General features: G+C 55.9%; 49 protein-coding genes (2 of these 49 cut by a window edge). 8 read left to right on the plus strand and 41 right to left on the minus strand.

The window, feature by feature from the left end:
* The 10 genes from pepB to trmJ form a co-directional block, all read right to left on the minus strand.
* Positions 1-348 carry the 5' portion of an aminopeptidase PepB gene (gene pepB, locus AAZT04_RS14930; RefSeq protein WP_044554573.1) on the minus strand. Its footprint begins 948 nt before the window's first position, so the window shows 348 of its 1,296 coding nt (coding positions 1-348); it begins with the start codon at positions 346-348; its stop codon lies beyond the left edge, outside the window.
* Between the two features lie 83 nt (positions 349-431).
* Positions 432-632: a Fe-S cluster assembly protein IscX gene (gene iscX / locus AAZT04_RS14935; protein ID WP_020828161.1), complete on the minus strand. Its 201-nt coding sequence runs from the start codon at positions 630-632 to the stop codon at positions 432-434.
* A gap of 32 nt (positions 633-664) precedes the next feature.
* Complete coding sequence (fdx, locus tag AAZT04_RS14940) at positions 665-1,000, minus strand: ISC system 2Fe-2S type ferredoxin (RefSeq protein WP_434680691.1); 336 nt, start codon at positions 998-1,000, stop codon at positions 665-667.
* A 2-nt stretch (positions 1,001-1,002) separates the two neighbouring features.
* Complete coding sequence (hscA, locus tag AAZT04_RS14945) at positions 1,003-2,853, minus strand: Fe-S protein assembly chaperone HscA (RefSeq protein ID WP_434680693.1); 1,851 nt, start codon at positions 2,851-2,853, stop codon at positions 1,003-1,005.
* A gap of 150 nt (positions 2,854-3,003) precedes the next feature.
* Positions 3,004-3,525 carry a co-chaperone HscB gene (gene hscB / locus AAZT04_RS14950; RefSeq protein ID WP_262244897.1) on the minus strand — a complete coding sequence of 174 codons (522 nt, stop codon included), beginning with the start codon at positions 3,523-3,525 and terminating at the stop codon, positions 3,004-3,006.
* A 62-nt stretch (positions 3,526-3,587) separates the two neighbouring features.
* Positions 3,588-3,911, minus strand: a complete 324-nt coding sequence (iscA, locus tag AAZT04_RS14955) for an iron-sulfur cluster assembly protein IscA (protein ID WP_004952089.1) — start codon at positions 3,909-3,911, stop codon at positions 3,588-3,590.
* Positions 3,912-4,036: 125 nt separating this feature from the next.
* Entirely contained in the window at positions 4,037-4,423 is a 387-nt protein-coding gene (gene iscU, locus AAZT04_RS14960; protein WP_020828164.1) for a Fe-S cluster assembly scaffold IscU, read from the minus strand.
* 24 nt (positions 4,424-4,447) lie between these two features.
* On the minus strand, positions 4,448-5,662 hold the full coding sequence (locus AAZT04_RS14965) for an IscS subfamily cysteine desulfurase (RefSeq protein ID WP_020828165.1): 1,215 nt from the start codon (positions 5,660-5,662) through the stop codon (positions 4,448-4,450).
* Positions 5,663-5,717: 55 nt separating this feature from the next.
* Positions 5,718-6,212: a Fe-S cluster assembly transcriptional regulator IscR gene (iscR, locus tag AAZT04_RS14970; RefSeq protein ID WP_020828166.1), complete on the minus strand. Its 495-nt coding sequence runs from the start codon at positions 6,210-6,212 to the stop codon at positions 5,718-5,720.
* Between the two features lie 195 nt (positions 6,213-6,407).
* Complete coding sequence (gene trmJ / locus AAZT04_RS14975; protein WP_020828167.1) at positions 6,408-7,142, minus strand: tRNA (cytosine(32)/uridine(32)-2'-O)-methyltransferase TrmJ; 735 nt, start codon at positions 7,140-7,142, stop codon at positions 6,408-6,410.
* 119 nt (positions 7,143-7,261) lie between these two features.
* Between trmJ and suhB the strand changes: the two genes are divergently transcribed.
* The gene (gene suhB, locus AAZT04_RS14980) at positions 7,262-8,065 is read left to right on the plus strand and encodes an inositol-1-monophosphatase (protein ID WP_020828168.1); all 804 of its coding nucleotides are present in this window, start codon (positions 7,262-7,264) and stop codon (positions 8,063-8,065) included.
* A gap of 67 nt (positions 8,066-8,132) precedes the next feature.
* Here suhB and AAZT04_RS14985 read toward each other — a convergent pair whose 3' ends face one another.
* Together AAZT04_RS14985 and AAZT04_RS14990 are read right to left on the minus strand one after the other, a co-directional pair.
* Entirely contained in the window at positions 8,133-9,155 is a 1,023-nt protein-coding gene (locus AAZT04_RS14985; protein WP_128865089.1) for a nickel/cobalt transporter, read from the minus strand.
* Positions 9,146-9,814 carry a DUF1007 family protein gene (locus tag AAZT04_RS14990; RefSeq protein ID WP_020828170.1) on the minus strand — a complete coding sequence of 223 codons (669 nt, stop codon included), beginning with the start codon at positions 9,812-9,814 and terminating at the stop codon, positions 9,146-9,148. The genes AAZT04_RS14985 and AAZT04_RS14990 overlap by 10 nt, the downstream gene beginning before the upstream one ends.
* A gap of 144 nt (positions 9,815-9,958) precedes the next feature.
* Between AAZT04_RS14990 and csiE the strand changes: the two genes are divergently transcribed.
* A complete protein-coding gene (gene csiE, locus AAZT04_RS14995; protein ID WP_130016679.1) occupies positions 9,959-11,224 on the plus strand; it encodes a stationary phase inducible protein CsiE in 1,266 nt (421 codons plus the stop codon).
* Here the strand turns inward: csiE and AAZT04_RS15000 are convergent.
* Entirely contained in the window at positions 11,221-12,372 is a 1,152-nt protein-coding gene (locus AAZT04_RS15000; protein WP_020828172.1) for a 3-phenylpropionate MFS transporter, read from the minus strand. The two genes, csiE and AAZT04_RS15000, sit on opposite strands and share 4 nt — an antisense overlap.
* Before the next feature lie 155 nt (positions 12,373-12,527).
* A complete protein-coding gene (gene glyA, locus AAZT04_RS15005) occupies positions 12,528-13,781 on the minus strand; it encodes a serine hydroxymethyltransferase (protein ID WP_020828173.1) in 1,254 nt (417 codons plus the stop codon).
* A 373-nt stretch (positions 13,782-14,154) separates the two neighbouring features.
* Here glyA and hmpA point away from each other — a divergent pair, with 373 nt between their 5' ends.
* Positions 14,155-15,345: an NO-inducible flavohemoprotein gene (gene hmpA, locus AAZT04_RS15010; RefSeq protein WP_020828174.1), complete on the plus strand. Its 1,191-nt coding sequence runs from the start codon at positions 14,155-14,157 to the stop codon at positions 15,343-15,345.
* A 163-nt stretch (positions 15,346-15,508) separates the two neighbouring features.
* On the opposite strand, the gene AAZT04_RS15015 is transcribed toward hmpA, so the two are convergent.
* From AAZT04_RS15015 to purL, 15 genes are all read right to left on the minus strand, one after another.
* Positions 15,509-16,696, minus strand: coding sequence for a cytochrome c (locus AAZT04_RS15015; RefSeq protein WP_048762722.1), 1,188 nt, complete (start codon positions 16,694-16,696; stop codon positions 15,509-15,511).
* The gene (locus tag AAZT04_RS15020; RefSeq protein WP_046372897.1) at positions 16,693-18,603 is read right to left on the minus strand and encodes an NAD(P)-binding protein; all 1,911 of its coding nucleotides are present in this window, start codon (positions 18,601-18,603) and stop codon (positions 16,693-16,695) included. Before AAZT04_RS15020 ends, AAZT04_RS15015 begins: the two co-directional genes overlap by 4 nt.
* An 86-nt stretch (positions 18,604-18,689) precedes the next feature.
* Positions 18,690-20,114 carry an aminobutyraldehyde dehydrogenase gene (gene patD, locus AAZT04_RS15025; RefSeq protein ID WP_261139690.1) on the minus strand — a complete coding sequence of 475 codons (1,425 nt, stop codon included), beginning with the start codon at positions 20,112-20,114 and terminating at the stop codon, positions 18,690-18,692.
* A 172-nt stretch (positions 20,115-20,286) separates the two neighbouring features.
* Positions 20,287-21,093, minus strand: a complete 807-nt coding sequence (locus AAZT04_RS15030) for an ABC transporter permease (RefSeq protein WP_128865093.1) — start codon at positions 21,091-21,093, stop codon at positions 20,287-20,289.
* Positions 21,083-22,027, minus strand: a complete 945-nt coding sequence (locus AAZT04_RS15035; protein ID WP_046372894.1) for an ABC transporter permease — start codon at positions 22,025-22,027, stop codon at positions 21,083-21,085. Before AAZT04_RS15035 ends, AAZT04_RS15030 begins: the two co-directional genes overlap by 11 nt.
* A 1-nt stretch (position 22,028) precedes the next feature.
* Positions 22,029-23,057 carry an ABC transporter ATP-binding protein gene (locus AAZT04_RS15040; RefSeq protein ID WP_129941369.1) on the minus strand — a complete coding sequence of 343 codons (1,029 nt, stop codon included), beginning with the start codon at positions 23,055-23,057 and terminating at the stop codon, positions 22,029-22,031.
* Positions 23,058-23,111: 54 nt separating this feature from the next.
* Positions 23,112-24,266, minus strand: a complete 1,155-nt coding sequence (gene ydcS, locus AAZT04_RS15045; RefSeq protein WP_129941368.1) for a putative ABC transporter substrate-binding protein YdcS — start codon at positions 24,264-24,266, stop codon at positions 23,112-23,114.
* 248 nt (positions 24,267-24,514) lie between these two features.
* Entirely contained in the window at positions 24,515-25,978 is a 1,464-nt protein-coding gene (locus tag AAZT04_RS15050) for a gamma-aminobutyraldehyde dehydrogenase (protein WP_020828182.1), read from the minus strand.
* A 116-nt stretch (positions 25,979-26,094) separates the two neighbouring features.
* Positions 26,095-27,018 carry a LysR substrate-binding domain-containing protein gene (locus AAZT04_RS15055; RefSeq protein WP_020828183.1) on the minus strand — a complete coding sequence of 308 codons (924 nt, stop codon included), beginning with the start codon at positions 27,016-27,018 and terminating at the stop codon, positions 26,095-26,097.
* Positions 27,019-27,687: 669 nt separating this feature from the next.
* Entirely contained in the window at positions 27,688-28,026 is a 339-nt protein-coding gene (gene glnB, locus AAZT04_RS15060) for a nitrogen regulatory protein P-II (RefSeq protein ID WP_004847623.1), read from the minus strand.
* Between the two features lie 10 nt (positions 28,027-28,036).
* Positions 28,037-29,659, minus strand: coding sequence for an NAD+ synthase (locus tag AAZT04_RS15065; protein ID WP_020828185.1), 1,623 nt, complete (start codon positions 29,657-29,659; stop codon positions 28,037-28,039).
* A gap of 128 nt (positions 29,660-29,787) precedes the next feature.
* On the minus strand, positions 29,788-31,125 hold the full coding sequence (gene glrR / locus AAZT04_RS15070; RefSeq protein ID WP_020828186.1) for a two-component system response regulator GlrR: 1,338 nt from the start codon (positions 31,123-31,125) through the stop codon (positions 29,788-29,790).
* Positions 31,122-31,991, minus strand: coding sequence for a two-component system QseEF-associated lipoprotein QseG (qseG, locus tag AAZT04_RS15075; RefSeq protein WP_020828187.1), 870 nt, complete (start codon positions 31,989-31,991; stop codon positions 31,122-31,124). Before qseG ends, glrR begins: the two co-directional genes overlap by 4 nt.
* A gap of 2 nt (positions 31,992-31,993) precedes the next feature.
* On the minus strand, positions 31,994-33,430 hold the full coding sequence (locus AAZT04_RS15080; protein ID WP_020828188.1) for a sensor histidine kinase: 1,437 nt from the start codon (positions 33,428-33,430) through the stop codon (positions 31,994-31,996).
* Positions 33,431-34,233: 803 nt separating this feature from the next.
* Positions 34,234-38,127 (minus strand): phosphoribosylformylglycinamidine synthase, encoded by a 3,894-nt coding sequence (gene purL, locus AAZT04_RS15085; RefSeq protein ID WP_434680810.1) that lies wholly within the window; start codon positions 38,125-38,127, stop codon positions 34,234-34,236.
* A 276-nt stretch (positions 38,128-38,403) separates the two neighbouring features.
* Between purL and mltF the strand changes: the two genes are divergently transcribed.
* On the plus strand, positions 38,404-39,864 hold the full coding sequence (mltF, locus tag AAZT04_RS15090) for a membrane-bound lytic murein transglycosylase MltF (protein ID WP_041415604.1): 1,461 nt from the start codon (positions 38,404-38,406) through the stop codon (positions 39,862-39,864).
* Here the strand turns inward: mltF and tadA are convergent, their stop codons facing one another.
* Positions 39,865-40,377, minus strand: a complete 513-nt coding sequence (gene tadA / locus AAZT04_RS15095) for a tRNA adenosine(34) deaminase TadA (RefSeq protein ID WP_044554547.1) — start codon at positions 40,375-40,377, stop codon at positions 39,865-39,867. It abuts the gene before it with no gap.
* 184 nt (positions 40,378-40,561) lie between these two features.
* Between tadA and AAZT04_RS15100 the strand changes: the two genes are divergently transcribed.
* Positions 40,562-41,614, plus strand: a complete 1,053-nt coding sequence (locus AAZT04_RS15100; protein ID WP_046372889.1) for a DUF2157 domain-containing protein — start codon at positions 40,562-40,564, stop codon at positions 41,612-41,614.
* Between the two features lie 199 nt (positions 41,615-41,813).
* Positions 41,814-42,965 carry an L-threonine dehydrogenase gene (yiaY, locus tag AAZT04_RS15105; RefSeq protein WP_434680706.1) on the plus strand — a complete coding sequence of 384 codons (1,152 nt, stop codon included), beginning with the start codon at positions 41,814-41,816 and terminating at the stop codon, positions 42,963-42,965.
* 40 nt (positions 42,966-43,005) lie between these two features.
* On the opposite strand, the gene yfhb is transcribed toward yiaY, so the two are convergent.
* Genes yfhb through murQ form a run of 3 tightly spaced genes read right to left on the minus strand, consistent with a single transcriptional unit; the run spans position 43,006 to position 45,945 of the window.
* On the minus strand, positions 43,006-43,662 hold the full coding sequence (yfhb, locus tag AAZT04_RS15110; RefSeq protein ID WP_020828194.1) for a phosphatidylglycerophosphatase C: 657 nt from the start codon (positions 43,660-43,662) through the stop codon (positions 43,006-43,008).
* Between the two features lie 3 nt (positions 43,663-43,665).
* Positions 43,666-45,033 (minus strand): PTS transporter subunit EIIC, encoded by a 1,368-nt coding sequence (locus AAZT04_RS15115; protein WP_048762713.1) that lies wholly within the window; start codon positions 45,031-45,033, stop codon positions 43,666-43,668.
* 18 nt (positions 45,034-45,051) lie between these two features.
* Complete coding sequence (murQ, locus tag AAZT04_RS15120; protein ID WP_122080034.1) at positions 45,052-45,945, minus strand: N-acetylmuramic acid 6-phosphate etherase; 894 nt, start codon at positions 45,943-45,945, stop codon at positions 45,052-45,054.
* A 168-nt stretch (positions 45,946-46,113) separates the two neighbouring features.
* On the opposite strand from murQ, the gene AAZT04_RS15125 reads away from it, so the two are divergent.
* Both AAZT04_RS15125 and AAZT04_RS15130 read left to right on the plus strand, forming a co-directional pair.
* Positions 46,114-46,962 carry a MurR/RpiR family transcriptional regulator gene (locus AAZT04_RS15125; RefSeq protein ID WP_041414843.1) on the plus strand — a complete coding sequence of 283 codons (849 nt, stop codon included), beginning with the start codon at positions 46,114-46,116 and terminating at the stop codon, positions 46,960-46,962.
* Positions 46,963-47,563: 601 nt separating this feature from the next.
* A complete protein-coding gene (locus tag AAZT04_RS15130; protein ID WP_129941364.1) occupies positions 47,564-47,806 on the plus strand; it encodes a DinI family protein in 243 nt (80 codons plus the stop codon).
* Positions 47,807-48,070: 264 nt separating this feature from the next.
* On the opposite strand, the gene AAZT04_RS15135 is transcribed toward AAZT04_RS15130, so the two are convergent.
* The 8 genes from AAZT04_RS15135 to AAZT04_RS15170 form a co-directional block, all read right to left on the minus strand.
* A complete protein-coding gene (locus tag AAZT04_RS15135; RefSeq protein WP_434680710.1) occupies positions 48,071-49,549 on the minus strand; it encodes a prophage tail fiber N-terminal domain-containing protein in 1,479 nt (492 codons plus the stop codon).
* A gap of 62 nt (positions 49,550-49,611) precedes the next feature.
* On the minus strand, positions 49,612-50,949 hold the full coding sequence (locus AAZT04_RS15140) for a phage tail protein (RefSeq protein ID WP_434680712.1): 1,338 nt from the start codon (positions 50,947-50,949) through the stop codon (positions 49,612-49,614).
* 49 nt (positions 50,950-50,998) lie between these two features.
* A complete protein-coding gene (locus AAZT04_RS15145) occupies positions 50,999-51,988 on the minus strand; it encodes a DUF6453 family protein (protein WP_434680714.1) in 990 nt (329 codons plus the stop codon).
* A gap of 1 nt (position 51,989) precedes the next feature.
* Positions 51,990-55,199 carry a host specificity protein J gene (locus tag AAZT04_RS15150; protein ID WP_434680716.1) on the minus strand — a complete coding sequence of 1,070 codons (3,210 nt, stop codon included), beginning with the start codon at positions 55,197-55,199 and terminating at the stop codon, positions 51,990-51,992.
* A gap of 54 nt (positions 55,200-55,253) precedes the next feature.
* A complete protein-coding gene (locus AAZT04_RS15155; RefSeq protein ID WP_434680718.1) occupies positions 55,254-55,850 on the minus strand; it encodes a tail assembly protein in 597 nt (198 codons plus the stop codon).
* Positions 55,851-55,906: 56 nt separating this feature from the next.
* Positions 55,907-56,239, minus strand: coding sequence for a lipoprotein (locus AAZT04_RS15160; RefSeq protein ID WP_115058231.1), 333 nt, complete (start codon positions 56,237-56,239; stop codon positions 55,907-55,909).
* 41 nt (positions 56,240-56,280) lie between these two features.
* A complete protein-coding gene (locus tag AAZT04_RS15165; protein ID WP_434680720.1) occupies positions 56,281-56,982 on the minus strand; it encodes a C40 family peptidase in 702 nt (233 codons plus the stop codon).
* A 2-nt stretch (positions 56,983-56,984) separates the two neighbouring features.
* Positions 56,985-57,671, minus strand: the 3' portion of a protein-coding gene (locus AAZT04_RS15170; RefSeq protein ID WP_115058229.1) for a phage minor tail protein L. Its footprint extends 66 nt past the window's final position; 687 of the gene's 753 nt are visible here — the last part of the coding sequence; its start codon lies off the right edge, out of view — the gene reads right to left on this strand; its stop codon occupies positions 56,985-56,987.

Consider the following 57,671-nt stretch of genomic DNA (forward strand, 5'->3'; position numbering starts at 1 on the left):
ATTGATGGTGTCGCGTACCCAGTCAACAATCTTCAGACGCTGTTCCAGCTCTTTGCGTTCCGCTTCCGGCAGCTCAGCCCATTCGACGCTGCGCTTGCCTTTTGGCCCGCGGAAACCTTGCCAGAACGCCCAGCTGTTCTCCAGATCCCAGCCATCGCCGGCCAGTTTGACGTTCTTGACACCTTGGCCGTCAATCTTGCGGGCAGCACGCTGGATGCCCCCCAGCTTGTCGTTGCCGGTCAGGTGAATGGTCATTCCTCGATCATCAGTGCTCAGCAGCGCTTTCTCGCCCCAGCGAGCGTCGGCAGGTTGGTTCGACAGCGTTACCTGCATGAATTCAGTTGTCATAGCCTTCTTACTCCGGATTATTCTTTTATTAATCGTGTCGGATACAAAATAAACGGGCCGCCTATGGCAGCCCGTTACGCTATTTACTCCGCTTCATCTAACCAGACCAGCAGGATCGCTTCCAGTATTTTCTCATTGGAAGCCTGTGGATCGTCGTCAAAATCTTCCAGATCGCAAATCCACTGATGCATGTCGGTAAAACGTACGGTTTTCGGATCGGTATCCGGGTATTGGTCGTACAGGGCTTCGCCGATTTCACGGCTATCGGTCCACTTCAGTCCCATTATTATCTCCAGCTCTGCGCCGCGGCTAGCAATTAATGCTCACGCGCATGGTTAACGGTATAACGCGGCATTTCGACCACCAAATCTTCGTCGGCCACCAGCGCCTGGCAGCTCAGGCGGCTTTCCGGCTCCAGACCCCAGGCCTTGTCCAGCATGTCGTCTTCCAGCTCGCTGCTCTCTTCAAGAGAGTCAAAGCCTTCGCGTACGATGCAGTGACAGGTGGTGCAGGCGCAGGATTTCTCGCAGGCGTGCTCAATTTCGATACCGTTGCGCAGTGCAACGTTGAGGATTGACTCCCCTTGCTCAGCTTCCAGTACCACCCCCTCCGGGCATAAATCTTGATGGGGCAGGAAAACAATTTTAGGCATGATTAAACCTCATCCACAGAATGGCCAGCCAGCGCACGGCGAATGGAAGCATCCATGCGGCGCGCGGCAAAGTCTTGCGTTTGTGCATCTAATGTTTTTATTGCGGCTTCGATAGCGGCAGGATCGGTGCCCTGCGTCGCCTGTTGCAAAGCTTCCACCGCCGCGGCGATCGCCGTACTTTCGGCCTCGCTCAGTAAAGCAGTATCGCTTGCCAGTGCGCCCTGCAGGCTTTCCAGCACCCGAGACGCCTCTACCCGCTGTTCTGCCAGTTTGCGTGCGCCAACATCGCTCTGCGCATTGGCCATCGAGTCTTTGATCATACCGGCGATTTCGGCGTCGGAAAGGCCATACGACGGTTTAACCTGAATCGAAGCCTCAACGCCGGTGGATTTCTCCATCGCGGTAACGCTCAACAGGCCGTCGGCATCCACCTGGAAGGTGACGCGAATATGCGCGCCACCGGCAGGCAGCGGCGGTAAGCCACGCAGCGAGAAACGCGCCAGCGAACGGCAATCCTGTACCAGCTCACGCTCACCCTGCAGCACGTGGATCATCATCGCGCTTTGGCCGTCTTTGAAAGTGGTGAATTCCTGGGCACGCGCCACCGGAATGGTGGTGTTGCGCGGGATCACTTTTTCGACCAGACCACCCATGGTTTCCAGACCCAGCGACAGCGGGATCACGTCCAGCAGCAGCATGTCGCTGTCCGGCTTGTTGCCCACCAGAATATCGGCCTGAATGGCGGCACCGATGGCGACCACTTTATCGGGATCAATCGAGGTCAGCGGCGTGCGGCCAAAGAACGCGCCTACCTGCCCGCGCACCAAAGGTACGCGAGTGGAACCGCCAACCATCACCACTTCCAACACGTCTTCAGCATTGACGCCGGCGTCTTTCAGCGCACGGCGGCAAGCCATCAGGGTGCGTTTAACCAGTGTGGCGATCAAGGCGTCGAACTGTGCTCGCGTCACTTCGCCCTGCCAACCGGCAACTTCCACGCTCACGCTGTCGGCATCGCTCAGAGCTATCTTGGCGGCAATGGCTGCGTCCAGCAGTTGACGCTGAACCCCGTGATCGCTACGGTCAGCCACGCCGGCCTGTTCCCGCAGCCAATCGGCCAGCAGGTGGTCAAAGTCGTCGCCGCCCAACGCGGAATCGCCGCCGGTGGCCAACACTTCGAACACGCCGCGGCTCAGCCGCAGAATGGAAATATCAAAGGTGCCGCCGCCCAAATCGTAAACCGCGATGATGCCTTCCTGCCCGGAATCCAGGCCATAGGCAATCGCTGCCGCCGTAGGTTCGTTCAGCAGGCGCAGCACGTGCAGCCCGGCCAGACGTGCAGCGTCCTTGGTGCCCTGGCGCTGTGCATCGTCAAAATATGCGGGAACGGTGATCACCACGCCGTCCAAATCCCCTTCCAGCGCGGTTTGCGCACGCGCGGCAAGCGCTTTGAGGATATCGGCGGAAACGCCTACCGGGTTAACCGGTCCGGCGGCGGTCAGGATCATCGGCAAGCCGTTTTCACTGGCCTGGAACTGGTACGGCAGGTTCGGGTAACGCTGCTGTACGTCGGCCAGAGAGCGACCCATCATGCGTTTGATTGAGCTGATGGTGTTAGCGGGATCCTGTGCGGCCTGCTGGCGCGCATCCCAACCGACACGCAAGGTGTCAGCCTGGTAGTGCACCACCGAGGGCAGTAAATCGCGCCCCTGAGCATCGGCCAGCGTTTCCGCCTGCCCGCTGCGCACCGTGGCGACCAGAGAGTTGGTGGTGCCTAAATCAATACCGGCAGCCAGACGGCGCTGGTGCGGCGCGGCGCTGAGGCCGGGCTCACTAATTTGTAATAAGGCCATATTGAAGCTTCCCATATCCTTCATACTTGAAGCTGCTTGGGTGTTGGCTGCCTTCACTCACCCCAGTCTCTTACTTGAGTAAGCTCCTGGGGATTCACTCAGTTGCCGCCTACAAGCAACTCCAATTATTTTGGGTATAAATGAAAAGAATTACTCAAAACCCAGCAGTTTTTCTTCGAGTTGTTCAACCTGTTGCTGGAGTTTGTCCAAAAAGCGTAGCTTACGCACGGTATCGGCGGCCTCGGGCCACTGCTGGTTATCCAGCTGCTGCACCATCAGCGCAGTGCGCTGTTTGACCGTTTCGTTCACCCGCGCGCCAAAGTCGGCCAGCAGGCTTTCCGCCTCCTCTTTGCGCTCAATGGCATCGAGCTCTTCACGCAATTCCAGCTGTTCCATCAGGAAAGCGGTATCCCGCAGGGTATGCTGCTCGTTGCCCAAATCAAAACCGTGCAAAGATAACATATACTCTGCGCGTTTTAATGGGTGCTTCAGCGTTTGGTAGGCTTCATTGATAGTCGCCGCCTGTTGCAACGCCATCAGGCGTTCGCGTTCCGGCTGGAGAGCATTGCGATCGGGATGGAATTGGCGTTGCAGATCCTGATAGCGAGATGCAAGCAGGCTGCCGTCCACGAGATAGCGAACTGGCAGCCCGAATAAAGTAAAGTAATCCATAGCGTGCTCTGGGCTTTATCGGATGAAGTTCCCCCGCGCCGGCGGGGGAGCTTGACGGACTGTCAGACGTTGAAACTTTCGCCGCAGCCGCACTCGCTTGAGACATTGGGGTTGTTGAACTTGAAGCCTTCGTTCAGGCCTTCCTTAACGAAATCAAGCTCGGTGCCGTCAAGGTAGACCAGGCTCTTGCCGTCAATGATCACCTTAACGCCTTTGTTTTCAAAAACGATGTCGTCATCGTTCATTTCGTCAACAAATTCCAGCACGTACGCCATCCCGGAGCAGCCAGAGGTTCTCACCCCCAGACGCAGGCCAAGACCCTTGCCGCGGTTATTCATAAATGCCTGAACACGCTGCGCAGCGCTGTCGCTCATGGTAATTGACATCACAACCTCATACTCAATATTCCCAACCTGTAGCAAAACCGATGTTGGGGGGCTAACCGGTGTAGGGGGCGAATATATTCGCCCCAATCAATGCGGGCGCGGCATACAGCGCCCCTACACAAGAATTACTTGGCGTTATGTTTGCTCTTGTAGTCGGCAATCGCTGCTTTAATGGCGTCTTCCGCCAGGATAGAGCAGTGAATTTTTACCGGCGGTAATTCCAGTTCTTCGGCGATTTGGGTGTTTTTAATCGCTTCGGCCTGATCAAGAGATTTGCCTTTCATCCATTCGGTCACCAGCGAGCTGGAAGCAATGGCGGAGCCGCAGCCGTACGTTTTAAAACGCGCGTCTTCAATGATGCCTTCATTGTTGACCTTGATCTGCAGCTTCATGACGTCGCCACAAGCCGGTGCGCCAACCATACCGCTACCGACGCTAGGATCTTCGTTGTCGAAAGAACCCACGTTACGCGGGTTTTCATAGTGATCGATTACTTTTTCGCTGTAAGCCATGACCTTGCTCCTGAATCCTGAGAATTAATGATGTGCCCATTCGATGCTGTTGATATCCACGCCCTGCTTGAACATATCCCACAGTGGAGACAGGTCGCGCAGACGGCCAATGGATTTACGCACCAGTTGAATGGTGTAATCGATCTCTTCTTCCGTGGTGAAACGCCCCAGGGAGAAACGGATCGAGCTATGCGCCAACTCGTCGGTCATACCCAACGCGCGCAGCACGTAAGATGGCTCAAGGCTAGCGGAGGTACAGGCGGAGCCTGAAGAGACGGCAAGGTCTTTCAGCGCCATGATCAGCGACTCACCTTCAACATAGTTGAAGCTGACATTCAGAATGTTAGGAACGCCGTGTTCCAGATCGCCGTTCAGATACACTTCTTCCATATCTTTCACGCCGTTCCACAGGCGGTCACGCAGCGTACGCAGGCGCGCCATTTCGGTCGGCATTTCTTCTTTGGCGATACGGTAGGCTTCACCCATACCGGCGATCTGATGCACTGGCAACGTACCTGAACGCATACCGCGCTCATGACCGCCGCCGTGGATCTGGGCTTCGATACGGATACGCGGTTTACGACGCACGTACAGCGCACCGATACCTTTCGGGCCATAAATCTTGTGGCCGGAGAAGGACATCAGATCGACTTTCAGCTTGCTCAGGTCGATAGGCAGTTTGCCCACGCTCTGGGTCGCATCAACGTGGTAGATGATACCGCGTGCGCGGCACATTTCGCCGATCGCTTCGATATCCTGCACCACGCCGATTTCGTTGTTCACGTGCATGATCGAAACCAGAATGGTGTCATCGCGCATCGCGGCTTCGAGGGCTTGCAGGCTGATGATACCGTTGCTTTGCGGTGCCAGGTAGGTCACTTCAAAGCCTTCACGCTCGAGCTGGCGACAGGTGTCCAGCACGGCTTTGTGTTCGGTTTTGCTGGTGATGATGTGCTTGCCTTTCTTTTGATAGAAATTGGCAGCGCCTTTAATCGCCAGGTTGTCGGATTCGGTTGCTCCGGAAGTGAACACGATTTCGCGCGGGTCAGCGCCAACCAGTTCAGCAATTTGGTTACGGGCGATATCTACCGCTTCTTCCGCCTGCCACCCGAAACGGTGGGAACGGGAAGCCGGGTTACCGAAAGTCCCGTCCAGAGTCAAAAACTGCATCATTTTCTCAGCGACGCGCGGATCAACCGGCGTCGTTGCTGAGTAATCCAGATAAATCGGTAATTTCATTGCTCTTGTGCTCCGTACATCACTTCCAAAAACTAAAAAAAGTATCGCCAGCTGCTTATGCGCGCAGATTAACGTTGATAGTTTCTTGCGGACGACCGTTGGCCGTGCGACGGGTATCGTTGTTTTGACGGTCCGCCACCACCAGCACTTCCTGGTTGTTCACCAGTTCAGCCAGCGTAATGTTGTTCAGGAACCCGCTGATGCGCTCACTCAGATCGCGCCACAGGGTATGGGTCAGGCAGCGATCGCCACCCTGACAGCCTTCTTTACCCTGGCAACGGGTTGCATCTACCGATTCATCGACGGCAGTGATAACTGCACCAACGGCAATCTCACCCGCGTCTTTGCCCAGCAGATAACCACCGCCCGGTCCGCGTACGCTGGCCACCAGGCCATTTTTACGCAGACGGGAGAATAATTGTTCCAGATAAGAGAGCGAGATACCTTGGCGCTCAGAAATATCCGCCAGAGGGACTGGCCCTTCCTGGGAGTGCAATGCCACGTCAAGCATAGCGGTTACGGCATAACGGCCTTTAGATGTCAGTCTCATAGCTAAGTGGTTACCTGTTGGTCAAACATGGCCGAAAGTCTGACATTCCCGAGTAAATCAGTCAACTATTTAACCTAGTAATTTACTCAAGTATTAGCACATTTTGTACTTAGCCATGCAAAATGCATATAAAATACATGTTATAACCCTTGGATAACTAATGCTATTACCGTTAACCGTTACGCAGCCCCAAAATTAATGACCTTGCTGTTTGTCCTGTTTCTCTATCGACGTCAGCATGCCGCGCAGAATATTCAGCTCTTGAGCTTCCGGCCGCGCGCGGGTGAATAAACGGCGTAAACGACTCATCACCTGCCCCGGATGGGACGGACGAATGAAGCCGCTATTTTGCAGCGTTTGTTCCAGATGCTGATAGAAACGTTCGAGGTCATCGACCAGCGGATACGGCGTCTCTTCCAACGGCGGCACGCCCGCCTGTTGACGATCGAGGTAAGCCACGCGCACTTCATAGGCCAGGATCTGCACCGCCATCGCCAGATTCAGCGAGCTGTAATCCGGGTTGGCAGGAATGGCGACGTGATAATGACACTTTTGCAGTTCGTCATTGGTCAGGCCGACACGTTCACGGCCGAAGACCAACGCCACCGGCGCATGCTCACCTTCGTGCACCGCGCGTACGCCGCATTCACGGGGTTCCAGCATCGGCCACGGCAAAGTGCGTGAACGCGCGCTGGTACCCACCACCAGGCTACAGCCGGCAATGGCGTCGTCCAAAGTGTCAACAATAGTGGCGTTGCCGATCACGTCGCTGGCGCCAGCGGCCAGGGCGATCGCCTGAGAATCGGGTTTTATCAGCGGGTTAACCAGATAAAGGTTGGTTAGCCCCATGGTTTTCATGGCTCTGGCGGTCGAGCCCATGTTGCCGGTATGAGAGGTTTCTACCAGAACAATGCGGATGTTATGCAGCATACAAACTCTGAGCGTAGCGGAAAATCACAGCATCTTAACACAGCCGTAGGCATTTTACCGAACACCTGCTATACTTCGCGCCGTTTCCTGTTCTTTAACATCCTAGTTGGAAGATACCCATGCATCCGATGCTGACGATCGCCGTGCGCGCTGCGCGCAAGGCCGGTAACCTGATTGCCAAAAACTACGAAACCCCAGACGCTGTAGAAGCGAGTCAAAAAGGGACCAATGACTTTGTCACTAACGTCGATCGCGATGCAGAGCATCTGATCATCGAAGTCATTCGCAAGTCCTATCCGCAACATACTATTGTTACCGAAGAACGCGGCGAATTGGTCGGCGAAGATAAAGACGTACAATGGGTGATCGATCCACTGGATGGCACATCAAACTTCATCAAACGTTTCCCACACTTCTCAGTCTCTATCGCTGTACGCATTAAAGGCCGTACCGAAGTCGCTGTGGTTTACGATCCAATGCGTAACGAACTGTTCACCGCTACCCGTGGTCAGGGCGCACAGCTCAACGGCTACCGTCTGCGCGGCACCAACGCCAAAGACCTGGATGGCACCATCCTGGCAACCGGCTTCCCGTTCAAAGTTAAGCAGCACGCAACGCCATACATCAACGTGGTTGGCAAGCTGTTTACCCAATGTGCCGACTTCCGTCGTACCGGTTCTGCCGCACTGGATCTGGCCTACGTGGCTGCCGGTCGCGTGGACGGTTTCTTCGAAATTGGCCTGAAGCCATGGGATTTCGCCGCGGGTGAACTGCTGGTGCGCGAATCTGGCGGCCTGGTGACCGACTTCGTTGGCGGCCACAACCACTTCAGCTCCGGCAACGTGGTAGCCGGTAACCCACGCGTTGTGAAAGCCATGCTTTCTACCATGCGTGATGAACTGAGCGAAGCGCTGAAGCGTTAATCGTGAAGTGGAAGTGAATGAATAAAGAAAAAGCGCTGCAATCACTGCAGCGCTTTTTTTATGCCTGCTAGCGGGAGAAAGGCCGAATGCCGCCGCCGAATTCCGGCTGGGCACTGGCGTATAACAACAGCCCGGCAAACAGCAAGATCAAACCGCCGGCCAGCGCCAGCGAACCCCAGGCCACCGCACTCCAGGCGGCAGGCGCACGTGAACGGCTAAGTCGCACCGCCAATCGGCGGCTGTAATGCACCAGCAAGGCTAATAACGAGATAGTCAGTGAAGTGCCGAGCGCCATCGCCAGTGCCGAAATAACTCCCCAGGCGAAAACGCCAATCACTTTGGAAAACAGCAATACCAGAATCGCCCCCGAGCAGGGCCGCATACCCATCGCCAGTACGATGGCAGTCTGTGTACGCCAATCGCTGCCGGCCTGCAGCTCTGTATCACTCGGCAAATGGCGGTGACCACAGCCACAATGCTCGCTGTGAACGTGATCCGCCGGCAGAGGTTGCAGGCTGTTGATTCGCAGCGCCGGTTGCGGACGCAGGGTTTTCACCGCGTGATACAAACGCTTCAACGCGCGCCAAGTGAGCAGCACCCCGAGCAACATCACCAGAACAAAACTGCCCTTCTCCAACCAGAAACTGCTCTGATGCAACTGCCGTGATGACAGTTGCAGCACCACCAACATCAGCGTTACCAGGGCGATAGCCACCAGCCCCTGCACCAACGAGGCAGCAAAGGTCAGTTTCAGGCTGCTTTTCAGCCGCGCCGGGTGGGTAGCCAGATAGGTGGCAATCACTACCTTGCCGTGACCGGGGCCGAGCGCATGCAACACCCCATAGCTCAGGCTGAACAGCATCAAGGCCAATCCGGCTTGCTGCGGTGCCGCTTTGACCTGCTGCAACAGACCGGCCATCTGCAGATGCAAACCTTTTTGCCACACCACGCTTTGCAACAGCAACTGCGGCCAATAGTGCCACGCCAACCGGGCACCCAGTGCCAGCAGCAGCGCAAACAGCAACAGCGGCCACAGGCTGAAGACCCAGTGCCGTTTACGCGTGGCGGGCTGGCTGAGATTTACTGACATTGCAGGCTGACCTTCTGCGCAAACTGTTGCCCCAGCTCCATATCTTCACCGGGTGAATCGTTCTTATCGAGGGATAACGCATAAGCCTGCAAGGAGGAGTTCGGTTTTGGCGTCATCAGCTTGAACTTGCATTGGGCGGCCATTTCCGGCGGCAAATGCAGCGCCGTTTTATCTTTATAGGTCATATCGACAAAGTAGGTGGGATCGTAGGTGGCGATTTCAAACGGCTTGCCCGCCAGCGGCTGCGGCTCGGCCAGCGGCAACACAAACTCCAGCACCGCCTGATGCCCCTGACGCGACAGGTGATATTCAGTCGGCAGGTTCAGGTACTTCACTCGTTTGCCGTCACGATACATGTCGGTGAAATAGTGTTGGCCAAGCACGTTGGCCATCACCTGCGCCGCCAACTTCTTCCACACTTCCGAGTCGTCTTTGGCGTTTTCCGCATCGTACAGCAGATCCGCCGAGGTAATTTCATCCATAACCCAAACCATTTTCAAGCCAACCAGCTGTTGATCCTTAGCCACGAAAGTGGTGTTCATATCAATAAAGCTGTGTGGGTGAGCGACAGCACCGGCGCTGAAAAGCGTCAAAAAACCGGCCAGAATAAATCGTAACTTCATCATCAAACGATACTCATTATTGTTATAAAGTAACATCAACCAACCTTAAACCGTCGCCATTACAGCCAATAATTGTGACGAAAGTTGTAAGCTGAAGTAAAACCGGGTACCGTCGCCGCGCCGCGCATCGCCTTTTGCTATGCTTATTCATAATTTAATCGTTACCCGCCAGAAGGTGATATGAGCCTGGACACTTCCCCCGTGCCTGAGCTCTCCGGTCAACAGCGACGCTGCCATCTGTTATTGATGCTGTACGCGCCGGTGCCCGCAGTACAACTGGAGACTATCAGCCAAATTAATGGCGTCGCCCCCCTCATCACCCGGCAAGATATAGCCGAGGTTGCCAGTGAAATCCAGCGTTTCCATCACCTGGAAATTGACGGCAATCCCGACGAAGGCTACCGGATCAGAGGCAGCGCGCTCAACCAACGCCTCTGCCTGATCCACTGGCTGCGACGAGCCCTGCGCTGTAGCCCGGAGTTTGTCGAACGTCACTTTTCCCAGTGGTTACAGCAGGCGCTGGGACGAGGTGCAGAGCTGACGCCAGAGTTGGATCAGTGCATCGGCGAATGCGAAGCGTTGCTCAACCGCAGTTTTGATCGACGCGATCGTCAGTTTCTGCAGCACTACCTGCGCTTTTGTGTCTGGGAAAACCAGCGCCAACGACACCCTGTTTTCACCCCCGCTCAGTACGACTGGCTGCATCAGAAACCGGAATACCAGGCGGCCGCTTTGCTGCATCATTCGTTAAATCAGCTCTTTACCCTGCCGCCCGTGGCCAGCGAAAGTGACTTTTTGGTATTGACGTTCACCATGTTGAAAAACCACAGTTACCACAGCAACGACTCAGCGGAAGATCTGCGGCTGATGGCGGCGATAAAAAACATGGTCGATCGCTTCCAACAGATCTCCGGCATGACCTTCAGCAGTGAAGAGGATTTGATTAGCCAGTTATTTGCTCATCTGGCGCCGGCGGTGGAGCGCTGTCGCTTTGAGATTGGCATCGATAACCAACTGCTGGAAGAGGTCGAACGTAAGTATCCACGCCTGATGCGTACCGCTCAGGAGGCACTGGCGCCGCTGGAGCAGGAGTACGATATTCATTTTTCCAGTGAGGAGGCGGGCTTGGTCGCCATCAGTTTTGGCGCCTGGCTGATGCAGGGCAATGCGCTGCAGGAAAAGCAGGTGCTGCTGCTGACGCTGGACAACCCGCAGTTGGAAGAGCAAGTGGAGTATCAAATCCGCGAATTAACGCTGCTGCCGTTGAACATCAAATATTTGCCGCTACGCGATTATCTGCGCTCTGGCGCGCCGCAGGGCATCACGCTGGTGATTACCCCTTATGCCGCAGAACACACCGAGTCGGAGCCACCGCTGATTTACACCGAATTACCGCTGGAACGCCAGCAGCGCAAAGCCATCCGTGCGCTGCTGGAAACCTCTTAACGGCTGCCACTGACTGCCACCGCCGGCGGGCGAATAAACATCGCTGGCAGAGCCACCGCTGCCATCACCCAGAACACCCCGCCCTGCAGATGTTCGAACAGGAAACCGGCAATCACCGTCATAATCGCAATGCCGCCGCCCATCGCCAGCGCCGAGTAGACCGCCTGCAACCGGATCACTTCCGGCCCCTTGCGCGCGGCGATAAAACGCATGGCCGCCAGATGGCAAACGGTGAAAGTGCCGCAATGCAGAATTTGGATCACCAGCAACCACCCCAGTTCGGTACTGGACGCCATCAGGCCCCAGCGCAGTACGCCACAGCAGGCGGAAAGCAGCAGCAGGTTACGGGCATTCCAGCGACGGAACAGGAAATTACTGCTAGCGAAAATGATCACTTCCGCTACCACACCCAACGACCACAGGTAGCCAATGGTCGAAGCCGAATACCCCGCTTCCTGCCAATAGATCGAGCCGAAGCTGTAATAGCCGGCATGTGCGCCCTGCAACAAGGTAACGCACAGCAGGAAGCGCCAGACCGGCCCCTCTTTTAACATCTCCCACAATGAACGGTCGGCTTCGCTGTGGCTGCGCGCCTCTCCCTGTGGCATCACGCTCGGTTTCAGCATCATGCCCAACAGCATCGCCAAAATACTGATGATCAGGCTGTAAAGGATCGCGTTATGCCCCCAGACGGAAACCATCTGTCCGGTCAGCGCCGAACCGATGACAAACGCCAGCGAGCCCCACAGTCTGACCCGGCCGTAATCCATGGTGATCTGTTTTTGCCAGGTCGCAGCCAGTGCGTCGGTCAGCGGCACCAGCGGCGAAAAGAACAGGTTGAAACCGGCAATCACCAACATCAGCCAGCCCCAGCCGTTACCGAAACAAAACCCGATGGCAAAAGCCAGCGTCAGCAATGCCAGCAGCCGCAAAGCCGTCACCAAATGAGAGGGATCCTTAACCCGGGGAGCAATCAGCAAACTTCCGAGGAAACGCGCAACCAACCCGGCACCGAGCAGAATACCGATGGTTTCAGGGGGTATCCCCTCGCCTTTTAACCAAACGCCCCAAAAGGGTAAGAAAATGCCGTAAGAAAAGAAGTAGGTGAAATAACTGAGAGCGAGCCAACGCGTTGATTGCAGTACCATGATCCCTCCGGTGTGAAGGCAATACTTTGACAGAGCTCACACTGGCTAGCAATGTACATTCAGGTGCGAGGCCATAGACTGCTAAGCAGTTCACAGTTTGCCTGCCACGGGCATAAAAAAACCCGCCGAAGCGGGTTTTTAAACAGAAAGCGGAATTAAGCGTAAACCGGCAGGCGGGCGCAGATATCCAACACTTTCTTCTTGGTGCGTTCGATGGTGGCCTCATCATTGATGTTGTCCAACACGTCGCAGATCCAACCGGCCAGCTCACGCACTTCCGCTTCTTTGAAGCCGCGACGCGTTACAGCCGGAGTACCGATACGCACACCTGAGGTGACGAACGGGCTCTTAGGATCGTTTGGCACGCTGTTTTTGTTCACGGTGATGTTGGCGCGGCCCAGGGCGGCGTCAGCTTCTTTACCGGTCAGGTTCTTGTCAACCAGATCCAACAGGAACAGGTGGTTATGGGTGCCACCGGAAACCACTTTGTAGCCGCGCTCCAGGAACACTTCCACCATCGCTTTGGCGTTATCGGCCACTTGCTGCTGGTAGATCTTGAACTCAGGCTCCATCGCTTCTTTCAGCGCTACCGCTTTACCGGCAATCACGTGCATCAGCGGGCCGCCCTGGCCGCCCGGGAACACGGCGGAGTTCAGCTTCTTGTACAGATCTTCATCACCGCCTTTCGCCAGGATCAGGCCGCCGCGCGGACCCGCCAGGGTTTTGTGGGTGGTGGTGGTCACGATGTGAGCGTGTGGAACCGGGTTCGGATAAACGCCGGCGGCGATCAGGCCCGCAACGTGCGCCATATCAACGAACAGGTAAGCGCCGATGCTGTCGGCGATTTCACGCATTTTTGCCCAGTCAACGATACCGGAGAAGGCAGAGAAGCCGCCGATGATCATTTTTGGCTTGTGAGTTTGCGCCTGCTTGGCCAGATCTTCGTAATCGATTTGACCTTTATCGTCGATACCGTAAGGCACCACGTTATACAGTTTGCCGGACAGGTTAACCGGAGAACCGTGGGTCAGGTGGCCACCGTGCGCCAAGTTCATCCCCAAAATGGTGTCGCCCGGCTGCAGCAGCGCGGTGTAAACGGCAAAGTTAGCCTGGGAGCCGGAGTGCGGCTGTACGTTGGCGTAATCGGCACCGAACAGCTCTTTGGCACGGTCGATAGCCAGTTGCTCAACGATATCCACGTATTCGCAGCCGCCGTAATAACGCTTGCCCGGATAACCTTCAGCGTATTTGTTGGTCAGCTGGGAACCCTGAGCCTGCATTACGCGCGGGCTGGTGTAGTTCTCAGACGCAATCAGCTCAATGTGCTCTTCCTGACGCACCACTTCTTGCTCCATTGCACGCCACAGTTCGGCATCGTAATCAGCAATGTTCATTTCACGCTTTAACATCCGGCTTCTCCTGACTTAAATCGGCTAACTAAAAAATCACCAAATAACTACCCGTTTGGGTTCTGGGGCACAGTGTAAACTGTTTCCCCCCACCGAGGATAGGCCTTGACAGAGGTTTTTACGCAAACGATTGGCATTAGGCGCGGCAAGGCTTTGATCCGATAAATCTCCCCATTCGGCAACGGACTTTTACTCATGCTGGGAATGCGGTTTTTTCATGTTCTGTGAGCGGGATCGCCGCTCGCCGACCCCGCAACAAAAACAGGGGTATTTACAGCCACCACAGAAACCGTTAGGATGCGCTTAAACTTAAAGATGCATTTAAAATGCATCATTACATTATTCCAATAATGATCGACCAAGGAGCGCTGCCATGCTGGATAGCCAAACCATCGCCACCGTAAAATCTACTATTCCCCTGCTGGCCGCTACCGGGCCGAAGCTGACCGCACATTTCTACGATCGTATGTTCGAGCACAATCCCGAGCTCAAAGACGTGTTCAATATGAACAATCAGCGCAATGGCGATCAGCGTCAGGCGCTGTTCGATGCGATCTGCGCCTATGCCGCGAATATCGAAAATCTGGCGGCGCTGCTGCCGGCGGTAGAACGTATTGCCCAGAAGCACACCAGCCTGAATATTCAGCCGGATCAATATCAGATTGTCGGTGGCCATTTACTGGCGACCCTGGACGAAATGTTCAGCCCGGGTCAGGAAGTGCTAGACGCCTGGGGCAAAGCCTATGGCGTACTGGCGGACGTATTTATCCAGCGTGAAGGCCAGATTTATCAGGCCAGCGAAAGCGCCGACGGTGGCTGGCGCGATCTGCGCGCTTTCCGCATCGTCAAAAAACAGCCGCAGAGCGAGGTGATTTGCAGCTTCGTGCTGGCGCCGGTTGACGGTGGCCGGGTGATCGACTTCAAACCGGGGCAATACCTGGCGGTCTATATCAAGCACGACAGCATGGAGAATCAGGAGATTCGCCAATACTCGCTGACCACCTCACCGAACGGCGAATACTATCGCATTGCGGTGAAACGTGAAGATCAGGGTAAGGTTTCGAATTTTCTGCATCAGCAGGCCAAAGAGGGCGACGTAATTTACCTTGCTCCACCGCACGGGGATTTCTTCCTCGAAGCCAAGCCGGATACTCCGGTGGCGTTGATCTCCGCCGGCGTTGGCCAAACGCCTATGCTCGGCATGCTCAATACCCTGCACGATAACCAGCATCAGGCGGACGTGCACTGGCTGCACGCGGCGGAAAATGGCAGCGTTCACGCCTTTGCCGATGAAGTGGCGGACATCGCCGGGCGCATGCCAAACCTGAGCCGCCACGTGTGGTACAACCAACCGAATGCTAATGATGTGGAAGGCCGAGACTACCAGAGCCGTGGCCTGATGGATCTCAGCGCCCTGCGCGAAACGCTCAGCACCCCGCAGATGCATTACTACTTCTGCGGACCGGTGCCGTTTATGCAACACGTGGGCAAACAGTTGCTGGAGATGGGCGTCAGCGCCGATCGTATCCACTACGAATGCTTCGGCCCACACAAGGTGATGTAATTGAAAAGGGCGCAGTTCATCCACAACCGCGCCCTATACGTTAAATAATTGGCGTTGCATCTCGGCGGCAACTAAGAGCATCCCCAGAAATGTACAATAAGTACGTGACTCGGGTAAGCGCAGGCAGCCAACAAAGAGGCAGCTTCAAGTATGACGGGTATGATTATTTCTCCGCCAGCTTGCGTGTCTCCTGCACCTGCTGCGCCGTCACCGGTGCCGCCTGATTCCCCCAACTGCCTCTTAGATAGCTCATCAGATCGGCTGCCTGCTGGTCGTTCAACGTCCAGGCGTAGCCCGGCATGGCGATCGCGGTGGCGTGCTGGGTGATTGGCGTGTGTGCACCTTCCAGCACCACGCGTAGCGCAGTGATCGGATTTTCCGCCGTCACCGTCGTGTTGCCCGCCAGCGCAGGAATGGTGTTGTCGCTGCCCTCGCCCTTATTGCCATGACAGGTTGAACAGTACATCGCATAGCTGCGCTGCCCCGCCTGCTGATGGTTGGCGGCCAGCGGCATCACTTTCTGCGCCGCGGGTTGCTCCGCCGCCAGGCTGTGCAAATAGGTGGCAATAGCGTTCAGATCGCCGTCGGTAAGATACTGCGTACTGTGACTCACCACTTCGCTCATCGGCCCGGAAACCGCGGCATGTTGGCTGCGCCCGGTTTTCAACAGGGCAACCACTTCGTCCTGCTTCATTCCGCGTAACCCGGAAGCGTACCAACCGTCCAGCTCGGCACCACTCAGGAAGGCCGGCTCTTTGCTGTCCAACCCTTTTTCCTGCATCGCCCAGCCACGCGGCGTATGGCAACTGCCGCAGTGCCCCGCCCCCTGAACCAAATAGGCGCCGCGATTCCACTCTGCGCTCTGGTTGTGGTCAGGCTGGTAAGGCGTATCGTCATGGAACAGCTGATTCCATACCGCCAACGGCCAGCGCATCGACAACGGCCAACTGATGTCACTGGCGCGGTTGGCGGTATTCTGCGCCGGCACTTCGTTCATCAGGTAGTCATACAGCGCGCGCATATCTTCCGCATTCATTTTGGCGTAAGAGGTATAAGGCATCGCCGGGTAAAGCCGGTGGCCGTCTTTGGCGATCCCCTGACGCATGGCGCGGTCAAACTCGTCAAAAGAATAAGCGCCGATGCCCTGCTGTTTGTCCGGCGTGATATTGGTGGCGTAGATATTGCCCAGCGGCGTCGGGAACTTCATGCCGCCAGCAAACAATGCGCCGCCTGGCGAGGTATGGCAGGCGGTACAGTCACCGGCCTTGGCCACGTATTCCCCGGCCGACATCGCCTGGGCCGAACCGCCCGCCACCAGTAAGGTCAGCAAATACAGTGAACGCATTCTCATGCTCCCTCCTTCGCGGCAACCTTGCCATAGGCCAGCTCATTGACCGCACGCCATGCCTGGTCGATCGCCGAGTTGGCGTACGGGCTCCAGTCTGAATCCGAGTTGGCAATCACGATTTTGCCGATCGGCTGGCGCGCCGTCTCAATGATTTTCTTCGCTTCATCCTCGTCGTCAAACAAGCCGTTGAGGAAATAGGAGTAACCGTGCGACCAGCGGTTGACGGTAATGGCTTCAATATCACGCTGGTGATCGAACCCGGCCGACCCCAGCATGCCCTGCAATTGTTCGCGGATCATCTGCTCATGCACTTCAAACGGTGTGCCCAACAGCAGGGCACGGCCTTTACGTGACTGTTCGCGCGGGCTGAGTCCGCTGCCCGCCAACGTCGGCACGTATACCATATGCAGGCCAATGGGCTGGTTGGGATCGCGCGGGTGCTGATAGCCGCCCATACTCACTGGATAATCCAGTTTCACGCGGCAATAAGGGGCGGTTGGGGAGTAAACTTCATGTACGCCCAGTTTGATAAACGGCTGCCAGTTGCGGATCACCACTTTGCTGTACACCAGCGGTGACTTCACGTTCTGCTTCAGCGCCTCTTGCTGTTCGGCCGACATTTCCGGTACCAGGTACGGGATCATCATGTTGTACCCGGCCATCACCACCTGCCCGGCGCGCACCTTGGTCATTTTCTCGCCGGTCATATAGGTCACTTCGACCTTGTCACCGACGTTAGCCGCGTGCAATCCGGTGCTGTTCAATCGCAGTTTTACCGGCGAATCGGCCCGGTCTAGCTGGCTGTAATCGAACCTGGCGAGAACGATGTCATTCATGTCTTTGCCGCCCGGTGAAACCGCCGGGATCAGATGGCGTACCATCAGACGCGTCAGGGTAGCGTTGCCGTCCGGGAAGTGGAACACGTAAGGATCGTCGAGATCCGCCTGCGACTCTTCGTCCAGCGGCGGCAGGTTCATACCGTTCAGGCCCGGCAGGTCACAAATACGGGCGTCGCTGCATGAAGTCGCGTCAATGCCCACCGCCTGGAAATCACTGGTAGTTTGCTGGAAATAGCGGATAGCCATTTCGCTCAGCCCCACCTTTTCACGCAGGAATTCGGTATAGCTGTGCTTGTCGAGCCATTCGCTTTTCTGCTCCTGGCTCATTTCCGGCAGGTAGTCCTTGTCCACCGTATGCAGTGCAATCAGCGCCTGACGGTCGCTTTCCGGCAGCGGGAAATCGCCGATAAAAGCCTCATAGGAACGGCCGTTGAGTCGGTCATGCGGAATATCGTCCGCCACCATACGCCCGGGATCGCCGCTCACCACTTTGTCGACGCCAAAGTTCTTACGGTCGAAATAGACACCGCGGCTCAGGTTCAGATTGGGGTAAAAAGTGGTGTCGAAAGCCTTTTCCAGGTTGTCGATGCTGACACCCAGTTTTTTCAGCAGCCCCATCGCTACCGGGCTAAAGTTGGAACGCGGCGACTGCAGCGACTCGCTGCCGCCATAGCCGAGGATGGTCCCGTTCTCACTGCTGAACTCATTGCGTTTGGCATGGCCACCAAAATCATCATGGTTGTCGATCAGCAAAATACGCTGCTGCGTCCCCTTCATTTGCTGCCAGAAACAAGCTGCCGCCAGCCCGCTGATCCCGGCACCGACCACCACCAGATCAAACTCTTCCGTCGCCGGTACGGCGGCAAAATCGAAGGCTCGGCCGTCACGCCCCAATTGGTGCGCATGTTCAAAGGAACCGGGGTGATTGCCCCGCAGTCCGGTCAGCGTCGGCGGATAGTAGAGGGTTTGATTGGCGGTTTGCGGCGATGCCCGCAGGATCTGCATCGGCGTCAGCCCGGCAGCGATGGTGATCGCCACCCCATTAAGAAAATCGCGTCTGGTGATACCCATAATTGGCTTCCTTTCAGTTTTTATTATCATCAGACCGGCGGGGCCGGTCTGAAGGCCGCGTTATTTTGCGGATAAATACTGTAAAATCAATGTTTGAACATCACATGGCGAATCGCAGTGTAGTCTTCCAGGCCATACATCGACATATCCTTGCCGTAGCCGGACAGCTTCTGGCCACCGTGCGGCATCTCGCTCACCAGCATGAAATGGGTATTCACCCAGGTGCAGCCATACTGCAGACGAGCGCTTAGACGGTGTGCCCGACCGACATCCCGGGTCCACAACGACGACGCCAGGCCATACTGTGACTCGTTGGCCCAGGCCAATACCTGCGCCTCATCCTCGAACTCCGTGACGGTTACCACCGGCCCGAACACTTCACGCTGCACAATCTCATCTTCCTGACGCGCACCGGCCAGCAGCGTTGGCTGGAAATAGTAGCCGGGGCCGTTGACTCGCGCACCGCCGGTTACCACCTGCACGTGCGGCAGCGCCTTGGCTCGCTCGACAAAACCCACCACCCGCTCCAGATGCTGAGCGGTGATCAACGGGCCCAGCTCGCTGGCTGGATCTTCCGGCGGGCCTATCTTCAGGCTGCCGATAGCCTCACCCAAGGCCTTTACCAACTGCGGGTAAATGCCTTTCTGGGCGTAAATCCGGCAGGCGGCGGTGCAATCCTGGCCAGCGTTGTAGAAACCAAAGCTGCGAATGCCGTCCACCACCTGTTGCAGATCGGCGTCGTCGAACACCAGTACCGGCGCCTTGCCGCCCAGTTCCATATGGGTACGTTTAATGCCGGGTGCGGTATGGGCAATGATGTGTTCACCGGTAGCGATTGAGCCGGTCAGCGACACCATGCGCACCTTGTCATGGCCGGTCAGTCGGTCACCGACGCTGGCGCCGCGGCCAAACAGCACGTTGAATACGCCCGCAGGGAACACATCGGCGGCCAGCTCTGCCAGCTTGAAGGTGGTCAGCGGGGTTTGTTCCGAAGGCTTGAGCACCACGCAGTTACCTGCCGCCAATGCCGGAGCCAGCTTCCACGCCGCCATCATCAGCGGGTAGTTCCAGGGAGCGATTGAAGCGACCACCCCCAACGCATCGCGGCGGATCATCGACGTGTGCCCGGCCAGGTATTCACCGGCCGCCAGCCCACTCAGGCAACGGCTGGCACCGGCGAAGAAGCGGAACACATCCGCCACCGCCGGCAACTCATCGTTCAATACGCAGTGGTAAGGTTTGCCGCAGTTAAGCGACTCCAGACGGGCAAAGGTTTCCGCATGGTGGTCGATCAGGTCCGCCAGCTTCAACAGGTGCTCGGCACGCTCCTTCGGTGTGGTCTGGCCCCATTCGACAAACGCGGCGTCGGCTGCCAACACAGCCTGATCGACCTGCTCCGCACTGGCTTCAGCCACCTGCACCACCACCTCTCCGGTCGCCGGGTTATACACCGGCAACAATGCCCCCTGGCCGGCAACCAGTTGGCCGTTAATCAACAATTGGCTTTGCATATAGACGAACCCCTCAGTTATTTATTTTTAGCGACATGATCCCTTTCCCCAATGGATTTCAAGTTGCAGCTAGGCGGCAAGAGCGTAAATCCCCCGGAGCTTATACAAAATAAGTGACTGGGGTTTACGCTCGCAGCCAACAACGCTGCAGCTTGAAAGACGAAGGGGAAAGCTATTTGCCGCTGCCGGCGACGCTTTCGCCACCTTTGGTCAGGTAATAGGCCCCCAAAATCGGGATCATGGTCAGCAGCATCACCGACAGCGCCACCACGTTGGTGATCGGCACGTCACGTGGGCGACCGAGCTGGTTCAGCAACCACAGCGGCAGCGTGCGCTCATGGCCGGCGGTGAAGGTGGTGACAATGATTTCATCAAACGACAACGCGAACGCCAGCATGCCCCCAGCCAGCAGCGCCGAGCCAAGGTTGGGCAATATCACGTAGCGGAAGGTTTGCCAGCCGTCGGCACCGAGATCCATAGAGGCCTCGATCAGGCTGTAGGAGGTTCGGCGGAAACGGGCAATCACGTTGTTGAACACGATCACCACGCAGAAGGTGGCATGGCCAATAACGATGGTCAGCACCCCAGGTTCGATATTCAGCGCCTTAAACGCCGCCAGCAGTGCCAGACCGGTGACAATGCCCGGCAGCGCGATCGGCAACAGCAGCAGCAACGAAATGCTGTCTTTGCCGAAGAAGTCACGCCGGTAGAGAGCCGCTGCCGCCAGCGTGCCCAGCACCAGCGCCACGACGGTGGCCAGCGCGGCAATCTGTGCGGACAGCAGCATCGCATCGATAATGTCCTGGCGCCCGGCGGCAACGCTGAACCAATGCAGCGTAAACCCCTGCGGCGGGAAGCTGAAAGCCGCATCCTCGGTGTTGAAGGCGTAGATGGCGATAATCGCCAACGGGAAATGCAGGAAAATCAGTCCGCCCCAGGCGGCCAGTTTTAGCCCTAACGGCGCGCGTTCAGAGTGCATCGAAAGCCCCCAGACGTTTCACAATGGAAAGATAAATCGCGATCAGCACGATCGGCACCAGAGTAAAGGCCGCAGCCATCGGCATATTGCCGATCGCCCCTTGCTGGGCGTACACCATGCTGCCGATAAAGTAGCCCGGCGGCCCCACCAGCTGCGGCACGATAAAGTCCCCCAGCGTCAGCGAGAAGGTGAAGATTGATCCGGCGGCGATCCCCGGCACCGCCAAAGGCAGGATCACGTAGCGAAAGGTCTGCGCAGGGCGTGCGCCCAGATCCGCCGAAGCATGCAGCAGCGAAGGGGGCAGGCGTTCCAGTGCCGCCTGGATCGGCAGGATCATGAACGGCAGCCAGATATAAACAAACACCAGAAAACGGCCTAACCCGGAGGTGGATAGCGTGTTACCGCCGACACCCGGTACGGTCAGGATCGCCGCCAGCAACGGCTCCAGCCCGAGATGCTGCAGGAACCATTGCGCTACGCCATCCTTCGCCAACAGCAGCGTCCAGGCGTAGGCCTTGACGATATAGCTGGCCCACATCGGCATCATCACCGCGATGTAGAAAAACGCCTTGGTGCGGCCGCTGGTGTAGCGTGCCATGTAATAGGCAATGGGAAACGCCAGCACCGCGCTGGCCAGGGACACCAGTATCGCCATCGTCAGCGTGCGCAGAATGATGTCGTAATTGGCCGGATTGAACAGCGCCCGCAGGTTATCGAAGGTCAGATCCGGCGTCACCGTCATGGTGAAGTCGTCGAAGGTGTAAAAACCCTGCCACAGCAGCGTCAGCAATGAGCCGAGGTAGACCGCGCCAAACCACAGCAGCGGCGGCACCAGTAACAGCAGCAGGTACAGCGTCGGCCGGCGATAGAGGTAGGTCGACAGGGTGCGCAAGGTTCCGCGGCGCGGCGCGGGATAATCGATGCTCATCTCCATTTCACCTCGCCTCCAGCAATGGCACCATCGCCTCACGTGACCAGCAGGCGGTGACCGGTTGGCCGATCAGATGCGGCTGCCCGTCGGCGAGCCATTGAGGATTCGCCTGGCTGACCAGCAGTTTTTCACCGCTGTTCAACGCAATTTCGTAGCGCGTCGCCGCCCCCTGGTAATGGATCTCCTGCAGCGTACCCTGCACCTGAATTTCCCCCTGCGCTGCGCCGGCCTGATCCGCGAACCGAATATGCTCGGGACGGATCGAGAAGGTGGCGGCCTGGCCCAACAGCCGCTGCGCCAAATCGCTGCGCACCACGTTAGAGGTGCCGACAAACTCGGCGACAAACGGCGTCTTCGGTCGCATGTAGAGTTCGCGCGGCGCGTCCACCTGTTCAATACGGCCATTGTTGAACACCGCTACCCGGTCGGACATCGACAACGCTTCGCTCTGATCGTGGGTGACGAAAATAAAGGTGATGCCGAGCTGGCGCTGCAGCTTTTTCAACTCCCCCTGCATCTGCTCGCGCAGCTTGAGATCCAGCGCGCCGAGCGGTTCATCCAACAGCAGCACCCGCGGCCGATTGACCAGTGCGCGAGCCAGGGCGACACGCTGCCGCTGGCCGCCGGAAAGGTGCGCCGGTTTGCGCTCGGCTACAAACCCCAACGCCACGCTGTCCAGCGCTTCCTGCGCACGGGCCAGGCGTTCACGCTTGGCGACGCCTTTAACCATCAGCCCGTAAGCGACGTTTTCCAGCACCGACATGTGTGGGAACAGCGCGTAATCCTGGAAGACGGTATTCACGTCGCGCTGATACGGCGGCAAATTGGCGGCCTCCTGCCCGTGAATACGAATCGAGCCGGCAGTGAGCTGTTCGAAACCGGCGATCAACCGCAGGCAGGTGGTTTTCCCCGAGCCGGAAGGCCCGAGCATGGAGAAGAATTCCCCGTCTTGTATCTCGATTGAAACCCGGTCCACGGCGCGAACCTCGCCGAAGCTTCGCGAAACATCGATAAATTGCACGGCAATGGTCATGATCTGCGCTCCTGATTGACGTTAATCGGGCGTAGCGAACTACGCCCGCACGGGTTACCGACCGCCCATGATGGCGATGTAATCCTGAGTCCAGCGGCTGTAGGGCACGAATTTTCCGCCCTGCGCCTGTGGCGTTTTCCAGAAGGCAATCTTGTCGAACTGGTTGAAACCGTTGGTCTCGCAACCTTTATCACCCAGCAGCGTGCTGGCCTTGCAACCCGCCGGTGACGCCGGAACAGAACCGAACCAGGCGGCAACGTCGCCCTGCACTTTCGGTTCCAGCGACCAGTTCATCCACAGATAGGCGCAGTTCGGGTGTTTGGCATCGGCGTGCAGCATGGTGGTGTCGGCCCAACCGGTCACCCCCTCTTTCGGGAATACCGTACCGATCGGCTGGCCTTCCCCTTTCAGGGCATTGGACTGATACGGCCAGGCGCTGGAGGCGACCACGCCTTCGTTTTTGAAATCGCTCATTTGTACCGAGGTGTCATGCCAGTAGCGGTGGATCAGTGCATGCTGGGTACGCAACAGCTTCAACGCCGCCTGATACTGCTCTTCGTTAAGCTGATACGGATCGCTGATGCCAAGCTGCGGTTGCGTGGCCTTCAGGAACAACGCCGCATCGGCGATATAGATTGGCCCATCGTAGGCCTGAACCCGGCCCTGGTTGGTTTTGCCATCCGGCAGGTTCTGCTGCTGGAACACTACTGCCCAGCTGTCCGGCGGTGTCGGGAAGGTTTTGGTGTTATACATCAGCAGGTTCGGGCCCCACTGATAGGGCGTGCCATAGGTTTTGCCGTCCAGGGTGTACCAGGCACCGTTTAACAGGCGCGGGTCGATGTTTTTCCAGTTAGGGATCAACGCGGTATTGATCGGCTGCACCCGCTTGCCGAAAATCAGCCGCAGCGAGGCGTCGCCGGAAGCGGTGACCAGGTCGTAGCCTCCTTTGGCCATCAGGCTGACCATTTCGTCGGAAGTGGCGGCGGTTTTCACATTCACCGCGCAGCTGGTTTGCTTTTCAAACTGGCTGACCCAGTCGTAGTTTTTATCGGACTGACCGCGTTCGATGTAACCGGGCCAGGCAATGATATCCAGTCGCCCTTCGCCCTTGCCGAGCGCCTGCGGCAGATCGGCCGCCTGGGCCAAACCGCAAAGTACGGTGAAACAGAGCGCGGAAACTGTGGTGGTGACTGCGGTAGTTTTTCCCATCGTAATTACCCCTGTGTGGCCTATCTGTGTGCGGCAGGGAACGGCTGCCGCCCTAGTCTCATTTTATTTACCCTATGAATTTCAAGTTGGCCGCTTTAGCGCGTCCATGCGCTCGCGGCATTTGTACATCCCTGTACAGCACAGCCAGGCGACCAGCTCACTCATCCCCAGGCGCTTACTTGAGTAAGCAACTGGGGATGAGTGCAGGTAACATCGCTGCAGCTTGAAAGGCGACGGGTATGCTGCCTTTAGAAGCTGGCTTTAAATTTCGCCATCACATGCCTGACAACGCTGTAGTCCTGCAGTGAATCGCTGGAAAGATCTTTGCCGTAGCCGGAGCGTTTCAGGCCCCCGTGCGGCATTTCACTCGCCAGGGTGAAATGGGTGTTGATCCAGGTACTGCCGTATTGCAGATGGGCGGCGATATGCAGCGCCCGATCGATATTCTGCGTCCAGACCGATGAGGCCAGGCCGTATTCGGAATCGTTTGCCCAGTTGACCGCCTGCTCCAGATGTTCAAAGCGGGTGATGCTCACCACCGGGCCAAACACCTCCCGCTGGACGATTTCATCGCTTTGCAGACAGCCGGCAAGCAGCGTGGGCTGGTAATAGAAACCCGGGCCGGAATGCGCGGCGGCGCCGGTGATCAATTCAATGTGTGGCTGGCTGAGCGCACGTTCGACAAAGCTGGCGACGCGATCGCGCTGGCGACTGCTGATCAGCGGACCGATTTCGTTATCCTCATCGCGTTTGCGGGCAAAGCGCAGGCTGGCAACCGCCTCGCCCAACGCATCCACCAGCTTCGGATAGATCCCCGCCTGCGCGTAGATACGGCAGGCCGCGGTGCAGTCTTGCCCGGCGTTGTAGTAGCCATAGGTGCGAATGCTGTTGACCACCTCGTCCAAATCGGCGTCATCGCAGACAATCACCGGTGCCTTGCCCCCCAACTCCAGGTGCGTGCGTTTGACGCTTTTCGCCGCCGCCTGCAGAATTTTCTGCCCGGTAACGATATCGCCGGTGACCGAAACCAGCCGTACCTGCGGGTGGCCGACCAAATGGCTGCCGACCCCTTCCCCGCCGCCGTAGACGATATTCAGCACCCCCGGCGGCAGGATCTCCTGTAACGCGGGCACCAGCGCCAAAATGGTCAGAGGGGTGTGTTCGGAAGGTTTGAATACCACGGTGTTGCCCGCGGCCAGCGCTGGCGCAATTTTCCACGCCGCCATCATCAACGGGTAATTCCAGGGCGCAATAGAGGCCACCACGCCGATCGGGTCACGGCGGATCATTGAAGTGTGCCCTTCGATATATTCCCCGGCCAACTGCCCCTGCTGGGTGCGCACCGCGCCGGCAAAGAAGCGAAAGACGTCGATGGCCGCCGGCAGGTCGTCATTAAGCGCCTGATGCAGCGGTTTGCCGCAGTTGAGCGCCTCCAGACCGGCCAGGCGCTCGGCCTGACGCTCGATGGCATCGGCAATACGCAACAGAATAGCCGCGCGGTAGGCGGGGGTAGTCCGCGACCAGGAAGCGAACGCCTGTTGCGCCGCTTTCACTGCGTTGCCGACCTGGACAGATGAGGCTTCGGTGATCGAGACCAGCGTCTCGCCATTCGCCGGATTAACGATGCACTCTTGCTGGCCTTCGCCTTCGACCGATTGACCGTTAATAAATTGCTGACAGGATAAACCTGAAAGGAGGTGCACATCTGCCATTGCGTATCGCCTCTGAGTGACAAAAACGTTAACTAAATGTGAAATAAGTTAGTTTTAATCAGACTAAGCGAGCATCAGGCAGCCAACAAATTCTAAATACTGAACGACGCGTTCGATTAAATCGAATGCTTCAGCCCAGCCGCGTGCATATTGCCGTTTTCACGCGCAATAGTGAGAAATGGCGTAACCAGCTCCGGCCGCGCACTGCCGCGCCGCCATGCCAAACCGATATCCAACGGTTCCAGCAGATCCGCCAGCTTGCGCGCCTCAATCATATTGCCTTCCAGAGACCAGGCGCGGTAGGCCATGTCCGGCAAGATAGAAACGCCCATTCCCGCCGCCACCAGGCTGCGTACCGCCTCGGTTGAAGCGGTTTTCATGGCTATTTCCGGTTTTAAGCCTGCGCGCGCCCAGATACGCCGCGCATGCACGTCCATTTCGTCGGCATTAAGCTGGATCAGCGGCAGCTTCGCCACATCCGCCAGGCTGATGCTTTCATGATCCAGCAGTGGATGCAGCGGCGGTAACCACAGGCGATAAGGTGAATGCATCAGGACTTCGCTTTGCAGCGCATCGCGGTCTTCGATGTTCGACAGGATCAGCACGCCGATATCGATTTCCCCACTGACCAGCAAGTGCTCAATATAGGGCCGCTCGTCTTCAATCACCTGAATGGTGACGTTGGGGTATGCCGATTTAAAGCGCTTAAGCAGCTCGACCAAAAAGTAGCCCGCTACCAGGCTGGTCACGCCGATGGTCAGCTTGCCGGTCAGGCTTTCGGTTCCCAGTTGCAGGCTGCGCTTGGCGTTATCCACCGTGGCAAGGATCAGATATGACTGGCGCAGAAACTGGTGACCCTGATGCGTCAGGTTCATGCCCTTGGCGTGACGCTCAAACAGACGTACGCCGATGTCGGTTTCCAACTGCTGGATAGCCAGCGTCAGCGAAGACTGGGAAACAAACACCGCCTGGGCGGCGGCAGAGATCGAGCCGGTTTCGGCCACCGCGATAAAATGGCGGATTTGGCGCAGCGTCATCATCCCCATCGCCTTTCAAGCCGCTGCGTTGTTGTCTGCGTGCGCTTACCCCAGTCACTTACTTGAGTAAGCTCCTGGGGATGCACGCCCTTGCCGCCTAGCCGCAACTTGAAATTCATTGGGGATCGCCTTAATCAAAATAGTTGAGTTGAGTGTAGACGCCGCGCGTAAAGCGATCGGGAAAAGTATCAAAAACGCGATAGCCTTCGCTTTTTTAGAATGCTAATGATGAAAACAATCAGAACAGCGGAGAGGCTGAAGGAGATTTGGGGCGTAGCGAGCGCCAGCCAGATTGGGTGCGGCCTGCGCGCAGTGCCCCGGAGTGTACACGCAGTACACGAGGAGGCCGAGCACAGCCCAAGCTCAAGCTGGCGGTGCTCGGTAGAGGATCACAGACTCGTGAATCAAGGGCGTAGCGAGCGCCAGCCAGATTGGGTGCGGCCTGCGCGCAGGGCCCCGGAGTGTACACGCAGTACCCGAGGAGGCCGAGCACAGCCCAAGCTCAAGCTGGCGGTGCTCGGTAGAGGATCACAGACTCGGGAATCAAGGGCGTAGCGAGCGCCAGCCAGATTGGGTGCGGCCTGCGCGCAGTGCCCCGGAGTGTACACGCAGTACACGAGGAGGCCGAGCACAGCCCAAGCTCAAGCTGGCGGTGCTCGGTAGACGATCACATTAAATAGCTTCTTCGTCTTGTTCGCCGGTCCTGATACGCACCACCCGCGCCACGTCGAAGACAAAGATTTTACCGTCGCCGATTTTACCGGTCTGCGCGGTCTGCATGATGGTTTCCACGCAGGTATCGACGATATCGTCGGCCACGACGATCTCAATTTTCACCTTCGGCAGAAAATCGACCATGTACTCAGCGCCACGGTACAGCTCAGTGTGCCCTTTCTGACGGCCGAAGCCTTTCACTTCGGTCACGGTCATCCCGGTAATGCCAACTTCAGCCAGCGCTTCACGGACATCATCCAGTTTGAACGGCTTGATAATAGCGTCGATCTTTTTCATCTTCTTTCCTTTACCAATTTTTGCGGCCAAAGCCGGATGTGATTGGGTAGCGGCGGTCTTTGCCGAAATTGCGGGCGGTGATGCGCGGCCCGACAGCGGCCTGACGCCGCTTGTATTCGTTAATATCCACCAGGCGTATCACTTTGCGAACGATCGCCTCGTCGAAGCCTTCGGCCACCAGATCGGCAACCGATTTATCGCGCTCGACGTAACCTTCCAGAATCGCATCCAGAATGTCGTACGGCGGCAGGCTGTCCTGATCGAGCTGATCCGGCGCCAGCTCGGCGGACGGTGGACGATCGATAACACGCTGCGGGATCACGTAAGAGACAGTATTGCGGTATTCGGACAGTTTGAACACCAGCGTTTTAGGCACGTCCTTCAACACGTCGAAGCCACCGGCCATATCACCATACAGCGTGGCGTAACCTACGGCCATCTCGCTTTTGTTGCCGGTGGTCAACACGATGCTGCGACGCTTGTTGGACAGCGCCATCAACACCACGCCGCGACAGCGCGCCTGCAGGTTCTCTTCCGTGGTATCACGCTCGGTCCCAGCGAACATTGGCGTCAGCTGGCCCATAAAGGCGTCGAACATCGGCTCAATCGAAACGATATCGAATTCAATGCCCAGGATTTCCGCTTCTTCCTTGGCGTCGGCAATACTGATGTCCGCGGTATAACGGAACGGCATCATCAGCGCCTGCACCTTGTCTTTGCCCAGCGCATCGACGGCAATCGCCAGCGTCAACGCCGAATCGATACCGCCAGAAAGCCCCAGCACGGCACCCTTGAAGCCGTTTTTGGTCACGTAATCGCGCACCGCCAGCACCAGGGCTTCATAGACCTGTGCCAACTGCGGCAGCTCGGCGGCCGGAGCGGTCATCGGCACCACGTCCAGCTCGTTGAATTCCAGCAGGGTTACCTGCTCGGCAAACGCCGCCAGGCGATGGGTCATGTTGCCAGCCGCGTCGAAGACTTTCGAACAACCGTCAAAAATCAGTTCATCCTGTCCGCCAATCTGGTTCAGATAGACCAGCGGCAAATGGGTGCGCTGGCAATGACCGGCCATCAGGGTTTTACGGATGTACGGTTTTTCGCGGTTGTAAGGTGAGGCGTTGATCGACAGAATCATTTCGGCTCCGGCGGCCTTGGCGGCATCCACCGGCTCCGGGAACCACAGATCTTCGCAAATCAGCAGGCCCAAACGGTAGCCTTTCAGCTCAACCACGCAGGTGTCGTTACCGGCCTGGAAGTAGCGCTTCTCGTCGAATACGCCGTAGTTCGGCAACTGCTGCTTGAAGTAACGCGCCAGCAATTGCCCTTCAGAAAACAGCGACAGCGCATTATAGAGTTTGTCGCCTTCGCGCCACGGGTGGCCGACCAGGATCGCCACGTCGGTGGAGGCCTGCTGCAAACGCAGAAGTTGCTCGTCACAACGTTGGTAAAAATCGTTGCGATACAGCAGGTCTTCCGGTGGATAGCCGGACAGCGCCAGTTCGGTGAACATGACCAGATCGGCTCCCGCCTTCTGCTGCTGTTGCACGGTTTGCAACATTCGTTCGGTGTTGCCTTCGATGTCACCGACCAACAGATTCAACTGGGCCAGTGCGATGGAAAGTGATCTGCTCATTGTTTAGGGTCCCGCTTAATACGTTCCATGGTGCTTTGCGTTTGGTCATGCCAGCAATTGAGAACGGAGTGTAAATCATTCCGCCGTGTTTGTTGAGAACCTGCGTGCGCAGGCCGCGGCGGAAAACATCATTCTTTAAAGTCGTTGGCGTCCAGTTCATGGCGCGACAGCAATTTATAAAACTCGGTACGGTTACGACCCGCCATGCGCGCGGCCTGGGTGACGTTACCCTTGGTGATCTGCAACAGTTTGCGTAAATAATGCAATTCAAACTGATTACGTGCCTCGACAAAAGTCGGCAAGGCGGTGTTTTCCCCTTCCAACGCCTGCTCTACCAGCGCTTCGCTGATAACAGGTGCGGAAGTCAGGGCCACGCACTGCTCGATCACGTTCACCAATTGGCGCACATTGCCCGGCCAGGTGGCGGTCATCAGGCGTTTCATGGCGTCCGAAGAGAAACTGCGGACAAACGGCTTGTGTCGCTTGGCGGATTCACGCAGCAGATGATTGGCCAGCAGCGGAATATCCTCGGCCCGCTCGTTCAGCGCCGGGATCTTCAGGTTCACCACGTTGAGGCGATAATACAAATCCTCGCGGAATTCGTTTTTCGCCATCGCCTTTTGCAAATCGCGGTGGGTGGCGGAAATAATGCGTACATCGATGTCCAGATCGCGGTTACTGCCCAGCGGACGCACTTTGCGCTCCTGCAATACACGCAACAGTTTCACCTGCAGCGAAAGCGGCATATCGCCAATCTCGTCGAGGAACAGCGTCCCGCCTGCCGCCGCCTGGAACAAACCTTCACGGCTGCTGACCGCGCCGGTAAACGCCCCTTTGGCATGACCGAACAGCTCGGACTCCAGTAGTTGCTCCGGCAACGCACCGCAGTTAATGGCGATAAACGCCTTCTTGCCGCGCGGGCTGGCGCCGTGGATCGCCTGTGCCAACACTTCTTTACCGGTGCCACTATGGCCGTTGATCAAGACGCTGACGTCTGACTGCGCCACCATTTTCGCCTGCTCCAGCAGGCGCAGCATAATAGGGCTGCGGGTGACGATATCCTCACGCCAGCTGTCGTCACCGGCCGGTAATGATTGGGACAGCGCTTCGTCGATGGCTTTGTAGAGCGCATCGCGGTCCACCGGTTTGGTCAGGAAGCTGAACACTCCCTGCTGAGTGGCCGCCACCGCGTCCGGGATCGAACCGTGGGCGGTCAGGATGATCACCGGCATGCCCGGTTGGTGCTTTTGGATCTCGGCAAACAGCGCCATGCCGTCCATTTCATCCATCCGCAGATCGCTGATCACCAGATCAATCTTCTCGCGCCCTAACAGGCGTAGCGCTTCCTGGCCACTTTCGGCGGTGGTGACATGAAACCCTTCGCTGGTCAGGCGCATGCCCAACAGCTTGAGCAGGCTGGGATCGTCGTCAACCAATAACAAATTGGCCGGTTTGCGTGCTGTCATTGCGCGTGAGACTCCTTATTAACGGGCGGCGCGTAGGTATCTTCCGGCTCGACCGGCAGGGCTGTGCCCTTTTCCGGCTCGGCGTCCGATTCTTCGGCCTTGGCCGGCGCCACTTTCTTGCCCGCTGCGTCGGTTTTTGGCTGTGTCCCGCTGTTATCCGGGATTTCACTTTGCAGTTGCTTGCGTGAAGAGAGCTGACGTTCAATATCGGTCAGGTTTTCCAGCTTGCGTGACGTATCCTGCAGCTGCGCTTGTAGGCGTATTTGATTCTGGCGTAGCAGATCTATCTGGCTGTCGGAGCTTTCCTGCAGGTGCTGATAACGTGCTTTTTCATCAAACAGGGTGACCTGCAGTACCTGCTGTTGACGCCACAACTGCAGCAGCGGGCGCAGCGAGCTTGGGAACTCCAGGCGATAGCTGTTCAGGCGATCGATAATCTGACGGCGCTCGCCCGAAGTTGGTTCGGCGCTGCCCAGCAGAATGCTCTGTTTGAAAATGCCGTCCCAGCTGTTGCCGGGTAGAGTTTTCGCCAGCGCACGTGCCTGGGTTGAACCGATACGATCGGCACAGTCCATAGCGCGCAGCCAGTACAGTGAATTATTCAATGCATCTTTATCATCCAGCGCCCACAGACTGTCACAGGCCGCAATGCGGTAATCCACCACTTTGGTGTCCGGGATCGCTTCCTGCTGCGGTTGATTCAGACCACCGCTGACTGCGCGATCGACACAGCCTGCCAACAGAAACGGCATAAAAAGCACGCTGCCTAAAAAAGAAAATCGACGCTTGCCGAGTGGCGTACCCAGTGCGGCACGCGGTGAACGTTCGGTCTGCGTAAGACGAAGGCGTTTAGACCATGTGTACATTATTATTCATTCTCGGCGGTTAATGGCAATTCAATACGGAAACAGACGTCTGTGCCGGCGACTTCAACCAGCTGCAGTTCACCGCGCATCCGGCGGATACAATCCTGCGCGATGCTCAGCCCCAGACCGCTTCCTTTTACCGCCCCTTTTCGCTGGTGGCTACCCTGGAAAAAAGGCTCGAAAATCATGGTTTGCTCGGCCTCGGGGATTGGCGTGCCGCTGTTGGCGACATCAATCTGCACCCGTTGTCCAACCTGACGGCTGCGGATCCAAATGTTACCGGATTCCTTGCCGTAGTGCACCGCATTGGAGTAGAGATTATCCAGCACGCGCATTAATAGAGTAGGCTCTGCCCAGCATATTTCCGCATCCAGTTGGATCTCGGTGCGGATCATTTTTGCCCGGGCCGGCAAACTGTGCGCAGCCACGACCATCTCGACCATTTCGGTCAACTCGACATTTTCATGTTCCGCCGGGCCATCGGCCAGCTTGCGGTTGTAATCCAGCAGTTGTTCAATCAGTTGCTGCAGGTGTCGGCTGCTTTGATCGAGGATGGTCACCACCTCTTTTTGATCGGAGGTCAGCGGCCCTGCCACTTCATCTGCCAGCAGTTCGGTGCCTTCACGCATGCTGGCCAGCGGCGTTTTCAGTTCATGCGAGATATGGCGCAAGAACTCATGGCGCTGCGACTCCAGCCAGGCCAGGCGCTCGCTCAACCAAATAATGCGCTGTGCCAGCGAACGTAATTCACGCGGCCCTTTAAAGGAAGCCGTACTGCCCAAGGCTCGCCCTTCCCCCAAACGGTTGATCATTCGCTCTACCGCCTTGACCGGGCCGATAATCATGCGGGTGAACAATACCACCAGCATCACGCTGACCAAAAACAGCATCAGCGCCTGCCAGCCGAAGAACTGACCGCGCTCGGCAATCGCCTGCTGTAACTGCTGGCCACGGGAAAACACCACGGCGCGCGTGGCCTGTACCATCTCGGCATTGGAGCGTGAAAACGATTCTAACAGCGTGGAAGCCTGCGGATCCGGACCGCTGCTTTGGCATTTAATCGCTGCCAGTTGAGTCAACAGATCGCGCAAGGTTTGATAGTAGCGTTCATCCGGCAGGATTGGGGCATGGGCATCCAGCATTTGCGAATACTGTTTGCGCTGATTCTGATAGAGGCGCGCCAGTGTGGGATCCACCAGCACGCAATATTGGCGATAGCTACGCTCCATTTCCAACGCCACGCTGGTCATCGCCTCGCTGCGTCGTGCATCCACCAACGTAGTGCGGTTAATGTCCGCCGCCTGGGCGCTGAGGTGATCCAGGCTCTGGTAAGCCTGATAGGCCAACACCAGCAGCGGCAACAGCACCAGCAAGAACGCCATCAACACCAGTTGACGTAGCGAACGGGGAAATAAACGCCATCTTTTCAACGAAATCATCTCATTGTCTCTAGTCTGCTTCGATGCTAACCGAGTCGCCGATGAGAGGAAAGCCCGGCGTTCAGCGGAGCGTCAGGAAATAAGGAGAATCAGGCCATAGATAGGGAGTACGGGTCAGAACTTGTCGGTAAAGAGTGGTGAGCATGCTTTGGTATTTGACGTTGGGGCAAGACTGCCCCATCGCAAGAAAGTGTGGATGCCCTTAATTCTCGTCCCCAGGGTGATGTAGCACAATGGCTGGCATCGAATAGGACGAATAGCATCCGTAAGTATCCGGAATTGATGAACACTCATCACAGTTGGATACAGGCGGTGCCTCACTCCACGTGTCGCCCGATGCTTGATAAAGCGCTTACGCGACTGTTATCGGTTTGGTTGGACGATAGGCACCATTTCTTTGGCATCATTCGGGGGGCTTATGAGGCAACTGTTCCGTCTATTTACGGGGCCGTCATAAAAAGTTGAATGAGCAACTGAGCAGAATAATGCACTTAACGTGCCAACTTTTCAATATATTTATTAACACAATGAATTTAAAGTAAAATAAATAAAATCAATGCCAAAGCACTCTCATTCTCAGGCATGCGGGCGAAGAAAAAAACACCGCCCTGTCGCCAAAAACCGACAACTTAAGCCAATTAATTTCAGGTCATTAAAAATCAATAAGTTACGTGTCTCTTTTTAGAGACAATGAAAATACCCTCTGTCGCAAAATGCAGACAACCGCCATCGTCCTCGCCATAGCCTTAATAGAAAAGGGACGCAATCTCTTGCGTCCCTTTCGGCTAGCACAGCGTTATCGCTTAGCCCAGCTGCTTACGGGCGTTGCGGAACATGCGCATCCACGGGCTGTCTTCACCCCACTCTTCCGGATGCCATGAGTTGCTGACGGTGCGGAACACACGCTCCGGATGCGGCATCATTACCGTCGCACGCCCATTGGCGCTGGTGACGGCGGTGATACCGTTCGGCGAACCGTTCGGGTTGGCCGGGTAGCTTTCCGTTACCTGACCGGCATTATCGACAAAGCGTAACGCCACCAGACCATGATGCTCCAGCGCCGCCAGATGTGCCGTATCGCGCACTTCGACGTGACCTTCACCATGCGATACCGCAATCGGCATACGCGAACCCGCCATCCCCTGCATGAACAGCGACGGGCTGGCCGCCACTTCCACCAGGCTGAAACGGGCCTCGAAACGGTCTGACAGGTTACGTACGAAACGCGGCCAATGTTCGGCACCGGGGATCAGATCGCGCAGGTTCGACATCATCTGACAGCCGTTGCACACGCCCAGTGCCAGGGTCTGCGGACGGTGGAAGAAAGATTCGAACTCGTCGCGCACGCGCTCGTTGAACAGAATCGACTTCGCCCAACCTTCGCCTGCGCCCAACACGTCACCGTAAGAGAAACCGCCGCAGGCCACCAGGGTATGGAAGTCCTGCAGGTCACGGCGCCCTTCCAGCAGATCGCTCATGTGAACGTCCACCGCATCAAAGCCGGCGCGATGGAATGCCGCCGCCATCTCAACGTGGGAGTTAACGCCCTGCTCACGCAGTACAGCAACTTTAGGACGAGCCCCCTTGGCGATATAAGGTGCTGCAATATCTTCTTCAGGTGCGAAGCTCAGTTTGACGTTCAGGCCAGGATCGCGTTCATTCTGCTTGGTCTGGTGCTCCTGATCGGCACATTCAGGGTTATCGCGCAGGCGCTGCATCTGCCAGGTCGTTTCCGCCCACCAGGTGCGTAACGTGGTACGGCTTTCGCTGTACACCGGTTTGTCGCCCTGGGTAATCACAAAGCGATCGCCGGCCTGTACGCTGCCGATGTGGTGCACATTGTCCGTCAGGCCATGCTGAGCAAACGCCTGTTGGACCGCTTCAAGCCGATCGGCCGTCACCTGAATCACCGCGCCCAACTCTTCGTTGAACAGCGCTGCCAGCGCGTCGTCGCCCAACCCTTGAATATCTACCTGTACACCGCAGTGGCCAGCAAACGCCATTTCCGCCAGCGTCACCAACAGACCGCCATCGGAGCGGTCGTGGTAGGCCAGCAGTGCGCGGTCGGCGACCAATTGTTGCATCGCGTTGAAGAAACCTGCCAGTTGCTCGACGTTACGCACATCGGCCGGTTTGTCGCCCAGTTGACGGTAAACCTGTGCCAGAGCAGTGGCGCCCAGCGCGTTATGGCCGTTACCCAGGTCGATGAGCAGCAATGCCGTGTCGCCCTTGTCGGTACGCAGTTGTGGCGTCACGGTGTGGCGAACATCTTCCACGCGGGCAAAACCAGTGATCACCAGAGACAACGGCGACGTCATTTCGCGCTGCTCGTTGCCTTCCTGCCAGCGGGTTTTCATCGACATTGAGTCTTTGCCCACCGGAATGGTGATGCCCAGCGCCGGGCAAAGCTCTTCGCCCACCGCTTTTACCGCTTCATACAGGCCGGCATCTTCACCCGGGTGACCGGCTGCCGCCATCCAGTTAGCGGAAAGTTTGACGCGCTTGAGCGAACCGATCTCGGTCGCCGCCAGGTTGGTCAGCGCTTCCCCCACCGCCAGGCGGCCGGAAGCGGCAAAGTCCAGCAGGGCAACCGGCGCGCGTTCGCCGATCGACATCGCTTCACCGTAGTAACTGTCCAGGCTGGCGGTGGTAACCGCGCAGTCGGCTACCGGGATCTGCCATGGCCCGACCATCTGATCGCGTGCCACCATGCCGGTCACGGTACGGTCGCCGATGGTGATCAAGAAGGTTTTCTCGGCAACTGCCGGCAGGTGCAGAACGCGTTTTACCGCATCGGCCAGAGTAATGTTGTCGCGCTGTACCGGCTGGCCTTTAGCCTGCAAACGAGTCACGTCGCGCGTCATCTTCGGCGTTTTGCCCAGCAGCACGTCCAACGGCATGTCGATCGGCTGGTTGTCGAAATGGCTGTCGTTCAGCGTCAAATGCTGTTCTTCGGTGGCTTCACCGATCACTGCATAAGGGGCACGCTCACGGCGGCAAATCTCGTCGAACTGCGCCATCTGCGCCGGGGCAATCGCCATCACATAGCGTTCCTGTGATTCATTGCACCAGACTTCCAGCGGGCTCATGCCCGGTTCGTCGTTAAGGATATCGCGCAGTTCGAAACGGCCGCCGCGGCCACCGTCGCTGACCAGCTCCGGCATGGCGTTAGACAAACCGCCCGCCCCCACATCGTGGATAAACAGAATCGGGTTCTGTTCGCCCAACTGCCAGCAGCGGTCGATCACTTCCTGGCAGCGGCGCTCCATTTCCGGGTTGTCGCGCTGTACCGAGGCAAAATCCAGATCGGCGTCGGACTGGCCGGAGGCCATAGAAGAGGCTGCGCCGCCGCCCAGACCGATGTTCATCGCCGGGCCACCCAGCACCACCAGTTTGGCGCCGACGGTGATTTCACCTTTTTGCACGTGATCGGCGCGGATGTTGCCGATACCGCCCGCCAGCATGATCGGTTTGTGATAACCGCGCAGCTCGACGCCGTTATGGCTGTTAACCTGTTCTTCGTAGGTACGGAAGTATCCCACCAGCGCCGGACGGCCAAATTCATTATTGAACGCCGCGCCGCCCAGTGGGCCGTCGGTCATGATATCCAGTGCGGTTACGATGCGATCCGGCTTGCCAAAATCCTGCTCCCAGGGCTGCTCGAAGCCGGGGATGCGCAGGTTGGAAACCGAGAAGCCCACCAGACCGGCTTTGGGTTTGGCACCGCGACCTGTAGCGCCTTCGTCGCGGATCTCGCCACCGGAACCGGTAGCGGCACCCGGCCACGGGGAGATCGCCGTCGGGTGGTTATGGGTTTCCACCTTCATCAGGATATGGGCCTCTTCCTGATGATAGTCATACTGACCGCTTTGCGGCGCAGCGAAGAAACGGCCAACCTGCGAACCTTCCATCACGGCGGCGTTGTCTTTATAAGCCGACAGCACGTAATCCGGCGTCTGCTCGAAGGTGTTTTTGATCATTTTGAACAGCGACTTCGGTTGCTGTTCGCCGTCGATGATCCAATCGGCGTTGAAAATTTTATGACGGCAGTGCTCCGAGTTGGCCTGCGCGAACATATAGAGTTCGATATCCGTCGGGTTGCGCCCCAGCCCGGTAAAGGCATTCAGCAGATAGTCGATTTCGTCTTCGGCCAGCGCCAGACCGAGCTTGAGGTTGGCCTGTTCCAGCGCGCTGCGCCCTTCCCCCAGCATATCGATCGCCTGATAAGGCGCCGGCTGATGCTGAGCAAACAGCTGTTCTGCCTGTTGCAAGCTGCTGAAGACGGTTTCCATCATCCGGTCGTGCAGCAATGCGGCAAGCTGTTGCCACTGCGCTTCAGTCAGCGTCGGTGCCTTGACGTAAAACGCCAGACCGCGCTCCAACCGCACCACCTGCTTCAAACCGCAGTTATGGGCGATATCGGTGGCTTTGGAAGACCAGGGAGAAATGGTGCCCGGACGCGGTGTCACCAACAGCAGGCGACCTTCAGGGGCATGTTCGGCGAGAGAGGGACCGTACTTGAGCAGGCGCGTAAGCTTGCCGTGTTCTTCGGCATTGAGCGGTGCGCTAACATCGGCAAAGTGGACGTACTCGGCGTAGATATCACTGACCGGAAGTTGGGCGTCCTGACAGCGGGACAACAGTTTGGTAACACGAAAAGCCGACAAAGCGGGCGAACCACGCAGTATTTCCATAATCAAAGTTCTCTCGTCTTCGAAGCAACTGACTTCAGCACTTCATTGGGCGCAACAGGGGGAAAACGCGCGCCATTATAGAGAATCTGCGCGACAGACGAAACCGTTTGCGTAGCTATTATTGATAAAAGCTGTTCGCGCCATCGAATTGTCATAACGTATCAATAAAGTTGCACGCTGGCGTTTTGTTGCGCAAAATGCCCCGGCACTGGTGATTTAACCATAAGAAAAAGCGGGATGACAATCGGCAGTGCACCTGTGCCACCACTGGATAACTATTTGAAACGCCTTAAAATAAACTACATTCTAATCGGTGTTGTCACCCTGCTTCTGGCGCTCGCCCTGTGGCCCAATATTACCTGGCGCGGCGGCCAGGGCGGGCAACTCGAAGAGATCAAATCCCGCGGCGAGTTGCGTATCAGTACGCTAAACTCGCCGTTAACCTATTTCACCACCAAGCAGGGGCCAAGTGGCCTCGACTACGAGCTGGCGAAACGTTTCGCTAACTATCTGGGGGTGAAATTGGTGGTGATCCCGCATAAAAACATCAACGACCTGTTCGACGATCTGGACGATGACGATGCCGACCTGCTGGCCGCCGGCCTGATCTACAATCAGGATCGTCTCAGTCGCGCCCGAACCGGCCCTGCTTACTATTCCGTTTCCCAGCAGTTGGTTTATCGCCTGGGCACCGCACGCCCCAAAAGCTTTGCCGATATTAAAGGCAAGCTGGCGGTCGCCTCCGGCTCGGCCCACGTCAGCACGCTGAAACAGCTCAAACAAAGTAAGTTCCCGGACCTCAGTTGGGAAGCTTCCAGCGATCTCACCTCCAAAGAGCTGCTCGAGCAGGTCGCCGACGGCAAACTGGATTACACCCTCGGCGACTCCGTGACCATCGCCCTGCTGCAGCGCATCCATCCGCAGCTGGCGGTGGCTTTCGACGTCACCGATGAAGAACCTGTCACCTGGTACCTGAAACGCGGTACCGACGACAGCCTGTATGCGGCCATGCTGGATTTTTACAGCCAGATGGTGGACGACGGCACGCTGGCGCGGCTGGAAGAAAAATACCTCGGCCACGTGGGCAGTTTCGATTACGTTGATACCAAAACCTTCCTGTCGGCGATAGATTCGGTACTGCCCACCTTCCGTTCGCTGTTTGAAAAATACGCCAGCGAGATCGACTGGAAGCTGCTGGCCGCCATTGCCTATCAGGAATCGCACTGGAATCCGCAGGCCACTTCACCCACCGGCGTTCGCGGTCTGATGATGCTGACGCGGGCCACCGCCGACGGTCTGGGGGTTAACGATCGTCTGGATCCCGAGGAGAGCATTCAGGGGGGCGCACTCTATTTACAGCGGCTGATGGCCAAGGTGCCCGACAGCGTGCCGGAAGATGAGCGTATCTGGTTTGCGCTGGCGGCCTACAACATGGGCTGGGGCCATATGCTCGACGCCCGCAAGCTGACCAAAATGCAAAAAGGCAACCCGGACAGTTGGGTCGACGTCAAACAGCGCCTGCCGATGCTCAGCCAGAAGCGCTACTACCCGCAGTTGACCTACGGCTATGCGCGCGGACGCGAAGCCTATAACTACGTGGAAAACATCCGCCGCTATCAGGTCAGCCTGGTGGGGTATCTGCAAGAAAGGGAAAGAAAAGCGGCGCAGGAAGCGGCCGAACAGGCGGAGCTGGGGAAAGGCTATCCGGCAGTGGCGCCGGAGTTGGCACTTAACTTCTGATTATTCAGGGTCCTTATCTGCCTGCGCGCGTTGCGCTTGCTTCAACGCCTTTTGCTGTTCACGGCGCATGCGGAAAAAGTTGCTCAAGGTAGCTGCGCATTCCTCGGCCAGCACGCCGGAGAGGATCTCCACCTGATGATTCATACCGGGATGGCGTAAAATATCCACCAGCGATCCCGCTGCCCCGGTTTTCACATCGGCAGCACCGTAAACCAACCGACGAATGCGGCTATGCACCATCGCCCCCGCACACATCACGCACGGCTCCAGGGTCACGTACAAGGTCGCATTCAACAGGCGGTAATTCTGCAATACGGCCCCGCCCTGCCGCAGCGCCATGATTTCTGCATGCGCGGTCGGATCGTGGCGGCCAATCGGCCGGTTCCAGCCTTCGCCAATCACCTGATTGTCCAGTACCAACAGCGCCCCGACCGGCACCTCTCCCTCTTCCTGCGCACGCAGGGCCAGCCGCAATGCCTGACGCATCCAGTATTCATCGTTATATTCAGTCATTGCATTATTCCTCGTGCACTTTGCGGCGGGCATTATACACAGTAGCGGCGCTGCATGCTGCGCCCGTGTTAACCGGGGTGAATATATTTGTCCCCCAGAAAACGGCGGCAGTGCGACTTTCTATCGCTTGAAATTCAACCGGTATATACTTGTCTATTAACAGTGTTTTTCAAGGATAGAAAACATGAAATTCAGCAAGAAGAACGCCACCATCGTGCGCAAAGCACTGGACGGCTGGGTAGATGAAGGTGCGCTAACGGCGCAACAGCAGCAACAGCTGCTGCAACACGTTGAAGTACAGCCCTTCGACTGGCGACGGCTGGCACGTTATGCATTTCTCGCCGCGCTGGCTTCGCTGGTGATTGCCATAAGCAGCCTGTTCGCCGACAGCATGTTACTTTACCGCTTGGGTGAATTGTTCCGTTTCGATGCGCCGGTACGTATGATAATTGCCGCCATGTTAGCCGCTCTTTGCTATGTCTGGGCGCTGAACCGTCGCAGTCAACATCCGGAGAAACGCTATGGTAATGAAGCCGCCTTGTTCGTTGCCGTGCTGTTCACCGCCTGCGCCCTGTGGCAAATGGGGGTCTGGCTGGATAACGGCAGTGGCCGAGTTTCATTGCTGCTGATGTTCGCCGCGCTGCTGTATGGCGTGATTGGCTGGTGCGGCCGCTCAGGGCTGGTATGGTGGTTTGCCCTGCTGTCGCTCGGCAATGCTTTTGGTGCCGAGACCGGCTATCTGTCCGGCTGGGGCGCTTATTGGCTGGGCATGAGTTTCCCGATTCGCTTTATCGCCTTTGGCGTGGTGCTGATCGCCGCGGCGCTGCTGTTGCAACCACTGCTCGCTCGCCGTGGACTGGAGCGAGTTTCGCTGGCGATGGGCTTGCTGTATCTGTTCATCGCGCTGTGGCTGTTGTCGATCTTTGGTAATTATGGCGATCTCGACAGCTGGTATAACGCACGCCAGATTGAACTGCTCCACTGGAGTCTGTTGTTCGGCATCGCCGCCGTCGGGTGCATCTGGCTGGGGCTGAAACGCGACGATGCCATGCTGCGTGGGTTTGGATTGACCTTCCTCGGTATTAACCTTTATACCCGCTTCTTCGAATTTTTCTGGAACGCCATGCCCAAGGCAATTTTCTTTGTGGTGCTCGGCCTGAGCCTATGGGCGCTGGGGCATTACGCGGAAAAAGTCTGGCAATTGGGCCGTAAGCCGCACGACCAAACCGATGATTGAACCCATGCGGTTTTAACGGTAAGAGTTACTGCTGGGTTTGACTCTAATCGGGTTAAACCCACAAAGTGTAAATGGTTAAACTAAAACTAAATCAATCACCTGACCTAACCACCTTGATGTTGCGATAGATCATGATGACTTAATAATTAGCGGAGTAGTGTTTGAGGCAAGCAATAAAGCTTTTATCCAGGAGTGATTTATGGCTGCCTCAACTTTCTTTATCCCTTCCGTCAATATGATTGGCTCCGGCTGTCTGGACGAAGCGGCAAAAACCCTGAAACAGCAGGGGTTGCGCCGAGCGTTGATCGTGACCGACAAAGTGTTGAATAACATTGGCGTAGTGGCTCAGGTTCAACAGTTGCTGACCGCACAACAGATCGAAAGCTGTGTTTATGACGGCACTCACCCTAACCCCACCACGCTGAACGTGAAACAGGGCCTGGCCCTGCTGCAAGAGCATCAATGCGACTGCGTGATCTCCCTGGGGGGCGGCTCACCGCACGATTGCGCCAAAGGCATCGCGTTGCTGGCCACCAACGGCGGCGACATCAAGGACTATGAAGGCGTAGACCGCTCTGCAAAACCGCAGTTGCCGATGATCGCCATCAATACCACCGCCGGCACCGCCTCTGAAATGACCCGTTTTTGCATCATCACCGATGAAGCACGCCACATAAAAATGGCGATTGTCGACAAACACGTTACGCCGATCCTGTCGGTAAACGATCCGCATCTGATGGCCGGGATGCCGAAAGGCCTGACCGCCGCCACCGGGATGGATGCCTTAACCCACGCGATTGAAGCCTACGTTTCCAGCGCCGCCAACCCGATTACCGATGCCTGCGCGTTGAAAGCCGTCACCATGATCGCCGAATCGCTGCGCGACGCAGTCGCCGACGGCAGCAATATGCAAGCGCGCGAAAATATGGCCTATGCCCAATTCCTGGCTGGGATGGCCTTCAACAACGCTTCTCTCGGTTATGTGCATGCGATGGCGCACCAGCTCGGCGGTTTCTACGACCTGCCGCATGGGGTGTGTAATGCGGTGTTGCTGCCACACGTGCAGGAATTTAACGCCAGCGTTTGTGCGTCTCGCCTGAAAGATATCGCCGCCGCCATGGGGCTGGATGTAAGCTACCTTAATGACCAGCAGGGTGCCGCGGCCTGTATTGCCGCCATTAGATTACTAGCGCAAGACGTTGGCATCCCGACCGGGCTGCGTGATTTGCAGGTGAAAGAACAGGATCTGGATACGTTGGCCACCAACGCGCTGAAAGACGCTTGTGGCTTCACTAACCCAATACAGGCCACTCACGCGCAGATTGTCGCCATTTTCCGCGCGGCAATGTAAGCCAACAAAAACGGCAAAGGGCGGAAATTCCGCCCTTTGGTTATTCCAACTGCTGCAGCTCACCCAGTTTACTGACTCGCCAGCGGTGCTCGCAGAAATACAACAGCGGGTTATCCTGCTTGCTGTCGCTATAGCCGCTATACAGCTTGAGCGGCGTGCCTAGACGTTGTTCCAACTGCGTCACCTTCTGGACACCCAGGCAACGTAAAGCCAGCACCCAACCACCGTAACGCCGCAGGATGCGGCTGCCCACCAAGTGAATCTGCGGCAGAAAGGCCGAATCCTGATACACCTGCTCCACCAGCCGTTCCGGTGAACCGGTAATCAACCATACCTGTGCATCATGCGCCTCGAGGTACTGCCGCAAACGCATTTGCACCACCGGGAAAGCGGTCACCTTATTGCGGAAATAAGTCACAAAACGCTGCTCCAGCGCCTTTAACCTGGCCTCCGAACGCCCAAAGGTGATCGACCACAGCAGTACACTCATTGGCCAACGGGCTGCACGGCCCATCACCAGCAGCGCCAACCCGACAACCGGCAGCAGCGGCACCACCAGCAGCAGATTCAACGGCAGATGGCGCAGCAAAAAACGCAAGAAACTGCCAAACATGTCTTCCTGATGCAGCGTGCCGTCCAGATCAAAGAACACCACGCGGCGGCCTTCCCCGGCCTGCTGGCTCTGTTTCTCGCTCAAGGGCTACTCCTCAGGATCGTTGAATCCCATTATCCAGGTGAAAATAAATCCAGCGGCAATGGTAATCACCAGGCCGGTCAGATACAACATCACCTTACCCGAGACGATGGTTAACGCCAAAGGTAAACCCGAGATGCCAAAGGTGATCACCGTTGCCACTTTCCAATAGCTGATCAGCGCCCCGCCCACCGCACCGCCGAGACAGGCGGCAATAAAAGGTTTGCCCAGCGGCAGGGTGACACCAAAAATCAAGGGTTCGCCAATACCGAGAATGCCGACCGGCAACGCCCCTTTAATGACCTTTTTGAGGCGCGCATTGCGGGTTTTCATTAATACCGCCAACGCGGCCCCGACCTGCCCAACCCCGGCCATCGCCAAAATAGGCAATAGCGGGTTGGAACCATGCGCCTGAACCAGTTCGACGTGGATCGGCACCAGGCCCTGATGTAAACCGGACAGCACCAGCGGCAGAAACAGCCCGGACAGCACCGCGCCCACCAGTAAGCCACCTTTGTCGATTGCCAGATTGGCGCCGTGGGCAATCACGTCTGAAATATAACCGCCCAACGGCTGCAGGATCACAATAGCCAGGGATGCGGTCACCAAGGTGGTGATCAGCGGGTTTAGGATCAACTCTATCGACTCCGGCAGCCAGTTGCGCAGGCGTTTTTCGACCCAGCACATCAACGCCACCACCAACAGCACGGCAATCACCCCGCCACGCCCCGGCTGCAGCGCTTCGCCGAACAAAGTGATCTGCGCCAATGCCGGGCTTGAGAGAATCCCGGCCATCACACCGCCCATGGCCTGCGAACCGCCAAACACCCGTGCGGCGTTAACCCCCACCAAAATATTCATGATGGCAAACACCGCGCTGCCGAAAATGGCCAGCAGCCCGAGCACGTTGGGGTAATTCACCGCCAGTTCGCCGGCAATGTCCGGCCGCTTTAACAAGTTGATGATGCCGGTAATCAGGCCAGAGGCGATGAAAGCCGGGATCAAAGGGATAAAGACATCGGCCAGCTTTTTCAGCGCACCGCTCATCGGCGCGGCATATTTCTGCTTGGCCTGCGCCTTGTTGCGGGCGATGTTGTCTCCGGCAGTCGCAACCGCAGGGGCCCCCGTGAGCAATGAACGCATCGCGTCCACCACTTTGGCGGCGGCGCCGGGCCCGACAATGAACTGATGCTGTTCGCCCTGTTTGATGTAGCCCTTGACGCCTGGCAACTGCTTGAGCGCCGCCAGATCAAGGCGTTGCTCGTCGCTAACCTCGACGCGTACCCGTGTCATGCAGTTCTCCAGCCGGAGGATATTCCCTTCCCCACCAATGCCTGCCAGAATCTGTGTTGCCAGTGCCGTTGTTTTGTCCATCGCCCGCCCCAGGTGTCGTTAGCGCGTCAACGCCGCGCGTAAATAGCCGTCGTGCTGCTTTAAGCGCAACTGCGCCTCTTCAGCGTCAACGCCGGCCAGAATCATCAGGATTGCCGGTTTAACCTCAAAACCGGTCTGTGTCAGCGCCGCTTCGGCCTGACTGCGTTCAGCACCGGTGGCCTCCACCACGATGCGGCAGGCACGATCCACCAGTTTGACGTTGGTGGCTTTTACATCCACCATCAGGTTTTGGTAGACCTTCCCCAGTTTGACCATCGCTCCGGTCGACAACATGTTCAGCACCAGCTTCTGCGCGGTGCCCGACTTTAGCCGAGTGGACCCCGTCAGGGCCTCTGGTCCCACTACTGGCGAAATCGCCACCTGCGCCTCATGGGCGATCGGTGAGTCCGGATTGCAGGAGATTGCCGCCGTCGGGCAGCCCAGTTGTCGCGCATAGCGCAGCGCACCAATCACATAAGGCGTGCGCCCGGAAGCCGCCAGCCCCACCACCATGTCGGTCGCGGTCAAATCCAGTGCGATAAGATCGGCTTCACCCAACGCCGCATCATCCTCCGCGCCTTCTACCGCTTTGAGCAACGCACCCGGACCGCCGGCAATCAACCCGATGACCATGCCGTGCGGCACGCCGAAGGTTGGTGGGCATTCAGAGGCATCCAACACGCCAAGGCGGCCGCTGGTCCCGGCACCGAGATAAATCAGCCGACCGCCCGCCTTCAATGCCGCCGCCGCCAGGTCCACTGCCTGTGCAATGGCCGGCAACACCTTTTCTATCGCCTCCGGCACCTTTCGGTCTTCCTGATTGAAGCAACTCACCATTTCCAACGTTGTCATCTCGTCGAGTCGAAGCGTGGCCGGGTTGCGGCTTTCGGATACTAATGCGCCTAAATTCATCTCTTCACCTTTGAATTTTTAATTCACAAACTGAAATCATTATTTGAATATTTTATTCAACAAAGCGAGCGCTTTTTGCTATTTTAAAATCTCGCTCACAAAAAATTTTCACCGCGCGTTTTCGCCTCCCACGTGGCAGAATGGCCGCTGGCCTCAAGGGAAAAATGAATGAGTACCCTTCTTCGTATTCGCCAGATGTATCCAACGCTGGCTCAAAATGACCGCAAGCTGGCAGACTTTCTGCTGCATAACGCGGAGCAGGCACGCCATCTCAGTTCGCAGAAGCTGGCGCAGTTGGCCGGCATCAGCCAGTCGAGCGTGGTGAAGTTTGCTCAGAAGATGGGCTACAAAGGCTTCCCGGCGCTAAAATTGGCGCTGAGTGAAACGCTAGCCCAGCCGCAGAAAGAACCTGTGGTCACGGTGCATAACCAGATCCTCAGCAGCGACTCGTTGAAAGCCGTCGGCGAAAAACTGTTGGTGGAAAAGCAGGCTGCACTGCGCGCCACGCTGGATATCAACAGTGAAGAGCGCCTGCATCAAGCGTTGGAAATGCTGCGTCAGGCGCGGAGGGTTATTTTATTGGGGATCGGCGCTTCCGGATTGGTCGCCAAGGACTTCTCATACAAGCTGTTGAAAATCGGCGTTATTGCCGTAGCCGAGCAGGATATGCACGTTCAGTTGGCGGCGGTTCAGGCGCTGGATAAGCGGGACTTATTGCTGGCAATTTCGTTCAGCGGTGAACGGCGGGAAATCAATCTGGCGGCGGAAGAAGCCCGCATTGCCGGCGCAAAAGTGCTGGCGCTCACCAGTTTTTCACCCAACGGCCTGCAGCAACGTGCCGATCACTGTTTGTATACCATTGCCGAAGAGCCCAATACCCGCAGCGCTGCCATTTCTTCCAGTACCGCTCAATACGCCCTCACCGACCTGCTGTTTATGGCCTTAATTCAGCACGATCTCGATCGCGCCCCCGAACGCATCAAACACAGCGAACAATTAATGAAAAAACTCGTCTGAGCCGTATGGTGTCCGCGTCACAAACACCAAGGTATAAAAACGCAGCTTTTTTAGGTTCCGCACAGCGCCTTCGCATTTATCAGTCTGTTTGCCTAACAGGCAGGCATGGTAGCGACATATCCGCAGCTTCATATAGCAGCAACTGGTACGGGTGAGCGCTCCATCTTCAATGGTCAGGAAATGGTTGATTTCGATCAGTTGGCCAATGACCCGCCAGAGTTATTATGACGGCCATCTCAAGGGGTGAGCGCTCTGCAGCAACGCATTGGCGGGCGCCGGTGGAAAAACGCCCAATAAAATGGGTTTTATGATAGATTGCGCGCCTGTTCGTGTGCACCGATTAAAAGATAACTGAAATGGCACTGCTGATTACCAAAAAATGCATCAACTGCGACATGTGCGAGCATTGATATATTTATATTTATAATCAGCAGGTTATTTATTAGTGTTATTAATTGCGTTGCTGTATTTTATCCTCACTTTTCCCATTTTTCACCGCCAGTAACACAAATCCTTCCAATTTTAGCGTGCCGCTACTTGATCAAAGGACGTATCAGAGCCGATAATACTGGTCATACATACAGTAAAAATGAGGTATGAAATGTTTGTAGAACTGGTTTTTGATCAGCGTAATGTTAATGGCTTGCCTAATGCAGCGGAGATTATCAAGGCAGAATTGACTAAGCGGGTGCATCGGATTTTCCCCGATGCCGTTGTGAAAGTGAAGCCAATGCAGGCGAACGGCCTTAACTCCGACGCAAACAAAAGCGACAGAGAAAAGCTCAATCGGATGTTAGAAGAGATGTTCGAAGAAGCCGATGAGTGGCTTGTAACTGAAATCTGATGGGCAGTCTTAAAATAAATGGCAGGCAGATTTTCCTTCTGACAGAAAACGACCGGTACCCGTCACCAACGATCAACAGCCCTCCCATGTTCGCCTTACGTGAGGATGAAGAAGGTAAGTTCTGGGTCTACTTTCTGCATAAAGGACGCTGGCCACTCATATCAGAAACTCCATTCACAACCCAAGGAAAAGCTGTTGAGGCTGCGATGGATTACGATTATTACAAACTTTTTAAATAGCCGGCATTCACTCCGGCTTTTAAATTTATAGTTCTACCTGTTCAACTTGCCCCCCATTGGTCAGAAGTTCCTGCTCATCTGGGGTCGGCTCTTCAACAACTTCCCGCGCAGGCATTTCAAGCCGCAAATCAATCCAGCGCCCATCAGGGATATCTATCGGATCACCGGCCACAATCGCGGCAGTATCGATGTCAAAGCGGCGTTTGCTGACCTTCACATAGATTGTGCCATCCTTACCGGTGCTGCTTTCCACAAAGCACAGGCGGTTTCCGTTCACATCTTGGGGCACCTCAATATTCCAGCCTTCCTCAGCGAAGCCCAACGAACCGGTGACCTTGTAGACCCCGATAGAAACCCGCTCAGCAGTCACCCCCTCAGCCTCACGGTTCACCGCTACGCTACCCGCTAACGAGAATCCGTCCAGGTAATCATCTGTCATTTTTTCAGGTGCGCCAGATAGCCTGGCAATAGGCGATGCTTTCTTGATGAAGCCGTTACTGTCTACCGTCGTATTAGCCTCAGACCAGAGCCAAATCCACGGAGTGAACGTTGTCCCGTTCCAGCTGCGTAGGGCAACCTTGCCGACGTGAGCGGCGCTTATTCCGTATCCGTAGCAAGTTTGCACCGTTCGATAACTATCGTCGGTCCCTGTCTGCGTTACTGCCCACGACCGCGTATCCAAGAAATGGGTGCCAGTATCCTTGAACGGATTACCTATCGGGTCAGTGGACACATAACCACGCCGGCTTTGCATCTGCGCGTTAAAGTTACCTTTGGATGCCGCCGTGACGCCTTTACTCAATCCCCAGTCTTTGATATTTGAAATATCGTTCACCGTAGGAAGGTCGGATGTGCTGAATAACCGCGACCACACAACAGTTGAAGGCGCGGCAGTGTTTGAGCTACCGACCCATGCCTGCCGCGAAACAGACGTGGCCAAATACGAGCAAGATGGCCCACCGTCTATAGGTAGCGTTAATAATCCGCCACTGGTGTTTGCGGGCCTGTTCGCCGTCGCGTTTGTGAATCTTTGGATTGAGGACTTATTATCTTTGGAAAACGCATCAGCAGCATGGAGCGGGCCAGAGCCAAACCCAGCCGCAACTACTGGTTTAACGTTATCAGCAGAGTTTTGTTCACTGACCTTTGCCGCTGCAGCGGATTTTGCTGCATCAGCTCTCATGGCGTCAACGGTTTGAATAATCTCTGGCGTGATGTCGCTTTCACCAGGACGGCGCAGGAAATCATTGAGCGTACCCGGTAGTGAGTCCGTATAAACCTCTATCGTGCCGACGCGCTCAGGCTGGGCACCATAGACAGAAATAATAACTTCATAGACGCCAGGCTCAACATTAAGCGAATACCGGCCAGTGTCGTCGGAAACAGATTGTGACTTTGCCAGGTTAAGCACCGTTGACGATGTTTTCAAAGATCGCATCGTAATGGTTACACCAGTTCGAGGATCGCCATAAGGTCCTTTTAATACACCGCTAATAACCGTCATATATTAACTCCAATTATAAAATCCGTTTCGAACGGACCGTGTAGATAACGTATGTAATTATTTTACTCAACATCAGGTTCATTAAATGGTTGTGGAATTGAGTCGTCAGGCACGTACTCAGCACACTGGCTATTTGGAACGTTCAAACGAACCATTAAAAACTTACCTTCCGGAATGTCGATAGGATCACCATTATTGTATCCCTCAACATTATTCTGTAGTTCAGGGATTGGGCATTCGTTAGTTCGATGATAAGTCTTAAAGACTATTGAACCATCTTTCTCAACTTTGTAATCAACCCACAACAAAGCGTTACCGTTTTCGTCTTTAGGCACTTCAAATTTCCAGCCATTATCGATATAGAAACCTAAACAGCCGTCCACATGATAGAGACCAACATCAAGACGCTTACAGACAACTCCTTCTGACTCCATATTATTTTCACAAGTACCATCACCATAGATGTTAGTAACCGGCGATGCTTTTTTAATGAATCCATTTCCATCAACAGCTGTATTTAAGTTGTGCCAGATAAGTTTATGTCTAGTCCAACCTTGCCGTAGATCTCCGCATGATACGGATAGATGATTTTCAGTGGATGCCATATTAAAAGCAGCATAGACATCTTCTGTTCGGCACCATATTGACGGACCCCATGCTGGGGTGAACCACCCTTCCCCGTTTTCGCTTATTGGAGACAAGTTCCTAAAGGCTATAAGACCGCGTTCTCCAATCTCACTAAGAATAGGATTAATATTTTTGGTATCAATACGCTTATATCCCTGCCAGGCACCACCGATCCCCCACGCGCCATTTAACAGAACTTGGTCTTTATTGGCACCGATGTTAGCTGTTGCCGCGGACCCAAGCCCAAGATTAGAGCGTGCAGTTGCTGCATCCTTCGCGCCAGTCCCTCCCTGCTGGACGCTAAGCGCTGTAGTTAACCCCGACAGTGATGTGATATCGCTATTGGCCCCCTTATTGGCTTTATTATTTAACGAGGATGTAAAGCTATTCCAGGCCGGGCCGGTGTAGGTGCTGCCGTCAGGTAGCGTTACAGTAATGTTTCCGGTGCCGCTGAATACCTGTTGCCAGTTGTTTTTATCGAGGTTCAGCCCGCGCAGGGCTTTAGCTGTCTCTGAGGCCAACTGGGCGGTAATGGTGTTCATCGCATCGCGCGGGACGGCATACCATGCTGCGCCCGCCTGCGTTGGGCCATCGTAGGCTTTAATCAGCGTCACCTGTGTGGCGCTGTCCATCGTTTTCACTGGCAGCGTATAGGTTACCCCGCCAACGACGCTCACGATAAAATCACCGGCTTTCAGCTCGGTGTTAAACGCCGTTCCCACCCCCTTCACTACAGCGGAGTTATTCGTTAGGGTTAGAGTGCCTGCTGGCATGATGTTCTCCTGAATCCAGATATAAAAAAACCGGCTCAATGGCCGGTTGTTAGAAGTAGTGGTCTGCGTTAATAACCATTAGCGGCATCTGGGACGAATACCATCGCGTTGATACATTCCATTTCGTCTGTATTTTACGCCCTGAATCAGCGCGCCAAAATTGCACCGCCGAGCCGTTAAATCTATAACCACAGCTGTAATAGTTATAATACCCCCCGCTCATTTGCGAGTTACCGCGCATGAATGCATTTACAGCAAGGGGTATCATTGGCCTCGCAAGTCCAGTATCGACTAAATCGTCCGGATTAGCCCCCACGTTTACTGAGCGCCAATCCCATAGTAAAGGTTCGCAATCACTCGTAAATGTGTTATTCCCAGCGGGGTTTTTAATAACCATACCGTAACCGCTGGGTGTTGGCGGGTAATATCCACTATTCATAATCACAACTTGTACGTTAGCAGTGGTTCGGAAAGGTTCACCACTCCCATTATCACGCGATACCGTTAATTCGTTATATTCTACTGAGTGATACACCGAAACGCCTGGATCATCACAGCGAACATAAACAACTTTCGTGTTGTCATTTTGAACAGTTGGCAAAGTCCATTGCCCATTGATTGTTACTACCCCTTTCCATGCAACAAAACCAAGCCGCTGCGCACTGTTTATACTCATCCAGTCAACTGAATTTTGAATCATTATTCCGTAAGTCCCGGAAACTGATTGAGGAGTCTGAACCTGGTAGATGCTGAACTCAGTAAAAAATGCCTGCTGGTTTGGAGAGGTAAAATCAACGATGATTCTATTCCCATCCGTTCGCCACCCCGTCACGCCACCATAAGAGGGTGGGTTAGTCGCACTACCAAATATATATCCAGTCTGTCCCACGATAAAAACTGGATTCCCCGGGATATAATCCGGGGGAGTGTATATCTTCTGCCTATTACCATCAGCCCAGGGTTCTTTATCGTTGGCTAACAGTGATGGGCTATTCACTGCCGCCAACTCTTTACCATTCACTACAAACCCAAAGGCCATATTAAAGTTTCCCCATTCGCACCCTCAGATTTCCGCCAGCGTCATACACGTTAATCTGATCGCCGCGTATCTCCATGCGTCCGCCGCCGTCGCCGCCGTTTATTTGTAACTGACCAGCCCCTGCACCACTTTTATCAAAGCGCCATCCATTGGTAGCGCTGAAATTGTCAGATTGAATAAACCCGCTGATTTTGGCGTTGGTAATGGCCGCATCTGCAATTTTTGCCGACGTGATAGAGGCGTTCTGAATGAATGCATCACTGATAAACACCTGACCATCGATGACCGCAAAGGGTGAATACTGGTTATCACCACTGCCGCTCATCAGCACAAACTGATTGGCGTTGAAGCCAATGCGGGTAATTACCGGTTTGCCGGTTTCCGCCAGGACAGCGATCGACATGCCCGCGTTGTAGAACACACCGTTCACCCGAACTCCTGCTTTAAGTGTGTGGATGGCTGTTGCGCCGTCAGCGTCAACCGTGGCCGTAAGCTTATCCTCCAGTACGGCGGTAACATCATCGATTTGCGCCTGCACCTGGGTAGACATCTCGGCCAGCGCCCGATCAACTTCTGCGATCGTGGTCTTCACAATGAGAATATCTGCACGCACCGTCCCGTACTGCGCCCACTGATGCTCTACCGTGGCGTTGTTGGCCAGAGCGTCCTGCAAGATACCTTCGATATTGGTGTCGATATCGCCGGTCAGTTGTTCGCCGTCCTTATCCGTCAAGAAACCGTCACCGATCCCCTCCAGATAATCATCAGCATCAGCGTTGGCTTGCCCCTTAATCCATCCGGTCCAGTCCCCGATATTACCGGTCCTGTCCTGCAGGCGGGCGCGGAACCAAAACTCCTGGCCCGCCTTCAATCCGGTCATGGTGTGCGTATGCAGCGGGTACGGAATATCGGCCAATAGCATCGCGTTGTTGCCAGCGGCATTGTCCGCGTACTGTATCTCGGTCTTCAGCGTGTCCTCTGCGCCGTCAGGGAATCCCCAATCTAACTGTATACCCCAGAGCAACGGAGAAGCCCTGAACCCAACCGGCACCGGCGGCTTGCCTTCCTTACCCTTCAGCACCGTTTCCGGCGCATTCGCCCAGACACTAGAAATTTCCGCAGCGTTAACAGCACGCACACGGGCCTGATAGCGACCAGCATAAATACCTGGTACTTCGAACCCCTGAGTTGATGTTCGCGCCGCCGGTATCCAGTTGCCATTATCCCGGCGCCACTCAGCCTCGTAGGCAATAGCGCTTTCTGCCAGATCCCAGGTCACACGCAGTGTGGTTACCGCTATGTTTTGGTTAATGGTCGAGAAGCTACTGATCGTCACGTTCTTCGGTGGCGGCTGTACACCCGGCGGAATGATTGTGATCGGGCGGTCCTCAATGCGAGCGCCGGTATCGATGCGAGCGTATTTGTTCGGGTCATGCTCAATGGCCGTGATATCAAAGGACACGCCATCTTCATTCTCAGTTACCCCGGTTACCCGGAATAACTGAATAGCCAGGTCGGATGCATCCACCGCCCATACACACTCTGCCACGGGTGTTTCACTGTATGCGGTAGTTACCGTAACAATACGGCCATTTACTGCCTGTATGGTTCTCGCCTGCGACTTACCCGATGGAAGGTTAACGATTAGCCGTTCACCCACGGCAGCCGATGATTCTCGGTCAAGAGTGATGTTGCGACCAGAGACGGCACTGATGCGGCCACCAAGCGGACGGCCAGCCAGCGTTTCATCCGCAACACCGATAATGTAGCCAGGTAAGGGAATATTGCCGTCCATCCCCACGGTGAAATTGATCACCCGGTCTTTGTCATTCGTCAGCAGCAGCCACCGCCCACGGCGGATCGCCTCCGTCTCGCGGGTGCAGCCAATCGCCGTAATTTCGGCCTGCTTAATGTTGTATCGGCGGATCAGTGAATTTTCAAACACCGGTGCCACAGCGTCCTGGTACCCGTTCGCCGGGTCGGCCCAACTGACCATCGCCATGCTGTAATGCGTCTTTTCGCTGGCGCTAGAGTCGCGAAACTCGCCATCTTTCACGTTGGCGCGGGTGTAGGTGTAATCCAGATCGCGCGGCATATCAGCCAGCGCGTTCATACTGTTCTTAGCCCAGTAGGTCATGCCACGAAAGATGTTGGCGAAATCGCGCAGAACCGTCCAGGCTTCTTCCTGTGACTGGATATAAGCATCACAAAGGAATCGCGGCTCCTGGCCGTCACCGCCCCGCCCGTCCGGCACCAGTTGGTCGCAATACTGAGCAATGGCGTACAAGTCGAATTTCGTCATTACCAGATTTTCTGCTTTGATACGTTCACCGATGCTGTAGCGGTCATTGACCAGCAGATCGTAAAACACCCAGGCGGGGTTATTTGTCCAGGCCCATTTAAACGAGCCGTCCCATGTACCGGTATATGACCGAGTGATCGGGTCGTAGGTTGTAGGAACACGCACGATGCCCATTTTCGGTTCGCACGATACTGCCGGGATATTCTGGAATTGCTTGGCGTCGAACTGCACGAACAACAGTGCAGTTTCTGGATACCTCAGCTTTACATCAATCAGTTCGGTGATGGACTCAATCACCATTTTATCGGCAATGCGGTTACTGGTGCTGTTGGGCGTCAGACGCCGTACACGTACCTGCCAACCAGTGGTGGCGGCGGGCAGATCGATGCGATGGCTGCGTTCATATTTCGTTGTTGTCTTCCCGTCGATGGCTGCAGGGTACATTTGCTGATAAGCGCCGCCATCGGTCGCCACGTCGATCGCATATTCAATCCTGTAGCCGACCACATCACCATTATCCAGTTGCTGCTGCAGCTGCTGCCAGGAAAAGCGCAGACGGAACGCCGATAGCTGGGTATTCGTCAACGAGCGGACCCACGGTGTCTGGCTGGTTAACTCTGTACCGACAGTGATCTCATTCTCAACATCGGGCATGCCCTGAATGTATTCCTGATCTGGCGTGCCTGGCCGAAACTCCCAACGCACGCCGGGAAAGTTTTGCGTGCCGTCAGCAGCGACAACAGGCGTCCCATCAAGAAAAATATTTGTTCCATCCAGGCCGCCTTCCCATTCTCCCTCTCCCAGCGCCAGCAGGATTTTGGCGTAGGATGTAGATTGCAGGGAATCAGGCGATTCCGTTGGCGTTGTTGTGTTATTGCTCCCGCCCTTGCTACCGGTGATAGCCGTCATATTATCTCCAGGCATAAAAAAACCGCCGAAGCGGTCATTTTTTCATTTTAAAAATTACTGCTGATCTTCTGCATAGATGCCTGCAGAAATAATAGCGCCACCTACCCGGCGCTTTCCGTAACCAATCGGAACAGGGTTTCCCTGTGCTATGGTATTAACTGGCCCGCCGAATGCGTAACTGGGTTTGTTGTCCGGGTCTTCTCTTCGCGCTAATCCGTTTTGCATTGGGGAAAGCATTTGGACAACACCGCCGAGCATCATGGCTCCCCCCATCATCATTACGTTAGTTCCCCAAGGTTGCCCATAACCAAACTGAGCGATAGCTCCGACCGCCACCAAAACAGCGCCTAGTATTGTTTGGAAAATCCCTGCCTTCTTACTTCCGATAATTAACGGAGCTATTCTGATATCTTCACGACCAGTAAATTTTATCTCGTCCAGACCAATATTCTTTTTCCCATTGAATACAGCAAATGTCAGGCCTTTGTTCTTTGCTGTTTGCAAGAATCGCTCAAAGCCTGGAATGGTTACTGATAGAGCTTTTATGGCTTCTCTAGGCGAATCAATAACCAATCGATGAACCCGGCCAAAGTTAGCGCCAAGAGCGCCATAAAGCCTTACTGTTCTATATTGTTCGACTATTAATTTCATATTTTCTCCAGACATAAAAAAACCCGCTTTCGGCGGGTATATTCAGCTAATAGAAACTATAGGCACATTTGCGCATCTCGCTCCCAAAGATTATTAAATCCTCTAGAAACGGCATACACCTTAACATTGGAACCACCAGCAGCATCTAAATCAATTTTTGCTAACGACAATGCCCCCATACCTTGAGTAACAATTTGATATCCTGTTTCGGTTTCTATTGCGCTGGCTGTTGAGTTTATAGCCTGCCACTTAGGAGCCAAACATTTAGAGTATTGTTGAGGTGTTTTCTTACTGTGGCCATTAAATATAGGCTTTTGATTCTCCAATTGCCCCGTCGTACACCCGGATAAAATAGCTGTGGCAGCAATGGCTAAAATGATTTTCCGCATTTTGAAGTTCCTTCTTATGTAGGATTCAAGATGATAGCAGATTAGCCTTTGTATCGCAGAGTGACTATCGTTCGCGCCAGCCAGTACCCGCCATAGGGGACGCGCTGACTCATATGGCCATACATGTGATGGACCATAACACCATCCCCCAGATAAACCCCTGCATGGTTTGGATCATCGGCTCGCACCTGCATAATGATTACGTCGCCGACCTGCATCTCACCTGATGCTGGCTCAAAACCCGCTTCAGCGTAGAGTTTCATGTAGAGGTTCTCACCGCGCTCCCACCAGCCATCCTCGCGCGGGTAATTCGGCAAAGTGATTTCTCGCTCGAGCTGATACCAATCCCTGATGATGGCGTAGCAGTCCCAGAACCCGTGCACAAACGGGCGGCCAAGCAACGGCTTGATGCCCTCTGTTGGCATGACCTCCCGGATATCCCCTTCCGGCCAGCTGGCGATAATCCACGGCAGCTGTGACAGGTCACACTGAGCGAGATCGAGCTGACTGGGCTGCGTCGTTGCATCCGGGTGGCTATGGACAATAGCGACAATATCGCCGCTATCTTCCGCCTCGGCGTAATCCTCCGGTGACAGACTGAATTGCTCTGTTGGCTCCGGCGCCAAATTGCGGCACGGAACATAACGCTGCCGGCGGCCGTTCTGCACCACCAGCCCGCAACACTCGCGCGGATATTCAGATTCAGCATGCGCCATGATGGCACTGACAATGTGCTTTCGCATGGTTACCTCTTCAGCAGAGCCGAGCCTGGAAACCCACCGAACGGCAGCGGGTTACCCTTCCCCCATCTCGGCTCACAGCCGGTAGACAGCAGGCCTGAGCATTCATCTTTAGACGGGTCGTCGGTTGGGTTGCCATCGGCGTCAAAATACGCGGTACCGGTATAACCGCACGATGCGCCGCGATACTGACCGCGCATACACCAGGTACAAAGGCTGTGAATTTGCCGCGTGGGGATCATGAGCCCCTCCAGGTCCGCAGGCGAAGACAACGCAAACTCAACGACCTTGTTATTGCCATTCAGTTTGTGATCGATGTACCAGACCTCAACGTCTTCTTGTGATGGATCGGCCTCCGGGTTGCCTTCTGGGAAGTTGCGAGCATCAAGGTAATGCGAGTACGTTTTCCGTATCGTCACCTTGGCCTTTGCCATGTTCTGGAAATGCAGGCAGAGGGAGGCGATCGTCCCATCTATATTACTGACGGATAGCGTAGGGCTCGGTGCTGAGCCATCGCTGGTGACTTCCAGCCCCTCAATCTTCACCGGCCAAGGTTTATATTCCTGCCCTTGCCACCAAATTGATTTCGCATACAGCTTATCGGGGTCGTCCCCGGCGGCCTCCAGCTCTTCCTCAGTGTGGGCGATTGTATGACTGTGAAAGAACAATTCAGGGCCGTTAAACTGGGTGCC

Origin of the sequence: Serratia sp. Je.1.23.a, assembly GCF_051129805.1 — a bacterium.
Taxonomy (GTDB): domain Bacteria; phylum Pseudomonadota; class Gammaproteobacteria; order Enterobacterales; family Enterobacteriaceae; genus Serratia; species Serratia liquefaciens.

Excerpts from the sequence above, each read along its gene's own strand:
- patD (WP_261139690.1), bottom strand. The coding sequence starts at position 20,114 with ATGCAAAGCCAATTGTTGATTAACGGCCAACTGGTTGCCGGCCAGGGG.
- yiaY (WP_434680706.1), top strand. The coding sequence starts at position 41,814 with ATGGCTGCCTCAACTTTCTTTATCCCTTCCGTCAATATGATTGGCTCC.
- hscA (WP_434680693.1), bottom strand. The coding sequence starts at position 2,853 with ATGGCCTTATTACAAATTAGTGAGCCCGGCCTCAGCGCCGCGCCGCAC.
- AAZT04_RS14990 (WP_020828170.1), bottom strand. The coding sequence starts at position 9,814 with ATGTTACTTTATAACAATAATGAGTATCGTTTGATGATGAAGTTACGA.
- iscR (WP_020828166.1), bottom strand. The coding sequence starts at position 6,212 with ATGAGACTGACATCTAAAGGCCGTTATGCCGTAACCGCTATGCTTGAC.
- csiE (WP_130016679.1), top strand. The coding sequence starts at position 9,959 with ATGAGCCTGGACACTTCCCCCGTGCCTGAGCTCTCCGGTCAACAGCGA.
- glnB (WP_004847623.1), bottom strand. The coding sequence starts at position 28,026 with ATGAAAAAGATCGACGCTATTATCAAGCCGTTCAAACTGGATGATGTC.
- AAZT04_RS15055 (WP_020828183.1), bottom strand. The coding sequence starts at position 27,018 with ATGATGACGCTGCGCCAAATCCGCCATTTTATCGCGGTGGCCGAAACC.
- AAZT04_RS15015 (WP_048762722.1), bottom strand. The coding sequence starts at position 16,696 with ATGAGAATGCGTTCACTGTATTTGCTGACCTTACTGGTGGCGGGCGGT.
- hscB (WP_262244897.1), bottom strand. The coding sequence starts at position 3,525 with ATGGATTACTTTACTTTATTCGGGCTGCCAGTTCGCTATCTCGTGGAC.
- AAZT04_RS15155 (WP_434680718.1), bottom strand. The coding sequence starts at position 55,850 with ATGAAATTAATAGTCGAACAATATAGAACAGTAAGGCTTTATGGCGCT.
- iscU (WP_020828164.1), bottom strand. The coding sequence starts at position 4,423 with ATGGCTTACAGCGAAAAAGTAATCGATCACTATGAAAACCCGCGTAAC.
- AAZT04_RS14965 (WP_020828165.1), bottom strand. The coding sequence starts at position 5,662 with ATGAAATTACCGATTTATCTGGATTACTCAGCAACGACGCCGGTTGAT.
- AAZT04_RS15140 (WP_434680712.1), bottom strand. The coding sequence starts at position 50,949 with ATGCCAGCAGGCACTCTAACCCTAACGAATAACTCCGCTGTAGTGAAG.
- ydcS (WP_129941368.1), bottom strand. The coding sequence starts at position 24,266 with ATGGGAAAAACTACCGCAGTCACCACCACAGTTTCCGCGCTCTGTTTC.
- glrR (WP_020828186.1), bottom strand. The coding sequence starts at position 31,125 with ATGACAGCACGCAAACCGGCCAATTTGTTATTGGTTGACGACGATCCC.
- AAZT04_RS15160 (WP_115058231.1), bottom strand. The coding sequence starts at position 56,239 with ATGCGGAAAATCATTTTAGCCATTGCTGCCACAGCTATTTTATCCGGG.
- AAZT04_RS15035 (WP_046372894.1), bottom strand. The coding sequence starts at position 22,027 with ATGGAGATGAGCATCGATTATCCCGCGCCGCGCCGCGGAACCTTGCGC.
- AAZT04_RS14985 (WP_128865089.1), bottom strand. The coding sequence starts at position 9,155 with ATGTCAGTAAATCTCAGCCAGCCCGCCACGCGTAAACGGCACTGGGTC.
- AAZT04_RS15135 (WP_434680710.1), bottom strand. The coding sequence starts at position 49,549 with ATGACGGTTATTAGCGGTGTATTAAAAGGACCTTATGGCGATCCTCGA.
- glyA (WP_020828173.1), bottom strand. The coding sequence starts at position 13,781 with ATGTTAAAGCGTGAAATGAACATTGCTGATTACGATGCCGAACTGTGG.
- suhB (WP_020828168.1), top strand. The coding sequence starts at position 7,262 with ATGCATCCGATGCTGACGATCGCCGTGCGCGCTGCGCGCAAGGCCGGT.
- AAZT04_RS15145 (WP_434680714.1), bottom strand. The coding sequence starts at position 51,988 with ATGGCCTTTGGGTTTGTAGTGAATGGTAAAGAGTTGGCGGCAGTGAAT.
- AAZT04_RS15125 (WP_041414843.1), top strand. The coding sequence starts at position 46,114 with ATGAGTACCCTTCTTCGTATTCGCCAGATGTATCCAACGCTGGCTCAA.
- AAZT04_RS15020 (WP_046372897.1), bottom strand. The coding sequence starts at position 18,603 with ATGGGTATCACCAGACGCGATTTTCTTAATGGGGTGGCGATCACCATC.
- AAZT04_RS15040 (WP_129941369.1), bottom strand. The coding sequence starts at position 23,057 with ATGACCATTGCCGTGCAATTTATCGATGTTTCGCGAAGCTTCGGCGAG.
- trmJ (WP_020828167.1), bottom strand. The coding sequence starts at position 7,142 with ATGCTGCATAACATCCGCATTGTTCTGGTAGAAACCTCTCATACCGGC.
- AAZT04_RS15080 (WP_020828188.1), bottom strand. The coding sequence starts at position 33,430 with ATGATTTCGTTGAAAAGATGGCGTTTATTTCCCCGTTCGCTACGTCAA.
- AAZT04_RS15100 (WP_046372889.1), top strand. The coding sequence starts at position 40,562 with ATGAAATTCAGCAAGAAGAACGCCACCATCGTGCGCAAAGCACTGGAC.
- qseG (WP_020828187.1), bottom strand. The coding sequence starts at position 31,991 with ATGTACACATGGTCTAAACGCCTTCGTCTTACGCAGACCGAACGTTCA.
- AAZT04_RS15030 (WP_128865093.1), bottom strand. The coding sequence starts at position 21,093 with ATGCACTCTGAACGCGCGCCGTTAGGGCTAAAACTGGCCGCCTGGGGC.
- AAZT04_RS15165 (WP_434680720.1), bottom strand. The coding sequence starts at position 56,982 with ATGCGAAAGCACATTGTCAGTGCCATCATGGCGCATGCTGAATCTGAA.
- AAZT04_RS15065 (WP_020828185.1), bottom strand. The coding sequence starts at position 29,659 with ATGAGCAGATCACTTTCCATCGCACTGGCCCAGTTGAATCTGTTGGTC.
- murQ (WP_122080034.1), bottom strand. The coding sequence starts at position 45,945 with ATGAATTTAGGCGCATTAGTATCCGAAAGCCGCAACCCGGCCACGCTT.
- iscX (WP_020828161.1), bottom strand. The coding sequence starts at position 632 with ATGGGACTGAAGTGGACCGATAGCCGTGAAATCGGCGAAGCCCTGTAC.
- tadA (WP_044554547.1), bottom strand. The coding sequence starts at position 40,377 with ATGACTGAATATAACGATGAATACTGGATGCGTCAGGCATTGCGGCTG.
- AAZT04_RS15050 (WP_020828182.1), bottom strand. The coding sequence starts at position 25,978 with ATGGCAGATGTGCACCTCCTTTCAGGTTTATCCTGTCAGCAATTTATT.
- fdx (WP_434680691.1), bottom strand. The coding sequence starts at position 1,000 with ATGCCTAAAATTGTTTTCCTGCCCCATCAAGATTTATGCCCGGAGGGG.
- hmpA (WP_020828174.1), top strand. The coding sequence starts at position 14,155 with ATGCTGGATAGCCAAACCATCGCCACCGTAAAATCTACTATTCCCCTG.
- AAZT04_RS15130 (WP_129941364.1), top strand. The coding sequence starts at position 47,564 with ATGTTTGTAGAACTGGTTTTTGATCAGCGTAATGTTAATGGCTTGCCT.
- AAZT04_RS15150 (WP_434680716.1), bottom strand. The coding sequence starts at position 55,199 with ATGACGGCTATCACCGGTAGCAAGGGCGGGAGCAATAACACAACAACG.
- AAZT04_RS15115 (WP_048762713.1), bottom strand. The coding sequence starts at position 45,033 with ATGGACAAAACAACGGCACTGGCAACACAGATTCTGGCAGGCATTGGT.
- AAZT04_RS15000 (WP_020828172.1), bottom strand. The coding sequence starts at position 12,372 with ATGGTACTGCAATCAACGCGTTGGCTCGCTCTCAGTTATTTCACCTAC.
- iscA (WP_004952089.1), bottom strand. The coding sequence starts at position 3,911 with ATGTCAATTACCATGAGCGACAGCGCTGCGCAGCGTGTTCAGGCATTT.